Here is a 57,671-nt window from a genome sequence, read left to right on the forward strand (position 1 = left end):
CCGGTCGGCGGGTCAACGCCTCCCGCCCCGGTCGCCGCCCCCGGGGGGCGGGGGGGGGGGGGGGGGCGGCCCCCCCGGGGGGGGGGGGGGGCCCCCCCCCCCCCCCGCCCCCCCCCGCCTCTGCGCCGTCTTCCGGCCCCGCCCGTCAGCCTTCTGACGGCCCGTCGGACCGCCCGGCGGCCTCCGGAGCCATCGCCCAGCGGATCGTCCTGGTCAGACCGTGCCCCGCGAGCCGGACGCCGGTCGCCTCGGTGATCGGCAGATATGGCAGCCGCAGCGGGCTGCGGGCCCACGAAGGAAGCAGCCCCACCGCGCCCGCGGCCAAGATCGCGTACGGGCCGCGGGCGGCCCACGGCAGCGGCGGGTCGAGCAGCAGGAAACGCGCGGCGTCCCGCGCCTCGGCCGTGGACCGCAACTCCGGCCGGTACGCGGCGAGCCGGGCGGTCAGCGCCGCCTGGTCGCGCGGCGGGTCGAGGACACCGAGGGCCTCCGCGACCCGCGCGGTGTCCGCCACGTAGGCGTCGCAGCCCGCGGCGTCCAACGGCCGCGCCCCGTACCGCTGATGAGCGCGCAGGAAACTGTCCACCTCGGCGACGTGCACCCAGCCCAGCAGATGCGGATCCGACGCCCGGTACGGCTCCCCCTCCGCGGTCGTGCCGCTGACGCGCTCGTGCACCGCCCGTACCTGCTCGACGGCCTGCCGCGCGTCCTCGGCGGTGCCGAAGGTCGTGACCGCCAGAAAGGTGCTGGTGCGCTGGAGCCGGCCCCACGGATCTCCCCGGTAGCCGGAGTGCGCGGCGACCGCGGCCATCGCCAGCGGATGCAGCGACTGCAACAGCAGCGCACGCAAGCCCCCGATGAACATCGACGCGTCACCGTGCACCACACGGATCGGCCGCTCGGGACCGAACCATCGCGGCCCCCGCGCGTCCTGGATCCGCGCCCGGTTCTCCGGCCCCGAGGGCCCCGCCACCCGCGCCAGCAATTCCGCGCGCAACCGCTGCCGCACGGCTGCGACGCCGGGAATGTCCAGAATACTGACGGCCATGTCGCCACTGTACGACTCGGGCGTGAACGCGGTCGCGCGGGGAGGTGTCGGCGAGGTCCCGCCGGAGATGATGTGGGACGGAAACAGGCGGCCGGATCCCGGCGGTACCCGGGCGCGGCGGCCCACGAACGGAAGCACCTGCGCGGGAGAGGCGGAACGCGATGACGACGGCTGAGGCGGGCGCGCTCGGGGACGGGCTGCGCATCGAGCGGGCGCGAGCGCTTGACCCCGGAGCGGCGCACGCGCTGCTGGCCCCGCTGGTCCGGGGCGGCGCCCCGCTCGGCTGGCTGGAGCCGCCCGGCCCCGACGAGGTCACGGCCCTCCTCGACCGGGTCCTGACCGCGGTACGGGCCGGTGACGGGTCGCTGCGCGCCGCGTATCTCGGCGAGGACCTGGTCGGTTTCGGCTACTGGCTGCGGTACACCCGCCCCACCCACCGCCCCCACGCCGACCTGGAGCGGCTCGCCGTGGACGGCGCCGCCCACGGCCACGGCATCGGCCGCGCCCTGACCGCGGCGCTGGTCGCCGACGCCCGCCGGGCCGGGATCGAAGTGCTCACCCTCGACGCCCGTGGCGACAACGCCCGCGCCATCGGCCTCTACGAATCACTGGGCTTTCGCGAGTACGGCCGCCTGCCGGACTTCGTGGCGGTCGGGCCGCGCCGCTACGACAAGGTGTTCCACATGCTCGACCTGCGCCCCGGCCGCCACGGCGGCGGCGCGGAGGACGCCGCTCAGGGCAGCCGCAGCGTCACGTAACGGATCGTGTCGCCCGGCAGCAGATACCGCTCGACCTCGACGAAGCCCTGCGTGAGCGCGAAGCGCAGCCCGTCCTCATTGGACTCCAGCACCACCGTCTCGACGGCGCCCGGCCGCAGCTCCCGCGCGTGCGCGAGGCCGCGCGCGTACAGCTCCCGGCCGAAGCCCCGCCCCCGGTGTGCGGTGAGGACCCGCGCGATGACCGTGACCACCGGCTCGTCGTCGGTCGGCGGCCGTACCGTCGTGTTTCCGACCAGGACGTCGCCGAGGTAGGCGACCTCCAGGAGGTGGCGTCCGCTGCGCTCCCGGACGTCGTCCAGGGACAGCGGATGCGTGGGGATGACCGTGTTGTGGACGGCGCGCCAGTCCTGGACGAAGGCGTCGGGGCGCACGCGTTCGATGCGAAGTGTGCTCACCGGCACAGCGAAGCGGGCGCGCCCCGAGGCGTCAACCGTGATTCGGGGCGCGGCCCGCGGCTCATGCGGTCGACGTCCAGCGGATCTGCGTGCTGCACAGGGACACGACCAGCGCCGAGGCGGCCACGGCGCCCAGGCCCCAGACCAGACCGGTCGCGTTGGCGATGAAGCCGATCACCGGCGGCCCCGCGAGCAGCCCCGTCGTGCCCATCGTCGCGACCAGCGTCAGCGCGTCCGAACCCTGACCGGCCGCCGCCACGTACACGCACGGCGTCACGGCGGCGATGCCCAGGCCGACCGCGGCGAAGCCGATCAGCGCCGGGACCACGCCGCCGCTGAGCAGCGCGATGGCCAGGCCCGCCGCGGCCAGGGCGCTGCCCGCACGGACGATCAGGCCGTCACCCCAGCGGCTGCGCCAGCCGTCGGCGAAGAGCCGGGCGAGCACCATCATGACCGAGACGACGGCGATGCCCATGGGCGCCAGTTCGGCCGAGGCCTTGGCGACGTCCTTCATGTAGATCGCCGACCAGTCGTTCATCGCACCCTCGGTGACCGTGCCGAAGGCCATCGCGCAGCCCATCCACAGGGTCATACGGGCGGGCAGCGTCCACTTGCCGCGGCTCTTGGCACCCCGTTCCTCCGCGACCGCGACCGCGTCCTCCTTCTGCTCCTGCGCCTCTGCCGCCTCGTCCTTGGCCGCGATTTGCTCTTGCGTCAGCAGCCCGGTCCTGGCGTACGCGGTCAGCAGGAGCAACAGGACGGCGGCGGCGCCGAAGTGCACCGCCATCGTCGAGGTGACGGTGTTCATTCCGGAGGCGAGCAGGGCCGCGCCGAGCGAGCCGCCGCTGAAGGTCGCGTGCAGCTTGGCCATGGCGTTGCGCCGGTGGACGGCCTCCAGCGCCGCGCCCTGCGCGTTCATCGCCACATTCAGGCAGGCCACGAGCACCCCGTCACAGCCCATGACGAGCAGCGCGACCGGGTAGTTCGGCATGACGGACAGCGGGATGAGCAGCAGCGTCAGGCCGACGGCCGAGAGCAGCGACAGCAGCCGCGAGCCCAGCCGCCGCATCAGCATCGCCACCAGCGGGAAAGCGGCGGCGGCGCCGATGCCGGTGGCCATCAGCAGCAGCCCCACCTGCGCGGCGGTCAGGTCCAGATGCGCCTTGATCGCGGGCAGCCGCGACGCCCAGGTGGCGTACTGGAAACCCAGCGAGAAGAAGAGCGCCCCGATCGCCAACTGCCCGCGCCGGAACGGATCGTGAATGTGCAACACAGGCGTTATCCCACTTCGTTTCGCGTTGGTGCCCCGCTCAGCAGGCCGCTGGTCGGCGTCGGACTCTCGACGGTCGGCGCGGTCGGCAGCGCCATGGACATGTACACCGAACCGGCCCCGTAGCTCTCGGAGTTCACGACCTCCTTCTGGGCGGCGAAGCCGTTCGCCGCCCAGAAGGTGTGACTGCCGCCGACCGCGACGAGCGACATCTGCTCGTATCCCTGCCGGAGCGCCCGCCCGGTGAGGTGGTGCAGCAGGCGTTTGCCCAGGCCCCGGCCGCGCAGATCCTCGGCGATGACGAGGTCGTGCACATGCAGATTGCGCGAGCGGAAGACCACCTCCTCGCCGCGGGCGAGGTCGGGCGCCTGCGAGACCGGGTACGGCAGCGCCAACAGGTAACCGGCGAGCCGCTGTTCGACGTCGAGGACGAAGCATGTCGTCGGCGACGCCCACGCCTTCGACTCCAGCGCGGCCCGCCCCTCGGACAGACCGAGGGAGGTGTAGGCGGCGGCTTCGAGCGCGACGAGGTCCGCCCAGTCGCCGTCGCCGACAGGGCGGACGCGCGCGTGCTCCGTCACCGCGCGCCGGGGTGTCTCGCGGTCGCTCACCTGTCGTGCTCCTTCCGCGGGCGGCCCGGCCCGTCGCCCGCGCCGCGTACGCACACGTACGGCAGCGGGCTGAAGCCGTTGAACCCCTGGGTCATGTAACTGACGGCGTAGGCACCGCTGGACAGCACCCACACCGGGTCGCCCGACACGACCGACTCGGGTACCGGGACCAGGCTGTGCTCGCGCGAATAGGCGTCGTCGCTGTCACAGGTCGGACCGGCCACGGTGGCCTCGACGCGCGGGGTGTCGGGGTGGGTGGGGAAGACCAGCCGGTACTGCAACTCGTCCATCTCGTACAGGCCGTTGAACTTCCCGCAGCTCAAGTAGAGCCAGCGGTGGGCCGTGCCGTCCGCCGTGTGCCGGGTGGACAGCCGGGAGACGTGCGCCCGGACGGCCCCGTGGTCGGCGACCAGATGGCGGCCCGGCTCCATCACGAAGCCCAGGCCGTCGCCCGCCGCCTCCCGGCACCGCTGCATGCCCTCGCGGATGACGGCGAAGATCTTGTCGATCGGCGGGTCGAGCGGCCTGCCGCGCTTGTCGAGATAGCCGAGCGCGGGCAGGCCGCCGCCCAGATTGACGTACCGCGGCGGCATACCGCGCTCGCCGAGCACGGTCAGCGTGTCGACCAGTTGCTCCAACGCCCGCTGCCACGCCTCGGCCGTCATCTGCTGCGAACCGACGTGCACGGAGAGCCCGGCCGGCCGCAGCCCGGACTCCCGCGCCTTCTCCAGCACGGCCACGGCGTCCTCGGCCGAGCAGCCGAACTTATTGCTCAGACCCCAGAGCGCTCCGTCACCGTCGGTCGCCAGCCGGCAGAACACCCGAGAGCCGGGGGCGTGCGCCGCGACGGCGGCGACGTCCTCCAGGCTGTCGGTGGCGAAGTCCCTGACACCGAGGCGATAGGCCGCCGCGATGTCGCGGTCCGACTTGACGGTGTTGCCGTAGTGAATTCTCCCGACCGCGACGCCGGAGCGTACGGCCTGCTCGATCTCGTTGATACTCGCCGCGTCGAATCCGCTGCCTCTCGCGACAAGACAGGCGAGCACTTCGTCCACGGGACAGGATTTCATGGCGAAGCGCACCGCGATTCCCGGCAGCTCGCGCAGCAGGGAATCGTAGCGTTCCTCGATACCGCTGAGATCGAAGACGATCCGGTCCTCGGCGCTGGCCGAAAGAGCGGCGAACAGTGAGGCGTTCTCGTGCGTCATGTGCGGCGTCAGCCAGGCAGCCGCTGGAGTGTGCCGAGACCCGTTTCTCTGCTCGCCCGAATCATCGCCGACCATGTTTCCGTCAACAGGGCGTAGTCCTCGATGTCCCCGCGGGCCTCGTCCAGCAACCGCTCGCGCCGCTCCGTGAGCGAGTCCGCGAATTCGGCGTACCTGCCGCCGAGCTTGCGGTAGGACCGGTCGAGGATGTCCAGCCGCTCCACATTCTCCGCACGGTCCAACAGGGCGCTGTCCCGCAGCAATTCGGCGACCGCGGCCACCCGTATCCGGTGGTCGTCGTCCAGCAGCGCGGAACCGGCCTCGGCCATCCGGTCGTACACGGCGTTGAGATACAGCATCGACAGGAAGAATTTGGCGAAGCGCAAGTGATACGCCATGAACCCGGCGTCCGTCTTCCGCTCACCGGTGTGGTAATTGACGATGTTCCGGTTGTGCAGGACACCGGGCAGCGTCGCGTCGTGGACGAGGTGGATCAGGAAGTAGTCACTGCCGATCGTGTCCGTCGCGGGCATCAACGGGACCTGCTCGTGGACCCCGTGGAAGGCGATGTTGCACATGTCGACCCGCATCGGGTCGACCAGGGTGAGCGTCGAGTGGTCACCCGCGAAGGGCTCGTGCCCCGCGCCCTTGAAGGACTCGTCGACCAGTTCGCGCTTCTTCCGCGACGACCAGTGGACCGGCGCCCACAGCCCGACCACGTCGTAGTAGGCGTCGCGGTCGAGCCGGTGCATCTCCTCGATGTCGACGGACATCTCGCCGATGAAGGAACTGCCCACCATGGAGACGGTCTTGCCGGTGTGCGCGTCCGCCAGATCGGTCTCGGTCACCCCGGCCGCCGCGTCGCCCGCCCGCTTGCCGAGCGACAACAGCTCATGGTGGACGGGGAAGACCGGCAGACCGTCCACGGACTGGTAGCGGCTGTCGGAGTCCCTGCGGTGCACGGACTCGCAGCCCAGCGCCGCGGCGATCAGGAACGCGCGGTTGGTGCAGGCGCCGTACGAGAGCCCGGCGGGCAGCATCAGATCGAGCATCAACTCGGGCTTGTCCGGCGCGGCCCGCTCGATGACCCGCCGCAGGAAGTCGCGCTGCTCCGACTCGCCGAGGTGGTGCACGACGACGCCCGGTACGGCCGGCAGACCGCGCACGACCCGAGCGTGCTGCTCGCGGGCTCCGGCGTCGGAGGAGTCCAGGACCAGCAGACGCACCTCGACGTCGAAGTGCGTGGCGGCGTGGGCCGCCTCCTCGTGCACCGCCGATATCGTTGTCGCGCAGGGCCTGTTGGTGGGAAGCGTCAGGCAGATTCGGCGCATGTCCGCTCCCCGGTCCCCTGCTCCGCGGACGGCTGCTTCCAGGAGTCGCGGCCCAGCAGCTTGGCGCCCAGGTCGGTCAGCTCCGCGGGTCCGTACCGCAGGGACTCGTGCCGGGTGGCGTCGCCGACCAGCGTGCCGTTCCACTCCGGAGTGCTGAGCGTCCGCCAGGAGTTGACGCGCGAGTCCCGCAGCTCCTGGTGCGACTCCAGGGCGGGCATCATCGAGAGGTACTGGGCGGCGCGGACGCCGCTCTGCGAGGTGTTGGGCGCGACGCCGTGCGCGAGCAGCCCGTTCCAGATCAGCAGGTCACCGGCCTTGAGATCGGGCTGGATGACGGGGTATTCGGCGCGGTCGACGCTCGGCCGGATCGGGTCGCGGTCCTCCGGCTGGAGCGCCTTCCACTCCTCGAACCGGTGGAAGAGGTCGGGCGCGCACTGGAAGCCGCCCTGGTCGGGCTTGGTGTCGTTGAGCGCGATGATCCCCTGGACGCGCTGCGGGAGCACCTCCAGCGTGGTGTCGATGTCCCAGTGCAACGTGATGTCGAAGCCGCGCTCGGTCGGCGCGATGTGGGCGCGGTCCCGGTTCTTGATGTTGGGCGGGTTGAGGTTGAGCCGGTCCAGCGTCACCCACAGCTCTTCGCAGTCCCATACGTCGACGAAGGCGTCGTAGACGCGCTGCGACTGCCGGCTGTCCCACATGAGCTGGTGCTGGTAAGCCTCGACGAAACCGTAGATGTGCAGTTCCCTGTCGAGATCCGAGCGGAACTCCCGCTCCTCGTACCAGGTGTCCGGGCGGGCAGGATCAAGTCCCTGGAAATTCCAGGCGAATTCCAGGAGCTCGTCGGCCGCGACGGCGGGTATCGCCTGCCGCACCACGACGTATCCGTAGGTCTGCCAGAAAGTGAAGTCCTCTTCCGACAGCACACGGAGTTTCTGTGTCTTGCGGAGGTTCCGCAGCGGAGTCGGTGTGAGGTAGGTCTCGCCGTCCGAGCTGAAGTACGGGCGTTCGGAAGAGGCTCGAAAAGAATGATCAGGCGCCGACAAAGCAGTCGCTCCAGGGTTCGGTTCTCTGATGCGGATCGCCCCCGGGCTTTCCTTCGGCCGGGACGGATCGGCCGTGTGGGGACAGGCAATCGCGTCCGGTGCCGAGAGTGGTTCTGGGCGACCGCCACTACATGTGCCTACGTCAAAGCACGGCGGAACCGTGCGTTGCCGTCGGTGGGCGAGTGGGTGCGTACGGCAACGGACGTTCGCAACTTGCCCATCATTCATGGCACTACGCCGCGCTTGTCGCTCGCTGAACTCGCGTCCCACTAAAATGGATTAGACCAACCGCCCATGTCAACCGTGGAGTTGACGTGTCGCGCCGCCCGAAGGCGGCGATTCGGCCACCTCGTCGCCGTGCGCGATCCGGGCCCTACCACGGGTGACGCGGCTTCCCCGGCGGCGACGGACCAGGTCAGGCGCGGTCTCCCGGACGCCCCGGCCGATGTGGCCGGTGTGCGTGCGTCAGGCACTTGACACCCCAGATCACGCTGGGCGAGTATCCGGATGGTCTGTACCAATGTCCGCCGTGTCACAAATGCGTTGGCTCTACGTGGAAGGCCCAGTTGATGTCCTCCAGCACGCCCGACAAGGAGCTGCGACGACTCGCGCTCTCCGTTCTCCAGCCCGGCTTCGTGGGGACGGAGGCGCCGGAGTGGGTGCTGCGGGCCATCGGTGACGGCCTGGCCTCCGTCGTCCTCTTCTCGCGCAATATCGCCTCGCCCCAGCAGGTGGCCCGGCTGACCGCGCAACTGCGCGCCGAGAACCCCGCGTTGATCATCGCGATCGACGAGGAAGCCGGGGACGTCACCCGTATCGAGTCCTCGACCGGCTCCACCCGGCCCGGCAACTTCGCGCTCGGCGCCGTGGACGACCCCGACCTCACCGAGTCCGTCGCCCGCGACCTCGGCCGCCAACTGCACGCCGCCGGCGTCAGCCTCAACTACGCGCCCAGCGTGGACGTCAACTCCAACCCGGACAACCCGATCATCGGGGTGCGCTCCTTCGGCGTCGACGCCGGTCTGGTCGCCCGGCACGCGGGCGCCTGGATCCAGGGTCTCCAGTCGGCCGGAGTCGCCGCCTGCGCCAAGCACTTCCCCGGTCACGGGGATGTCGCCGTCGACTCCCACCACGGCCTGCCCAGCTACGACGCCGACCTCGCGACCATCGCCGCCCAGGCCCTGCCGCCCTTCGAGGCCGCCGTCCGGGCGGGCGTGCGCGCCGTGATGAGCGGTCACCTCCTCGTGCCCGCCTACGACCCGCACGTTCCGGCCACCCTCAGCAGCCGCATCCTCGACGGGCTGCTCCGCAAGGAACTCGGCTTCGACGGCCTGATCGTCACCGACGCCATCGAGATGGGCGCCGTCACCGACCGCTACGGCATCGACGGAGCCACCGTGAAGGCCGTCGTCGCGGGCTGCGACGCGGTCTGTGTCGGCGGCGAGAACTCCGGGGCCGACACCGTCGACCTGCTCGCCGACGCGCTCGCCGACGCCGTACGGTCGGGCGACCTCACGCAGGCGAGGCTGGAGGAGGCGTCCGAGCGGGTCCGCGCCTTCGCCGAGTGGTCGACCGGCCTGGCGCGGGCGGTTCCGGTCAATCCGGTCAGCGGCGACATCGGTTACGTCGCCGCCCGCCGCGCCATACGCCTCGGCGGCTCCGCGAGCGACGTCCTCCCGCTGACCGCGCCCCCGCACGTGGTCGAACTGGTGCCGTCCACCAACCTGGCCATCGGCAAGGAGACCCCCTGGGGCGTCGCGGCCCCGCTGCGCGAGCGGCTGCCCGGCACCACCTTCGTCCGCGTCCACCACCAGGAACTCGCCGCCGACGCCGCCCTCCTGGAGTCGTACGCGCTCGCGCCCGCCGCCGGGCGCCCGCTGGTCGTCGTCGTCAGGGACGCCTCCCGCAACAAGTGGATGGGCCGCGCGCTCGCCGAACTCGCCGGGGCACGTCCCGACGCGATCGTCGTCGAGATGGGCCTGCCGGGCGACTCCGTCCAGGGCGCCGCGCAGATCTTCACCCACGGCGCGACGGCCGCCTCCGGTGTCGCCGCGGCGGAAGTCCTGGTGGGCGCGCGGTAGTCGGGCCGGGCCCCGGCGGGGTCCGCGCCTTGGGCGGGTCCGACGACCACCGGGGGATACTTGGCCCGAGGCGGTCCGCGGCCGGAGACTCCGGGACGCGGCCACCGCGGTCCGAGGGGGAGCCATGATGCGGACGATGTTCGATCGTGACGATCTGTCGCCGCCGGACCGGCTGGCGGCCCTCAACGAGCTGTTCGTCACCAGCGAGCACCCGATGAGCCTGTCCAGCCGGGAGGCGGAGGACTTCAGGGCGTCGGCCAGGACCGTCGACCTCGCGGCGGTGAACGTGGTCGAGCTGAGGGTCTCGCCCTCGCAGGTCGTCCGCACGCCGAAGATGGTCCGCCAGGCGGATCCGGGACTCCTCTGCCTGGCCATGGCGCCCTCGGGCAAGCTCGTCATGAGCCAGCTCGGCCGCGAGGCGGTCCTGGAGGCGACGGACATCGTCCTCTACGACAGCTCGCGCCCCTTCGGACTTCAACTCGGCGCGGGCGGTGAGCCCACCACACTCGTACGCGTCCACATCCCGCGCGCACAGCTCGGACAGCCCGCCGACCGGATCGAACGCCTGCTGGCCCGGCCCCTGCCGGGACAGGCCGGATTCGCGGGCATGCTCGTGCACTTCCTCACCGGCCTGACCACGCAGGCGGCCTACCGCCCCGACGACCTCGGGCGGCTGGCCCGTATCTCCGAGGACCTGCTTACCGCCGTCGTCGCCCACCACCTCGACGCGGAAGCCGCCGTCCGTGAGGACTCACGCCGACGCACACTCCTGCTGAGCGTCGAAGCCTTCGTCCAGCAGCATCTGCACGACCCCGACCTCTCGCCGACCCACATCGCCGACGCCCTGCACGTCTCCGTCGGCTACCTCCACCGGCTCTTCACCACGCGCGAGACCACCCTCGCCGCCTGGATCCGCCGCCTCCGCCTGGAGCGCGCCCGCCGGGACCTGCGCGACCCCGCCCTCCGGGATCTCCCCATTCACCGCATAGCCGCCCGCTGGGGATTCAAGGACCACTCCACCTTCACCCGTTCCTTCCGCACCGCCTACCACCTCTCGCCCCGCGACTACCGCCACGCGACGGGGAGCAGCGAACCGTAAACGGCTGGGCTCAGCGGCACCATGTCGTGCCGCATGCCTGAGGACGCCATGCCTGAGGACGCCATGGCTGAGCGCGCCATGCCTGAGCGCGCCTCTTACGCGTCAGGACCGCCCCCGTCGCCGTCGCCGTCCCCGTCCGCCGCGGCGATCTCGCCCAGCGGCACGGGGAAGGCCAACGGGCGGGTGGCCAGGCCGCGGTGGTCGGCGGCGGTGGCGGGGCGGCCGGTGAGGGCGGCGCTGATCGCGGTGGTCGCGAAGCCGCACACGCGGCCCTGGCACATGCCCATACCGGGGCGGGCGAGCTGCTTGAGGGTGCGCGGGTCGTCCGCGCCCAGCGTGCGGTGGGCCTCGTCGAGCGCCGCGAAGGTGACCTCCTCGCAGCGACAGACGACCGTGTCGGGCGTGAGCCACGCCGTCCAGTGCGCCGGGACCGGATGGGCGGTGTGCATCGCCGCGGCGAAGCGGCGACCCCGCCGGATGCCCGACCGCAGACGGCGTACGGCGCCGCGGTCGTAGGACCGGCCCAGGTCGGCGGCCACGGCGAGCCCGCTCAACCGGCCCTCGCGCAGGGCGAGCGCGGCGCCCCCGACCCCGGTGCACTCCCCGGCGAGGTAGACGCCGGGCACGCTCGCGCGCTGCCACGCGTCCACCGCCGCGACCAGTGAGCCGTCCACGTCCACCCGCGTCCGCGCGCCCAGCGCCAGCGGCAGTTCGAGAGCGGGGGTGAAACCCCAGCCGAGCGCCACCAGATCCGCCGCGACCTCGGTGGCGCGCGCGGTGACGGGGCGGCCGTCGCGGCCCAGCGGCGCCACCCGGACCGCGCGGACGCGCGTCCCGCCGAGGATGTGGGTGACGACGGTCCTCGTCCGGTACGGGATACGGTGGCGCGCCAGCAGCGCCGCGTACCGCGCCGCCTCCACCGCCTTGGCCGGTTCCCGCGCCGCGCCGCCGGCCTCGCGCAGCCAGCCGCGCAGCGCGTTCGCCTCGCAGACCAGGGGTACGTCCGCCCCGGCCGCGGCGAGGCCCGTCGCCACCGGGAGCAGGAAGGGGCCGGTCCCGGCCACCACGGCCCGCCGCCCGGCCAGGGTGCCGTCCGCCTTGAGCAGCGCCTGCACGCCGCCCGCCGCCATGACACCGGGCAAGTCCCAGCCGGGAATGGGCAGTTGGCGGTCGTATCCGCCCGGACAGAGCACCAGGGCGCGCGCGGCCACCGTCACGGCCGGTGCGCGGGCCGTGTCGTGCGCGGGCCGGGTCCTGAGAATGAAGCCGTCGGCCCCGCGCTCGGCCCGCCAGACCTGCCGGCCGTACAGCGTCCGTACCCCGGCTCGGGACAGCCGCCCCGTCAAGTCCGCGTACGTGCCCAGGTGGTGGTGTCCCTCGTCGGCGCGCGGTCCCCCCGGTCCGTGCCGCCAGAACTGGCCGCCGGGGCGCGCCGCCGCGTCGACCAGAACGACGCTCAACCCTGCCTCGGCGGCGGTCGCCGCCGCGGCCAGCCCCGCGGGACCCGCGCCGACCACCGCGACCTCGGCCCGCGCGACCTCGGCCTCCGCCGTCGTGGCGACGCCCGTCATCGGTCAGCGCCTTCGTACGTGGCGGGCGCCGTCTCCAGCCGCATGCCGTCGGCCGCCGGCACCTGGCAGGCGCGCTGGTCGCGGTGGCCGTCCACGGTGATCAGGCAGTCGAAGCAGACACCGATCCCGCAGAACAGGCCGCGCGGTCGGTCCTCGACGCGGGTCGACCGCCAGGCGACGATGCCCGCCGCCATCAGGGCGGAGCCGACGCTTTGGCCCTCGCGGGCAGAAACGGGCCGGCCGTCGAGGAACACGGTGCAGGGCGCCGCGAGGTCGTCAGCGTGAGGGGGCACGGGGTTTCTCCTGCGGTTCCTCGGTGGGCGGGCTGGTGTCGAAGCGCTCGGGGGCGAAGGGCGCGAGGTCCAGCGGTACGGCCTGGCCGGTCAGCGCACCGACGAGCAGGCTGGCCGTGCCCGCCGACAGACCGATCCCGGCGCCCTCGTGCCCGCAGGCGTGCCACAGCCCCGGCGCCCGCGGATCGGGGCCGATCACCGGCAGGTGGTCGGGGCAGTAGGGGCGGAAGCCGACGTAGGAGCGCAGCGCCGGGACCGAGGCCAGGAACGGGAAGAGCGCGATGGCCTTGCGGGCCAGCGCCGCGGGGACGGCGGGGGACAGCCGCCGGTCGAAGCCGACGCGTTCGCGCGAGGAGCCGATCAGGACGGTGCCCGCGCGGGTGCCCTCCACCACGGGCGACGTCTGGAGTGCGGCGTCACCGCTGGCCACATCGGCGACGTACTCTGCGGCGTAGACCTTGTGCCGGATGACCAGGGGGAGCGGCCGGGTGACCAGGACGGCGCCGCGCCGGGGGAGCACCGGCACCCGTACTCCGGCCAGCGCCGCCACGTCGCCCGCCCACGGGCCCGCCGCGTTGAGCACGGCCGGGGCGTGCACCGGACCGCGGTGGGTGTCGACGCCGGTGATCCGTCCCCCGGACGTGCGGAAACCGGTCACCTCCGTGCCGGTCCTGACCCGCGCGCCCGCCTCACGGGCCAGGCGCAGCAGGTGCGCGACGACGAGCACGGGCTGCACCTGGGCGTCCTGCGGGTAGAACGCGCCGGAGACCAGCTCCCGCGACAGCAGCGGTTCGTAGCCGGGCAGTTCGTCGCCGGACACCTTGACCGCCTCGACGCCGAGGGTGCGCTGATGCCGTACGAGCGTGGCCAGCGTCCCCGAACCCTGCGCGGTGGCGGCCACGACGAGACCGCCCTTGGCCTCGTACTCCCACAGGCCGGCGTGTTCCGCGAGGTCCTCACGCCACACGCGCAGTGAGAGCAGGGCCAGATCGAGCTCGGGGCCCGGCTCCTTGTCGGAGACCAGCAGATTGCCCTCGCCCGCGCTGGAAGTGCCGCCCGCCAGCGGACCGCGGTCCAGGACCGTGACGTCGAGACCGGCGCGCGCCGCGAAGTACGCGGCGGCGGCCCCGATCACGCCCGCGCCGATGACGACGAGGTCCGCGGTGTCGGACGCCGTGGCCGGGCGCGGCGCCGTTCGCGACGCGGGCGGGTGCGGTGTGCGCATGGCGGCCTTCCCGGTCGCAGGTCAGGGGCGGGGCGTGGGGTTCACGGGCGGGTGCGGGCGTGGGGTCCACCGGCGGGTGCGGGCGTGGGGTCCACCGGCAGGGCACTACAGGAGGAATCCCGCGGGAAAGGGGTCGTCGGGGTCGAGCATGTACTGGGCGGTACCGGTGATCCATGCCCGCCCGGTGACGGTCGGTACCACCGCGGGGACGCCGCCGACCTCGGTCTCCTCCACCAGACGGCCGACGAAGCGGGTGCCGATGAACGACTCGTTCACGAAGTCGGTGTCCAGCGCGAGCTCCCCGCGGGCGTGCAACTGCGCCATCCGCGCGCTGGTCCCCGTACCGCACGGGGAGCGGTCGAACCAGCCGGGGTGGATGGCCATGGCGTGCCGGGAGTGGCGGGCGGTGGAGCCGGGCGCGGTGAGATAGACGTGGTGGCAGCCGCGGATGTCAGGGCGCTCCGGATGGACCGGTTCGTCGGCCTCGTTGATCGCCGCCATGACGGCCAGGCCCGCCTCCAGCAGCCGTCCGCCCTCCCGCCGGTCGAAGGGCAGGCCGATCCGCTCCAGGTCGACGACGGCGTAGAAGTTGCCGCCGAAGGCGAGGTCGTACCCCACCTCGCCGAGGCCGGGCACGGTGACGGTCCGGTCCAGCGCGTGCGCGTACGAGGCGACATTGCGCAGCGTCACCGACCGGGCGGCGCCGTCCTCGACCGCCACCTCCACGGTGACCAGCCCCGCCGGGGTGTCCAGCCGGATCACGGTGACCGGCTCGCGGACCTCCACCATGCCGGTCTCGACCAGCACGGTCGCCACCCCGATGGTGCCGTGGCCGCACATGGGCAGCACCCCGGACACCTCGATGAACAGCACCCCCCAGTCGGCGTCGGGCCGGGTCGGAGGCTGGAGGATCGCACCGCTCATCGCGGCGTGCCCGCGCGGCTCGTACATCAGCAGGGTGCGCAGATCGTCCTTGTTGGCCAAGAACCACGTACGCCGCTCGGCCATGGTGCCGCCCGGCAGGACGCCCACGCCGCCGGTGATCACACGGGTCGGCATGCCCTCGGTGTGGGAGTCGACGGCGTGGAAGACGCGCCGCGCCCTCATCGGCAGCCCTCCGCGACCGCGGCCTTCGTCAGCTCGGTGATCCGCGCGGCGACGTCGTCGGGCAGCGGACCGCGCGGCGGACGGCAGGGGCCGCCGTACCGTCCGGCCACATCCATGGACAGCTTGATGGCCTGGACGAATTCCGTCTTGGAGTCCCAGCGCAGCAGCGCGTGCAGCGAGCGGTAGAGGGCGATTCCGGCCGGTACGTCGGCGGGGTCGTCCGACGTGATCAGGCGGAACATCTCGACGGTGGTGGCCGGGAAGGCGTTGGTGTAGCCCGCGATCCAGCCGACCGCGCCCGCGAGCCCCAGTTCCAGCACCATGTCGTCGGCGCCGACGATCAGGTCCAGGCCCGGCGCCGACTCGGCCAGCAGATAGGCGCGGCGCGGATCGCCGCTGAACTCCTTGACCGCCACGATCAGATTCTCGGCGTGCAGTTCGGCGAGCAGGCCGGGGGTGAGGTCGACCTTGGTGTCGATGGGGTTGTTGTACGCGACCACGGGCAGCCCGACCCGCGCGGCCTCGCGGTAGTGGGCGACGACGTCGGAGCGCGAGGCCCGGTAGGAGTTGGGCGGCAGCAGCAGGACGGATGCGGCGCCGGCCTCCGCCGCCCGCTCGATCCACCCGCAGACCTCCCGTGACCCGTACGCGGCCACGCCGGGCATCACCCCGAAGCCCTCGGGGGCCGCCTCGATCGCGGTCCGCATCACGCGGGTGCGCTCGTCGATACTGAGGGTCTGGTACTCGCCGAGCGAACCGTTGGGGCACACGCCGTGGCAGCCGCCGTCGGCCAGGAACCGGACGTGCTCGCCGTACGCGTCGAGGTCGACCGAACCGTCGGGGCGGAACGGGAGCGCGGTGGCGACGTAGACCCCGTGCCAGGGCTGCGCCTGGGTGTCGGGCATGCGGTTCTCCTCACGGGAAGGGCGGACGCGCCGCCTCGGCGGTGCGAGGACGACGGGGGCCGGGCGGGCGAACGAGCGCTCGCGGGCCGCGCGTTGGGCGCCTGGACGCTGACGGGGGCGCCGCGACGGGAGCCCGGATCGGTGGTGCGCAACGGGCTACGGACCGGCCGCCGGGACCGTGGGCGCTGCGCTGTCACAGTAGCTGTGCAATGGCACTGACGCCAGACCTCGACGGATCTTCGAGTGAACAGCGCGGGGACATGCGCCTTTGCCCCTTTCGTTCCCGGCTCGCGCGTCCGTGGATATCATTGCGCCGCACAATGAAACCTCATTGACCCTCCGCCCTGTCGCCGCCGTACCCCGCCCGGCTGTCATCCTGACCCCGGACAGGCGATGCGCCGGCCGAGCGGCGGGGGCGCGGGAGAGCCGAAGGGCGGGGCACGTGAGCGGTGGGCAGAGCGCCGACGGCCGGGAGACGCAGCGGGACCGGGTGCGCGACGAACTGCGCGCCGCCGTGGTCTCCGGGGACCTGATCCCGGGCGCGGTCTACTCCGCTCCCAGCCTGGCGGCGCGCTTCGGCGTGTCCTCCACCCCGGTGCGGGAGGCCATGCTCGACCTGGTCAAGGAAGGGCTCGCGGTGGCCCAGCCCAACAAGGGCTTCCGGATCACCGAGGTCTCCGACCAGGACCTGGACCAGATCACCGCCGTCCGCCTGCTGATCGAACCGCCCGCCGTACGCGCCGTCGTCCCGCTGGTCCCCGCCGCCGACCTGCCCCTGCTGCGCACGCTCGCCGAGCACATCGTCGTCGCCGCGCGCGCCGGTGACCTGGTCGGATACGTCGAGGCCGACCGGATCTTCCACCTCACGCTGCTGGGCTACACCGGCAACCGGCACCTGGTGAACGTCGTCGCGGGTCTGCGCGCGCGGACCCGGCTGCTGGGCCTCGCGCCGCTGCTCGCCGACGGCAGCCTCGTCGAGTCGGCGATGGAGCACCACCAGCTCACGGACTTCGTGGAGTACGGCGACGCGGTGGGCGCCGAGCTGATGATGCACCGGCACATCGGGCATGTCCGGGGGCTCTGGGCGGCGCGCTGACGTCCCTTCCGTCCGCGTAACACAGGTTTTACCGGGCGGATCGGACGAAATTTTCTCCCCGCCCGGCGGCGCTCCGCGCGGGCTCGGCCCCGTGCGGCCCGGGGGAGTCAACTCGCAGGTGGCGGGCGGGCGTTGAGCGCCCGGACGACGATTTCCCGACCCGCTCGCGAGCCCGGTCGGATGGCTTGAACGGTGCCCTGTGCGTCGTCGCCGATTCAAGAACTTCGTGATCGACCGTTGACCGCACCCTTGTCGCTCACTTAGCGTCCTGCTCACCCCAGTGGAAGCCAAGTTCCAATGAATGGAAGTTCAGGTGAACGCTGTGAACCCGGACGATCCGTCGGCCCTCGACGCCCGATTGACCAATGTCAGCAAGACCTACCCCGGCGGCGAGACCGCGGTGACCAGCATGAACCTCGGTGTCAGGCGAGGCGAGTTCTTCTCGCTCCTGGGACCGTCGGGATGCGGCAAGTCCACCACGCTGCGGATACTCGCCGGTCTCGAACAGCCCACGGAAGGCACCGTCGCCATCGCGGGCAAGGACATGACCGGAGTGCCACCCAACAAGCGGCCGACCAACCTGATCTTCCAGAGACTGGCGCTCTTCCCGCACCTCACCGTGGCCGAAAACATCGCTTTCGGTCCGAAGATACGCCGCCAGTCACGGGCGGAGATCCGGTCGACCGTCACCGACATGCTGGACCTGGTCGACCTCGCGGGGTACGCCAACCGCAAGCCCGCCCAGTTGTCCGGCGGCCAGCAGCAGCGGGTGGCGATCGCCCGCGCCCTGGCCAACAAGCCCGCCGTACTGCTGCTCGACGAACCCCTGGGCGCGCTGGACCTGCGGCTGCGGGTGCAGATGCAGCGCGCCCTGAAGCAGATCCAGCAGGAGTCAGGGACCACCTTCGTCTTCGTCACCCACGACCAGACCGAGGCGTTCACCATCTCCGACCGGATCGCCCTGATGAACCAGGGCCGTGTGGAGCAGGTCGGGCGGCCCGACGAGCTCTACGACCGCCCCGCCACCGAATTCGTCGCCACGTTCCTCGGCGACACCAACATCATCCGCGGCGCCGTCGCCGACCGGGTGCTGCGCGCGGACGGCTTCACCTGCCGCACGCCGGGGCCCGGCACGGCGCTGTCGGTCCGGCCCGAGGCCATCGCCATGCGGCCCCGGCTGACCAGCGACTTCGACAACCGCTTCACCGCCCGCGTCACGGACCTGACCTTCCAGGGAGCCAGCATCCGCTTCCAGGTGGCCGTCGCCGACTCCAGGCAGGAACTGGTCGTACAACTCCCCGCCAAGGACGCACGGGGGATCGCCACGGGGGACGAGGTCGAGATCGGCTGGCCGTCCGACGCCGCCGTCATGCTCGGCGCCGACTCGTAGGACTCGTCCGCGCGACGGGCCACCGGGCCTGTCCGCGCGACAGTCCCGGCCGAGCGCGGGCCCACCACCAGAAGTGCTGTGACCACCCAGGGAGAGACCATGCACAGCAACACGGGCAGATCGAACGGGGACAAGGCGGCGGCGGCCGGAGCCGCGTCGCCCGCAGGGGAAGGCACCGGCCGTACCCCGGTGTCGCGGCGCTCGCTGCTGACCGGCGGCGGCGCGGTGGCGGCCGGACTGTTCCTGGCCGCCTGCGCCTCGAACAAGCAGCCCGGCACGTCGGCGAGTTCGGGCGCGGGCAAGGGAGCGGGCAAGAAGCTCACCATCACCATGACCCCCTTCGCGGGCGCCGATCTCGGCCTCATGCCCAGGGAGTTCGCCAAGGAGTACCAGGACAAGCACCCCAACGTGCAGATCAAGATCGACGACACGCTCAACCTCGCCAAGCAGACCGCCGCCTACCAGGCGAACCCGCACAAGCCGCTGAACAACCTGGTTTTCTCCAACGGCGGCGCGACGGCCACCGGCAAGGCCACCGGTATGTACCTCAAGCTGGACTACAGCAAGATCCCCAACACCTCGCAACTGCACGCCCAGTTCGTCGAGCGCGACCACTGCGGTGTGGTGTTCGGCGCCGACCAGATGGGGCTGGTCTACAACACCAAGACCTACCCCAAGGGCTTCGCGTCCTGGACCGACCTGTGGTCGCCCGACCAGCGCGGAAAGCTCTGTTTCTTCACCATCCCCTGGTGGGCCATCGGCATGGCCGCCAAGCTCAACGGCGGCGGCTGGGACAACATGGACCCCGGCTTCAAGCTGTGGATCGAGCACGCCAAGAACATCCGCACGATCGTGACGGCCAACCCCCAGTTCCTCAACGTGCTCTCCACCAGCGAGGCCCCGCTGACCTCGCACTACCTGGGCACCTCGACGGCCTGGCACGCCCAGGGCGCGCCGCTGGGCTTCAGCCGCCCCACCGAGGGCGCCTTCTTCGACCCGGTCGGCGTCAACATCAACTCCGGTTCCTCCGACGACCAGCTCGAGGTCTGCTACGACATCGTCAACGAGATGCTCCAGCCCAAGTGGAACCAGCGCTGGGTGGACACCTCGGTCGAGATCCCCGCCTCCAGCACCTCGAAGCTGACCCCGAAGCTCCAGGCCATCCCGGCCATCGCCGCCGGCGCCGACCAGAAGTTCGTGGACGTCGACTGGGACACCGTCGGCAAGAACATGGCCGCCTGGACCGCGCGGTGGAACGAGGAAGTCGTCTCCAAGATCTGACGGCCCCGTTCGTACGACTCAGTTCCGACGGCTCCAGTTCTTACGGCTCAGCTCTCACGGACCGGTTCCGACAGCCCGGTTCTCACGGCTCAGCCCCGACGACGTCCACCCCACGACCGGAAGGACCTGCACGATGGCGGACAACCCTCCAGGCGGCATACGAGAAGCCGCCCCGGTGAGCGGGGCGGCGACGGCCACGGCGGAGCGCCCGGCCCCGGAGAAGCCGGGACCCCGCCGAGCGCAGCCCAAAGCCTTCACCGGCAAGGGCCGCGACCGGCGCACCGCACTCCTCCTGCTCGCGCCCAGCATCGTGCTGCTGCTCGCGGTGTTCGCCTTCGCCATGGAGTCGCTCGTCGAGTACTCCCTGCAGAAGTACCAACCCGGCGGCGTCAACACCACCAACACCCTGGCCACGTGGACGAAAGTCCTCACCAGCTCCTACTACTGGTCGGTGATCTGGCAGACCGTACTCGTCGGTCTGCTGGTCACCGCGATCACCGCGGTCGTCGGCTACCTCACCGCCCTGGCACTGCACCACACCAAGCGGACCGGCTGGCGCAACGCCGGATACGCGGTGGTCTTCTCCTCGCTGGTCTTCTCCGGCATCGCCAGCGTCTACGCCTGGCAACTGCTGCTCGGCCAGGAGGGTTTCCTCAACTCCGCGCTCGGCCTGTTCGGCATCGGCCCCGTCCACCTGCTCTACGAGCGCAGCGCCGTCGTCATCGCCCTCGTGCACACCCTGCTGCCGCTGATGGTCCTGCCGATCAGCAGCACCTTCCGGCAGATCGACGGGACCCTCGCCGACGCGGCCGACGACTTCGGCGCCTCCCGCTGGCGCACCTTCCGCTCGATCACCCTGCCGCTGAGCGCGCCGGGCCTGATCGCCGGATGCCAGCTCACCTTCGCCCTGACCATCTCCAGCTTCACCGCCCCCAGCCTCCTGGGAGGCGGGCGGGTCGCGACCCTGTCCACCAGCATCTACTCCCTGGTCGGCACCACGGACTATCCGGGCGCCTCCGTCTGCGCCCTGGTGCTGCTGATCCTCGCGCTGGTCTCCACCGGAGCGTTCGTCCTCCTCCAGCGCCGGTTCGCCGAGGCCGACCAGGGCGGAGTCACCATCAGCCCCTCGCCGCCCCGTGGCATCCGCGGACTCGGCGTGTGGATGGCCGTGCTGTACGCCTTCCAGCTCGTGCCCGCCGCGATCGTCGTGATCAGCTCGCTGTCGTCGGTCTCCTACGGGGTATGGCCGCCGCCCGGCTTCTCCACCCGCTGGTACACCAACCTCTACCACCAGGACGGCGTCATGGACGCCTTCGTCGGCAGTCTGTGGATCGGGGCGCTGGTCGCGGTGCTCGCCGTCCTGCTCGGCTCCGCCGGCGCGGTCGCCCTGGTCCGCTACCGCTTCCGGGGCAGCGGGGTGGTGCAGTCGGCGCTCTTCTCACCCGTCGTGGTGCCCAAGATCGCCTTCGGCTTCGCCGTGTTCATGCTGCTCGCCCGGGCGGGTCTGCCCTCCGGGCGGTGGGCGGTGGTCCTCGCCCACACCGTGGCGACCGTGCCATTTGTGATCGTGCTGCTGTCCGCCGCCCTGACCCGGGCCGACCGCACCCTGGACTACGCGGCGATCGACCTCGGTGCCTCGCCGCTGCGCGCCTTCCTGCGCACGACGCTGCCGCAGATCGCGCCCGCCCTGCTCATCAGCGGCGTCTTCGCCTTCCTCGTCAGCTTCAACGAGATCGACCTGTCGATCTTCCTGCTCACCTCCGACCAGCAGACCCTGCCGGTGTGGATGTACGGCTACCTCAACAACTACCAGGACCCGACCCCCGCGGCCCTGTCCACGATCATGACCGCGCTGTCGGTGCTCGTCGTCGGACTCGGCGCCCTGCTCCTGCGCGTCGTCCAGCGCGGCCGACGACTGGAGCTGTGACCGACCGCCACCACCGCATCGGGCCACGCCGCACCCGCGTCCGCGTACCCGCACACCACCCGCCTTCGTACGACCAAGGAGACCCCCGATGGCTGAGCTGTTCCCACGGCTGCGCCACGTCTGCGACCTGGACGCCGCCTACCTGCGCGAATACTCAGGACTGCACGACGAGTACGACGGCACGATCGTCGACCTGTCGCCTGCCGGGGTGGCCTCGGCGCTGGCCGCGCTGGGCGGTCCCACGCTGGACGACGCGCACGACGAAGCACAGCTCGCCGCCACCGAGAACGCGATGCGGACCCGGTTCGGCCGTATCCGCCAGCACCGCTGGGACCCCTGGGTCCACATCGAGGCGCTGGACCTGTCGCCGTACGACCGGCCCTACGACGACGACGCGGTACGCGTGCGGGCCAGGCGCCGCCACCTGCGGCTCTGGCCGGACGCCGTGGACAACGCGATCGAGGCACTGGACGAACTGTCGTCCTCCGTCGCCGGGATGTTCCTGCCCGCGGCGCGCGGAATGGCCGCCGAGGTCCGCGCCGACGACGGCGAGGACGGCGTACGCGCCCTGGCCGCGCTGGAACGGCTGACCGCCCACCTCGAACGCGCGGCGCGCGAGGCCGCTCCGGCAGCGGGACTCGGCAGGGCCGACCTCACCGCGCTCCTCGGCTGCGAGGACCGCGTCCCGGTGGACCTGGACGAACTGGCCGCCATGGCCGACAGCGAGTACGCGCGGATGAGCGACATCCTGGACGACGCCGCGGCCCGGCTCGACCCCGCGGGCGCCGACGACCCGGCCGCCAGGACCCGGCGGCTCAGCGCCCGGGTACGCGCCGACCACGGCGACTTCCCGCGCATCCTCGCCGACACCCAGGCCCAGGTCGCGCTGGCCGCGCGCTTCGTGCGCGAGCGCGAACTGGTGCCCGTCGTCGACGAGGCGTGCGTCATCGAACCCAGCCCGCCCGCGCGGAGTTGGGCCGCGGGCCGGGTGAGCTGGACCGCGCCGTGGGAGACGCGCGGCCACTCGCTCTTCCACGTGACCGGACCGTCGCCGCACTGGTCGGTCGACGACCACCGTGCCTGGCTGTCCCGGTTCAACCGGCCCGCGATGGCCGTGATGGCCGTCCACGAGATCGGGCCCGGCCACTGCAGCCACGCCCTGATGATGGGCAAGGTCGACCGGCCGATTCGCAAGACGCTCTGGTCCGAGCTGTTCTTCGAGGGCTGGGCGCACTACGCCGAGGAGATGATGTGGGAGGAGGGCTACCAGGACGACAGCCCCCTCTACCAGTTCGGCATGGCGCAGGAAGCCATGATGCGGGTCGTCCGCGTCCAGGCCGCGCTCGGCATCCACACCGGCGCCCTCACCCTCGACGACGCCATCGCCCTCTTCGAACGCAAGGCGTTCCTGGCGGGACCGGCCGCGCGGGCCGAGGCGCTGCGCGGTGTGTGGGAGCCGACCTACATCCGCTACACCTGGGGCAAGGTCCTCATGCGGCGGCTGCGCGACCAGGCGAAGACCGCGTGGGGCAGCGGCTTCACGCTGCCGCGCTTCCACCGTGAGCTGATGGCCTTCGGCTCCCCGCCGGTCGGCCTGGTGGCCTCCGCGATGGGCATCGGACCGGCGCCGCTCCCGCAGCCGGGTCCGGGCGCACCGGCGGACCAGGGGAGCGGACCGGCATGACGGCGGGCCAGCGGCCGGTCGTGGACCGGGCACTCGAACAGGGGCGGAAGGACTCCGCCCACGGCGGCACCGCCATGGTCTCCGCCATGCACCCGGCCGTCGCCGACGCGATGCTCGACGTCCTGCGGCGCGGCGGCAACGCCATGGACGCGGTGCTCACGGCCGTCCCCCTGCAAGGCGTGGTCGAACCACAGATGACCACCCTGGCCGGTGGCATGTCCGTGCTCTACTACGACGCCGCCCGGCGCGCCTACGACTACATCGACGGCGAACTCGACCACACCCGCGACAGCCCGCCGGTCTCCGCCACCTGGGACCACTACGTGACGGTGGACGGCGCCCTCGGCGCCTCCTCCGGCCGCCGCGTCGCGGTCCCCGGCGCGGTCGCGGGCATGCACCTGGCCATGGAACGCCACGGCAGCGTCCCCTGGGCCGACTACTTCGCACCCGCCGTCGAGGTCGCCGCCGCCGGCTTCCCGATGTACTCCTTCCTGTACGGCGAGGCATTCGAGGCCGCCGCGGGCCGGTTGGCGGCGCACCCTTCGGGCCGCGCCGAATTCCTGCCCGACGGCCACGTACCGCCCGTCGGGGAGCGGCTGGTCCGCCCGGCGCTGGCCGAGACGATGCGGCGGATCGCCGCCGACGGCCCCGACCACGTCTACCGCGGCGCGTGGGCGTCGCGCTTCGTGGCCGCGGTCCGCGAGACCGGCGGCACCGTGACCGCCCGCGACCTCGACGACTACACCGCCCGCGCGAGCCGCCCGGTGCGGCGCGCCTACCGGGACCACGAGATCGTCGGCGCCCCGCCCCCGTCGTCCGCGGGCGTCCTCATCGGCCTCGTGCTCGGCATCCTGGAACACTTCGACCTGCCCGCCCTGGGCCACTACACCCGCGACGCCGAAGCCCTCGAAGTGCTGCGACGCGCCATGGCGTTCGCCGAATTCTTCACCGAGCGCTTCGTCAAGGACCCGCTGTCCTTCGACGTCCCGGTGGACGAACTCCTCTCGCCCGACTTCACGGCGTCGCTGGCCGCGCTGATCCGCGGCAACACCCGACGCGACCCGGCGCCCGCGAGCGGCGGTACGGTACGGCCGCCCGGCGCGCCGCACACCCACAACACCGACCACGTCGTGGCGGTGGACGGCGCGGGCAACATGGCGTCGCTCACCCACAGCGTCTACGGCACCACCTTCGGCACCGGCCTGGTCGTGGACGGCGTCCACGTCAACAGCGGGAACAGCTTCCCCGGCACCGGCGACGGCGATGGGCGGCGCGTCCTGTCGCCCTTCCCGCCCACCATGGTCGCCCGCGACGGAACCCCGCACCTGGCCCTCGGGTCACCGGGCCTGTCCGCGCGCGCCACCGCGATCGTCCTGGCCAACCACCTCGGATACGGCCTCGACCTGGCCGACTCGATCGACGCGCCGCGCTTCCAGGGCGTCCAGACCGACCAGCCGTTCACCGTCGAGGCACGGGTCGACCCGCGGGTGCTCGACGCGCTCGCCACCCGCTACGGCGCCGACGTACGACTGACCACCCCCTACTTCTGGCACTTCGGATCCGTCCACGCGGTGGAAGTCGACGCGGACGGCCACCGCCACGGATACTGCGACCCGCGGCGCCCGGGACGGGCCACGGGATGGTGACCGACCTGCCCGAACAGCCGCCCAAAGCAACCGACTTGGGACGACAGGAGACGCACGTACCCATGGCAGAGGACACCGAAGTCCCCGTACCGGCCCCCAGCGAGAACACCAAGTCACCCAGCTACATGGGGCGCATCCTCAACTTGCTGGAGCAGTCCGTGGTCGCCGAGGGCGCACCGCTGACCCTCACCGAACTGGCGGCGGCGGCCGACGCGCCGCTGTCCACCGTGTCCCGGCTGACGGCCCAGCTCGTCACCTGGGGCTTCCTCAACGAGACCACCTCGCACCGCTTCGTGCCCGGCCGACGGCTCGCCGCCATGGCCGCGGCCGTCAGCGAACACCTCTACAGCAACGACCGCCTCCAGCAGGCCACCCGGCTGCTCACCGGCGTCACCGGCGAGAGCACCACCGCCGGACGCATCGTCGGGAACAGCATGTTCATCATCGCCCGCACCGAGTCCGAGCAGCCGCTGCGCGCGGTGAACCGCATCGGCGAGTTCATACCGCCCGACAACTCCGCGCTCGGCAAGGCCATCATGTCCCGGCTGCCCCGCGCCCGGCAGCTCGCGCTGCTGCGCGGCGCCGACGTGGCGGACCCCGAGGCCACGCTGGAGAAGATGCAGCCGGAGCTGGAGGAGGCCAGGCGGCGCGGCTACGCCGTGGACGAGGAGACCTACAGCGTGGGCCTGCGCTGCCGGGCCGCCGCCGTCGTCGGCCCCGACGGCGTCGCGGTCGCCGGACTCTCCATCAGCGGACCCGCCGCCCGCTTCACCCTCGACCTCGCCGAAGGAGCCGTTCCCGCGCTGCGCCAGGAGGCGTCCGCGATCGGCGACATGCGGTGACCCCCGCCGGGGCCGGGGACACCGTCCCCGGCCCCGGCGACGACAAGAACCCGAGCACCGATCCCCGTATCAGTACCCGTATCAGCAAGGAGACACAGCGGATGAGCGACACCACAGCCACCGGTACTCCGGCCGCGCAGCCCGGCCACACCGTCGAGACCGTCCCCGTCACCCGCGTGGACAACGGGCACGACCTCGCGCTCACCGTCCACCGCCTGACCGGCGCCCGGCCGGGGCCCACCCTGGTCGCCTTCGGCGGCGTCCACGGCGACGAGGCCATGGGACCCGAGGAGATCCGCAGGTTCGTCTCGTCGGTCGACCCCGCGGAACTGGCGGGCACGATCGTCGCCGTACCGGTGGCCAACCCGTACGCGTACGCGGCGATGTCCCGCTTCACCCCGCAGGACGGCCTCAACCTCAACCGCATTTTCCCCGGCGACCGCAACGGCTCGGTCACCGAGCAACTGGCCGCCGTACTCGCCGAGATCATGCTCCAGGCCGACTACTTCGTGGACTTCCACTCCAGCGGCCTGTACTCCACGGTCGAGTACTCCTACATCATGGACGACGGCCGGGAGATGGCCACGTCCTTCGGCGCCGCGCTGCTCTACCACCACGAGCCCTACGAGGGCACCTCCAACGCCTGGGCGATCAAGAACGGCATCTCCTCGACCGTCTGCGAACTGGGCGGCGGCGGGCAGCTCACCGACGCCTTCCTCGACAAGGCCGTACGCCAGGGCCGCAACATGCTCAAGGGCATCGGCATGCTGGAAGGCGCCCCCGAGGCGATCGTCGAGCAGCAGACGGTGATGACCGAACTCGTCACGCTGCGCCCGACCAAGGGCGGCACGATGATCTCCCACTTCACCCCTGACCGGCTCGGCGAGGTCATCAAGGGCGGCACGGTGCTGGGCGAGGTCGTGGACCCGTACACCTTCGAGACGCTGGAACAGCTCGTCGCGCCGTACGACTCCAACATCCTGGTGCTCAGCCGCGAGGGCTACTCCCGCACCGCGCCGGGCGACTACGGCTTCATGGTCGGCAACGCCGGCACCACGACCACCGTCGACGAGCTGTTCGGCGCCTGAGCGCGGGGGCGCGAGCCAACGGGCGACGGGTGTAGCGGAGACGAGGAGCGGCGTACCGGCATGGACATCAGACACGTCCACGTGGTGGACCCCGAGAGCGAACAGATCCTCAGGGACCGGCGGATCACCCTGGAAGGAGACCGGATCACCGCCGTCACGGCCGACACCCCCGACCCACTCGCGCCCGGCGACGTGGACGGCACCGACCTGTACGCGGTCCCCGGCTTCATCGACTGCCACGTGCACGTCACCTCGGTGACCGCCGACGAGTGGGCCGACACCGGGATGGCGCCCAGCTACGTCACCGCCCACGCGCTACGGGAACTGCGCGCGATGCTCGAACGCGGCTTCACCACCGTCCGGGACGCGGGCGGCGCCGACGCCGGGCTGGCCGACGCCCTGGACGAGGGGCTGGCGCCAGGACCCCGGCTGTACGTGTGCGGCAAGGCGCTGTCGCAGACCGGGGGCCACGGCGACCTGCGACCCCGTGGCCGTTACCACGCCGACGACCATCCGGCCGTGCCCGGCATCGGCCGGATCGTCGACGGACCCGACGCACTGCGCACCGCCGTACGCGAAGGCGTACGGTCCGGGGCGTCGTTCGTGAAACTCATGCTCTCCGGCGGGATCTCCAGCCCCACCGACCGGATCGACACCCCGCAGTACAGCGAGGACGAGATCCGCGCGGCGGTCGACGAGGCCGCGCGTGCGGGCGTCTACTGCGCCGGGCACGCCTACACCCCGCAGGCGGTGGCCCGCGCGCTGCGCCTGGGCGTACGCACCATCGAGCACGGCAATCTGATCGGCCCGGACGAGGCCCGGCTGTTCGCCGAGCACGACGCGTACTACGTGCCGACGCTGGTGACGTACACGGTGCTGGCGCAGGAGGGTCCGCTCCACGGGCTTCCGCCCGCGAGCACCGCCAAGGTCGCGGCCGTCCGGGACAGCGGCCTCACCGCGCTGGCCCACGCCCACGCCGCCGATGCCCCGATCGCCTTCGGCACCGACCTGCTCGGCGCGATGCACGTCCACCAGTCGCGGGAGTTCGCGCTGCGGGCCAGGGTACAGCCGGGCTGGGCGGTGCTGCGCAGCGCCACCACCACCGGCGCCCGGCTGCTCGGCGCGGCCGGTGAACTCGGTGTGCTCGCGCCCGGCGCCCGCGCCGACATCGTCCTGACCCGCCACAACCCCGCTGTCCACGTCGAGCGGCTGGCGGACCCGGAGGCCGAGGTCGCCGCCGTCTTCTCACGAGGCCGCCTCGCGGTACGCCGCTAGGCGCCGCCAGGACCCCGGCGCCGCACGCGGCAGCACCATCACACGAGACAGGGAGCCGTATGCACCACCCACCGCACCTCACCAACCCGACCCGCGCGTGCGGGAGTTCGAAGGTCTTCCCGGTCGGCCTTGGCGGCATGCTGCTGTCCATCGAAGGGCGCCCGGACCGCGCCCGTGCCACGGCGACGATCCACACCGCGCTCGACGCCGGAGTGACCCTCATCGACTCCGCCTCCGCCTACCACACAGGTGCCGACGAAGTAGGCCACAACGAGACGCTGATCGCCGACGCGCTGGAGAGCTGGGACGGCGACGCCTCCGGAGTCACGGTGGTGACGAAGGCGGGCCGGGTCAGACCGGGCGACGGGCGGTGGCTCACCGACAGCAGCCCCGACCACCTCGTCCGCTCGGCCGCCGCGTCCCGCGACCGGCTCCGCCTTGACCGTATCGAGCTGTTCTTCCTGCACGCACCCGACCCGGTGGTGCCGATCGCCGACTCGCTGACGGCGCTGCTCCGGCTGGTCGCCGACGGGACCGTCACCTCGGTCGGTGTCTCCAACGTCACCGTCGCCGAACTCGACCAGGCACACGAGCTGTTGGGTGACGCCCTCGTCGCCGTGCAGAACGAGTTCTCACCCAGCGCCGTACAGCACCGCGCGGTACTGCGTCGCGCGGAGGAACTCGGTCTGGCCTTTCTGGCCTGGCGGCCGTTGGGCACCATCGGCACGAAGGACGACGAACTCACCGCCGCCTTCACCGAGATCGGCCGCGCCCACGACGCCAGCCCGCAACGCACCGCGCTGTCCTGGCTGTTGTCCACCAGCCCGGCCCTCATCCCCATACCGGGCGCCCGCCGCCCCGAGACGATCCTCGACTCCGCCCGCGCCGCCGAACTGCACCTGGGGGAGGACGAAGTGAGCCGACTGGACGCGGCGGTCGCGAGCCGCGTGCCGTCCTAGGCGAGAGGAGTTCCGAAGGTCGCGCCTCAGGAGCGGGGCCGCGCCATCCGTACGACCGCGGTCCCGCGCTGGAGATCGACGGTCGTACGGTTCGCGGGCGCGCCGTCCTCCTCGTCGTCCCGCAGCACGAGGGCCGACTGCCGCTCCTTCAACTCGTTCTGCTTGCCCGGCGAGAAGCTCGCGTGCAGCATCTCGAAGCCGGTGGACGAGATCTGCCCCTGGCGGCCAGGGCCGCGCCACGGCAGGATTCCGGCCCGCCCGGCCCGCATGAGCATCTGATCGGCGAAGGCCACCAGGGTCAGCAGGATGACCAGACCGGGCAGGGTCATGAAAACGACGAACGTCATGCCCCCAGTATCGCCGTCCGGGCGCCGGTGATCCATGGGCCGGCAGGGGCCGGTCCGGCCCGCGCGCCACCGCGTCGGCCGCGCGAGGCGCCCGGCGGGAGGCTCCCTTGACGGAGGGTGGTGAGTACATGACACTGATCGATGCTTGGAGAGCGCTCTCCAAGCGGCCTCCGGACACCTGGGAGAACGCATGAACTCACGGCTGAACGGCCTGTCCGCGTCGGTGTGGGCACGCGTGGCCGCCGCCGCGGCCCTCGTGCTGAGCATGGTGCTGGGTGGTCTCGTGACCGCGGGGACCGCTCACGCCGACGTGGCACCAGGGGTGTCGATTGACCTCGGCGGCGCGGGCGGCGGCGACTTCATCGCGGACACCGGCACCGGCGGCAGGCCCGACACCATTCCCGCGGGCGCTCCCAGCTTCCCGAACTGGGGACGGACCGTGGCCCACCCGATCCCCGCCGACATCTGGAACACCTCACGCGTCGGGGACTCCTCCTACAGCATCCCCGGTCTCACCCCGGGCGCCGACTACCAGGTCCGTCTCTACTTCATGGACTGGTACTACACCCACTCCGGTCAGCGGGAATTCGACGTCACGATCGACGGCGCCAAGGTCCTGACCGACTTCGACATCATCGGCACGGCCGTGGCGGCGGGCGCGGACGGCCAGGAAGCCTTCGGCGTCGAGAAGGACTTCCCCGTCACCGTGGACGCCTCCGGCACCCTCTCCCTCGACTTCACCCGCGGCTCCGCCAACCAGGCCCAGGTCAACGCCATCGTCGTGACGCCCGCGAGCTGACGACCCGCCTCCGGCGCGCATCGTCCACGTGATCGCGGTCGGCCGGCCGGGCGGTGCCTCGATGGCGGGTCCGGCCCGACCGCGCTGCCGTACGGGGGACCGGGACCCCGGTCCGGCTACGGGCGGCGGCGGGGCTTGCCGCGCTTCGCGCCGCCCGTACCGCCGCTCTTGCCGCCCTTGCCTCCGGCACCCCGGCCCGGCGCGGGCTTGCGGCGCGCCTGCGACACCTTGTCCGGGCGCTTGTCCTTCGCCTTGTCCTTGGCCTTCGCCCCCGGTGCGGACCGCTCCGGGAGCGGCCGGCCGCGCGTGCTGTTGACGGTGCGACCGCGCACGATGCCGATGAGGTGTTCCACCAGATCCGTGGTCTCCTCCTGCGGCCAGGACAGGGCGACGCGGGACTCGGGCGCGTCCGGGACCGGCCGGTAGGTGAGGTCCCTGCGGTGGTGCAGCCGCGCGAGCGACTGGGGGACGATCAGCAGGCCCACACCCGCCGCGACCAGTTCCACGGCGTCCGCCGTGGTGGCGGGCCGCTCCTTCGCGGGCCGCCCCGGCGGCGTCTGCCAGGTGAGGGTGTCGTCCAGGGGACGCAGCACGATGTCGTCCGCGAGATCGGCCAGCGACACCTCGTCGACCGCCGCGACCGCGTGGTCCTTGGGGACGACGACCACCGTCGTCTCCGTGTAGAGCGGGATCGCGCTGAGGTCCGCGCCGTCGACCGGCAGCCGTACGAATCCGGCGTCCGCGCCGGACCCGCCGCCGTCCCGCAGCGCGCCGAACGCCTCGGCGGCGGGCACCGGGACCAGGGTGAGCGGGACCTCCGGCAGTCGCTCGTTCCAGATCCGCACCCACTTGGTCGGCATCACGCCCGGAACGTATGCGAGCCGGAACGAAGGAGGTACTTCCGAACCTGTCACCCCAGCAGGTTATCCGCTGGTGGTCGGAGGCGGCGCACGCGCTCGTTACCCTTGACGGCATGACGTCGCAGCAGACCGCCCAGACCATGAAGCCCGCGACAGCGGCGAAGAAGCTGGGTGTGTACCTCCAGGCCACACCCGCCGAGTTCCAGGAGGGTGTCGTCTCGCGCACCGAGCTCAACGCGCTCCAGGCCGATCCCCCCGAGTGGCTGGTGGAACTGCGGCACAACGGACCGCACCCCCGCCCTGTCGTCGCGTCCAAGCTCGGCGTGTCCATCGCGGGTCTCGCGCGCGGCGGCGTGACCGAGGCGCTCACCACCGAGGAGATCGAGGCGCTGAAGCAGGACCAGCCGCAGTGGCTGGTCGAGGAGCGTGCCGTGCAGGCGGAGGTCCGCAAGGAAGCGGTGCGGATCAAGGAGAAGAACGCGGAGCGCGCCGCCCGTACCCGCTGACCTTTGTCCCGCTGACCCGTACCCGCTGACCTTTGTCCCCCGACCTTTGTCCGCTGACTCCGGCGCGGATTCGTTGACCACATATTGACCAGTGGTAAGAACGGGGTCCATCATCGGTGCGTCGCCGAACACCTCGGCGTCCGGACGCCGAGACACCGGCACCCGCCCCGCGCGGACAGGACTGGTGGGCCCATGGTCAGCAGCGAGAGCCGCTGGGAGAAGCGGCAGCGGATCCGTACGCACCTCCTCGACCTCGTCGAGGAGACCGCGACCGGACGACCGCTGCCCGGTGAGCGCCAGCTCTGCGAGACCCTGGAGGTCTCCCGCCCGACGCTGCGCTCGGTGATGGACGACCTGGTGCGCGACGGACTGCTGATCCGGGCCCACGGGCGCGGCGTCTTCGTCGCCGAGGACAAGGTCGCCCAGCGCCTGGGGCCGGCCGCGGGGCCGGGACCGAGCATGGGCGTCGGCGGTGTGGACGGCGCGTGGACCAGCCGCACCGTGGAGTTCACCGCCATGGCCGCCGGACCCAGGATCGGCCGCCGCCTCGGCACCGCCCCGGCCGACCGGATCCTGCGGATCGCCCGGCTGCGGCTGGTCGACGGCGACCCGATGTGCGTCGAGACGCTGCACGTACCGCTGGCGCTGGTCCCCGGCCTCACCGCCCACGACCTGGAGACCGACTCCTTCTACCGCCTGCTCGGCAGCCGGTACGGCATCCTGCTCACCCGCGCCTCACAGCTCATCGAACCGACCGTGGTGGACGAGGCCGAGGCCGAACTGCTCGGCGTGCCCGTCCACACCCCGGCCCTGCTCTTCGAACGCGCCGCCAGGGACGCGGACGGGCGCGTCGTGGAGTTCACCCGCTCCGTCTACCGGGGCGACCGGTACCGCATCCTCACCGAACTGTCGCTCGCCCCCGAGCCCGACAGCGGACGCGTCCTGGGCGGCTCCTGGTCGGCGGCCTCGCGCGTACCGGGCGCCGACACCCTGGTCCTCGACCCCTACTGGAACGACAACGGGTAGCCCCCGCGCCCACCTACGACTCCTCCGTCACCCCCCACCCCGCGCCGCCGCCCCCGGCCGACGCGGCGCACCCCCACGCCCCGAAGGGACGGATCATGCTTCGTCGCAGGCTCATCCTCGCCACGGCCGCCGCCTGTTCGGCCGCCCTCGCCGGTGCCATGGCCGCGGGCGCCATGACGACCGACAGCGGTACGTCCGGACCCGGTACGTCGGCCGCCGCGTCGAGCGGCGCCGCCCACCGGCCGCCCGCCGCCCGTACCGCCGCCTCCGCCGTACAGCTACAGACCTGGCTCTACCCCGGCTCCGCAGGCGACTCCACCTGCACCGCGCCGAGCGAATACGCCGACAACCGGGTCAAGAACGGCGCGCTCAAACCCGAGTACTGGAGCGTCACCGGCAAGGGCAAGGTCAGCCTGGAGACCACGGCCGCCGGGCTCTGCAACACCTACAGCGCCTCCAACGTCGCCGACCTCAAGGCGCACTCCGCCTACCAGTACCCGACCGTCTCCGGCATGACCACCGCCGACGTCCACGCCCTGGTCAGCAGCAGTGCCAACCGGAGCGACGCCGTCTCGCAGCTCACCTCCTTCGTGGTCACCAACCAACTCACCGGCGTGGACGTCGACATGGAGGACTACTGGTCCTGGAGCGCCGCCGACTTCACCAACTACAAGACCTTCCTCGGCCAGCTCGCGACCTCCCTGCACGCGCAGGGCAAGAAACTCGTGGTCGACGCGCCCGCGATGACCGAGGACGCCGCCTTCTACGACTACGCCGCCGTCAGCGCCAAGGGCGTCGACGAACTGGACATCATGGCGTACGACGAGGAGTTCGACACCGCGCCCGGCAGCCGCTGCCTGCCGATCACCCCGCTCGCCTGGCTCAAGCAGGTCACGCGGTACGCGCAGAGCAAGATCCCGGACCCGTCGCGGCTGGTCATCGCCCTGCCCTCGTACGGCATCAGCGCGCCCGACCCGTGCGACCTGGACGCGGTCACCGGCAACATCCAGTTCAGCGACATGAAGCACAGCCCCGGCTTCTCCACCGACCCGAGCACGATCGCCGCCCGTCGCGACGCCTCTTCCGGAGAGATCCGCTGGGTCTCCGGAGGAAAGCTCTACGACTACGTGGACAGCACCGCGCTCAACTCCAAGCTGGCGGTGCTGACCTCACTGGGCGTCACCAAAGTCTCCGTCTGGTCCCTCGGCGGCGGGAACCCCTGGTTCACCGGGTGACTCTCCGTCAGTGCGGGTGAAGCGCGCGACCCGCGGGACCGGCCCGAGTCCGGTTCCGCGTACGCCGCCTGACGCGCCCTCATGAGGCACTCGCGCCGAGCTTCACCACGACGGCCCGTTTCCCTCCGCGGTCGGTCGGTGTCAGGCTGTGGCCATGAAGGGGCACATTCCGCAGGAGACAACGAGTTTCGTCGGCCGTACGGCGGAACTCGCGCGGCTGGACATGGCGTTGGCACACCGCCGGCTGATCACCCTCACCGGGCCCGGCGGAGTCGGCAAGACACGGCTCGCGCTGCGGGCGGCGGCGCGCGCGTCGGTCGGCCGCGTCGCCGTGGAAGTCGCCGCGGAACAGGAGCCGGGCGCGGACCGGCGAATCGGTTCTGCGGAAGACACCGACTCCTCCCGCTTCCCCGACGGCACCTGGTGGGCCGACCTCGCCACCCTCGACAGCCCGCACCTGCTGCTCGCCACCGTCAGCGACGCCGTCGACCTCGCCGACCACTCACCGCGGATGCCCGTCGAGGCACTGTGCGAATGGCTCGCCGACAAGCGCCTGTTACTCGTGCTCGACTCCTGCGAGCACCTGATCGAGGCGTGCGCCCACCTCGTCGGAGAACTGCTGACGGCCGCGCCCGGCCTGACCGTACTGGCCACCAGCCGCCGCCCGTTGGCCTCCGCCGTGGAAGAACTGATCGACGTCGCACCGCTGTCGGCCGAAGGACAGGACGCGCTCGCCCTCTTCAACCAGCGCGTCACCGGCCGCCTCGGCCACACCCCGCTCGCGGAACCCGGCGCGGCGGAGGCCGCCGCGACCATCTGCCGCCGCCTCGAAGGGATACCGCTGGCCATCGAACTGGCCGCGGCCCAGGTCGGCCCCGCCACCGTCGCCGACGTCGCCGACCGCCTCGGCTCACGCTTCGACGTCCTGTCCCGCACCGGCTTCGTCTGGCCCCGGCGCCACCAGACACTGCGCACCGCGATCGGCTGGAGCCACGAGCTGTGCACCCCGCAGGAACGGCTGCTCTGGGCCCGGCTCAGCGTCTTTCGCGGCGCCTTCGACCTGGCCGCCGCGGAAGCGGTCGCCACCGGCGGCCCGCTGCGCGCCGCTGACGTCGCGCCGACCCTGGAACGGCTGGTCACCCAGTCGGTGATCATCAGGGCGGCCCCCGCCGACGACGCGTCGAGCGGCGCAGGACACCGCGAGCGCTACCGCATGCTCGACACGATCCGCGAGTACGGCGCTGAGTGGCTGCGCGAGCTGGGCGAGTCCGCCGCGACCGCCCGCCGTCACGCCGACTACTTCACCGGCCTCGCCCGCTGGGCGGACGGGAGCTGGTCGAGCCCCGACCAGCTCCTCGGCTACCGGGTGATCGAGGACACCCACCCCGACCTGCGCTCCGCCCTCGACCACTGGCTCGTCCACGACCCGGCGCAGGCCGCCGAACTGGCCGGGCTGCTGGTCTACTTCTGGACCTGCTGCGGCCACCTCAAGGAAGCCCGCTCCTATCTGGAGCGCGCCCTGGAACTGCACACCGCGCAGGACAGGGCCCACGCCCGCGCGCTCACCGGCCTCGGAGCCACCGTCACCCTCCAAGGGGACTACGCCCTGGCCACCGAGATCAGCGCCGAGGTGGAGGCCGCGGCCGAAGCGGGCGGCGACCAGGAGGAGCGGATCGCCGCCGCCTGCCTCACCGGCCTGCTGGGCCTGCTCATGGGCCAGCCGCGCAAGGCACTGGACGCGGTACGCGCGGCGCTCGGCGGCGCGCCCGGCTTCGCCTTCGACTCCCCGGACCGGCTGCGCTGCAACCTCGTCGAAGTGCTCTCCCTCACCGCCCTCGGGGACTTCGCCGAAGGCCGCGAGCGGGCCCTCGAACTGCGCGAGCACTGCGTACGCACCGGCGAGGTCTGGACCCGCTCCTACCTGGACTACCAGCTCTCCGTCGTCGCCCTCTTCTCCGGCGCCCCCACCGAGGCCATCGGCTACGCCCGCACCATGCTGGAGAGCAAACGCCTCATCGGGGACGCCTTCGGCATCGCGCTCGGCCTCGATCTGCTCGCCGCGGCCCTGGCCGCCGAGGGCCGGGCCGAGCAGGCCGCGTCGGTCTACGGCACCGGCGGCGCCTATTGGCGCAGCGTCGGCCACCCGCAGCGCGGCGCGCCGGAACTCCAACTGGTGCGCGAGCGCTGCGAGGAGACGGCCCGCGCGGCGCTCGGCGACCAGGCGTACGCCGCCGCGTACGCCCAAGGGTCCACCGCCCACGGCCCGACCGCCCTGGCCGCCGCCCTCCAGCCGGACAACCACACCGCGTGAGCGGCCCGTTCACCCCTGCCGGAGACCCGCGAGGGAACGGGGCGGCCGGTCGGACATCCGTCGGCCGGGGCCGGGGGGAGGTCGGCCCCGGCCGACGGGAACGTGCCGCGCTGTGGGGTTCGCGGCACCGGGCGGGAAGGAAGTAGGAGGCGGCGACGGTCAGTTGGAGAAGTCCTGCGTCATCCAGACCGTGCCGGAACCGTCGCGGTAGACGTCGATGCCGATGTGCGTGTAGCCGCTGCTGAGGATGTTGCGGCGGTGGCCGTCGTCAGGGGCCTTCTCGTCCAGCATCATCTGCGTCAGACCGACCGCGCTCGCGGCGATCGCGGAGGCGGAGGAGCCCACACCGCCGCCCTCGCCGATGTTCTCGCCCGCCGACGTCCAGTGCACCCCGGCGGCCGTCTCGCGGTCCCCGAAGGCCGGTTCGCCCGGGCACTGGTGGGACAGGCCGCAGCCGGACGCCATCACCTGATTGTGCGCGGCGGCGCTCTTGTTGAGCCCTTCGAGCAGCGTGTACGGGGCGAGGCCCTCCGCGGCGCGATTGCGGTTGATCAGGTCGAGCACCTGCCGCACGGCGTCCCCGGCGCTCGGCGGGTTCGTCGTGGCGGGCGGTGCGGGAGTCGTCGCCGAGGGGCTGGGCGCCGCCGTCGTGGGCGCGGTGGTCACCGGGGTGCCGGTCGGCGTGGCCGTCGGCTTGGGGCTCGGCCGTCCGGGGCGCGGGCGGTGCGTGGTGGAGATGGTCGCGGCGGGGGCGGTGGGCCGGAAACCGGCCGGCTTGCCGCCGGGCCTGTGCCCGGCCGACGCGCTCGTGTCGCCGGCGCCGGAGCCGCTGTGCCCGGCGGTGGGCGACCCCTGATGCGGTGCCCCGAGGCAGGCGAAGGCGGTGCCACCACCGAGTACGGCCAGGGCCGCGGCTCCGGTCACCGCCATGCGTATCCGCGGCTTGCGCCTCGCCCTGTGCTGGCCATGGGCGGAGTTACGGGAGTGGGCACGGCGGGACGAACTCATCGCTGGCACCTCGTGGTGGGGGAGACGTGTCGTGAGGGGGACCCGCTCACAGGAACGGTCCGGCGGGCACGACCCTAGGCCGCCGGAGCCGTCCGATCCGCCACCCGAGCCCAACTTCATGTTCCCCTAAGGAAAGCCGCAGATTCCGCTGAGCCCCGCCCCCGCCCGGGCGTCCGCAGGACCGCGGACACCGCTGAGCCCCGCCCCCGGCCGGGCGGGCGAAGAACCGCGGACAACACTGAGCCCCGCCCCCGGCCGGGCGTCCGCAGGACCGCGGACACCGCGCCTCACCAGGACACCTCGCTGGTGACCTCCTTCGCCTGCGGACGCAGCGTCGCCGTCAGCTCCGAGCGGTGGCGCGCCCCGGTGAAGGTGATGGTGAGGGTGTCCGGCGCGCTCTGCCGGGTGCTCGTGGTGAAGCCGATCGCGGGCACCGCCGAGACCAGGCACACCGCGTCCGCGCCGAACCGTATCGACGCCTGACCGCCCGTCGACTCGAAACTGTGCGTCCCGGCACCTCCTTCGCAGTCCGGCGGCCGGGCGGCGGTCGACGGCGGCGCGGCCGGCGCGGAGGACGGGCTGGTCGCGGTCGCCGTCGGGCGACGGGTCGAGGGGGACGGCGACACCGTGGGCTTGCGGGTCCGCGTCGGCGACTGCCGGGGCGTGGCCGTCGGCGAGCCGATCACCACGGAACTGGGCGAGTTGGTGGCGATCCCGGCCGCCACATCCCGCGCGGACGGCGGCAGCGGCGCCGTCGAACCCACCACGAAGCGCACGGTCAACGACACCGCCGTGACGGTGAGGACCGTGCACGACAGCCAGATCAGGAAATGGCGCAAGGACCGGGGCACCGGGCCATCATGGCCGATCCGTTACGGTGTGCCGCATGGCGAGCGTCCTTGTCGTAGAAGACGATCCCGGCATACGTGCCGAACTGATCGGGATACTCACCCGCGACGGGCACGAAGTCCGCAGCGCCGCCGACGGATTCAGCGGATTGCGCGAGGCGACCAGAACGCCGTTGGACGCGGTGATCCTCGACCTCGGGCTGCCCGACCTCGACGGCGGCGACGCGCTGCGCATGATCCGCGGCATCTCCCGCGTACCGGTCCTGATCGTCACCGCCAGGGACGACGAGGCCGAGATCATCCGGCTCCTCAACGCGGGCGCCGACGACTACCTGGTCAAACCCTTCTCCGGCGGACAGCTCACCGCCCGCCTCGGCGCCGTCCTGCGCCGCTCCGCGGGCCCCGACGGCAGGACCGGCGCCCCCAATCTGCGCGAGCCCGTCACCCTCGGACCGCTGCGCATCGACCCCGGACCCCGCACCGTCCACCTGCACGGACACGAAGTCCCGCTGACCCGCCGCGAGTTCGACCTTCTGTCCTTCCTCGCCGCCAACGCCGACACCGTCGTGTCCAAACGGCACATCCTCACCGAGGTCTGGCGCGACCCCTACGTCGAGGACCAGACCATCGACGTCCACCTGTCCTCCCTGCGCCGCAAACTCGGCGAGAGCGCGGCGGCGCCGAGCCTGCTGCGTACGGTGCGCGGCGTCGGCATCAAACTGGTGACCCCCCGGTGAGAGGGACCCTGGCCAGGGTCGCCCTGGCCGTCACCTCGATGGTGGCCCTGTCCTTCCTCATCCCGCTGGGCCTGCTGGTCCGCTCGGAGGCCCGCAACCAGGCGATCACCGCCGCCGAGCAGCGCGCCGCCGCCCTGGCGCCGGTCCTCACGCTCACCGACGACCCGGCCGCCGTACGGCAGGCCGTCTCGGGCCTCGACCCGTCGGGAAACCTGGCGGTCCACCAGCCCGACGGCCGCTCCATCGGCGCGGGCCACGCACCCCACTCCCTGCTGGTGCGCGCACAGCACGACGGCGAGTCACTGGCGCAGGACCTGCCGGGCGGCGGCTGGGTCTACCTCCAGCCGGTCGTGCTGCCGCAGGGCCGGGTCGCCGTCGTCGAGGAATTCGTCCCCGAAGCCGAGCTGAACCGCGGGGTGAACGCGTCGCTGACCGTGATGGCGCTGCTCGCCGTCGGCCTGGTCGTCGGCTCCGTCCTGGTCGCCGACCGCCTCGCCTCCCGCGTCGTACGGTCCTCCCGCAACCTCTCCTGCGCCGCCAACGCGCTCGGCCGCGGCGACCTGGAGTCCCGCGTCGACCCCATGGGGCCGCCGGAACTGCGCGAGGCCGGGCAGGCGTTCAACGCCATGGCCGCACGCATGCTGGAACTCCTCGCCGTCGAGCGGGAATTGGTCGCCGACCTGTCCCACCGCCTCAGGACACCCCTGACCGCCCTCCAGTTGGCCACCGAACGCATGGGTACGGGACCGGACGCCGCCCCCGTGGCCGCCGCGGTCGCCCAGCTCGAAACACAACTGCACGCCGTCATCACCGCGGCCCGCACACCGCTGGCCGTCGGACACATGGGCGCGCCCCAACTCGACCGGCCCGAACAGGTGTTGTGCGCCGCCACGGTGATCGTCCGCCGCCGCGCCGGATTCTGGACGACGCTCGCGGAACAGCAGGGCCGCCCCTGCCTGGTGGAAGTGACCGGCGAGGACGCCCTGATCGACCTGCCGGAGGACGACCTCGCCGCCGTCATCGACGCGCTCGTCGGCAACGTCTTCCGGCACACCGCGCCCGGCACCGCCTTCGCGCTGCGCCTGGTGCGCGCCGCCCAGTCCGTCACCCTCACCGTCGAGGACGCGGGCCCCGGCATCCCGGACCCCGACGACGCCCTCGTCCGCGGCGCCAGCACCGCGTCCACCGGCCTCGGCCTCGACATCGCCCGCCGCGCCGCAGCCGCGACCCGCGGCGCGCTGGACATCGACCGCGGCCCGATGGGCGGCACCCGCGTCGCCGTCCGCTTCGGCCTCGCCTCACCGCCGCCCAAGCGCGGACCGCTGCACCGCAGGCGGGCCCGCCTGCGCAAGTCGCCGGTCTGACGCGGCGGCCACGAAGAAGTCCTGCCCCGCGGCCGAGGGCGTGGGCCGCGGTGGCCGATTCAGCGCTCGGGAGCCGGTACCGCTCGCGCGGTGAGCCGGGTCCAGCCGGCGGGCGGCGCCAGAAGCGTACGCACATGCGGCCTGCGCGTGCGCAGCCGCACCTCGCCCCGGTAGCCGCTCAGGATGAGGTGGCTGAGGTGTTCGAGCGCCCTGACGGCGAAGCCGCTCGCCGGACACATGCCCTCGCCTTTGCCGAACGGCAGGTAGGACCGCCGCTGTTCGTCGGTCGGCCGCTGCCAGCGCGAGGGGCGGAAGTCCAGCGGCGCCTCCCAGACGGCCGCCGACCGGTGGATCGCGTGCGTACCGATCAGGACGTGCTCGCCCTCGCGGACCTCGGCCCCGGCGATCTCGTGGTCGGCGGCGGCCACTCTCATCAGCCGCCAGGCGGTCGGATACAGGCGCAGCGCTTCCCTGACCAGGTGGTGGACCTGCTCCCGCCGCACCGTCGGGGTGTTGTAGCCGTGCCGGACCCCGAGCAGCACCACCCATTCGAGCGTCACGCCGGTGAAGCCGACCGTGGACAGCACGAGGCGTTGCAGCACCTGCGCGCGATCGGCCGTCGACAGCTCGCCGGGCAGCCCCAGCACGAGGTCGACCAGATCCCGCGCCCCGTCCTCCTGAGCGGACAGCCGCCCGAGCTGTTCGGCGAGCCCGGCCCGGACGGCGGGCACCGTACGGTGCGAGCGTCTCAGCACATGGCCGACGACGTCGTCGGCGACCACACTCGACGTCACATACGTGTCGACGAGCGCGTTGATCGCGGTGTGGCTCCGGTCCGCGATGACGGGGGCGAAGTACCGCCGGACCACCTCGACGCCCCAGCGCTGGTGCCGCAGACGGCCGCGACCGTCACACACCTCGCCGAGAGCCGCGCCGAGGTCGAAGGACGACGCGGGATCGTGCCGGGCCAGGACCCTGAGCAGTTCACGCGAGGCTTCGCCCCTGACCGCCGGGGGCAGGGACTCCGGCCCGAGGCGGAAGAATCCGGACTGGGACAGATAGTCGCCCGCCTGCTCGACCAGCACGTCACGGGCCGCGTCGGCGTCGGCCACGAACAGGGTGCCGAAGCGCAGCCGGAACGGCCCGTCACGGCCCGCCGCCTGCTCCTCCCACCGCCGCAGGTCCGGCCACAGACTCTTCCTGTCGAGGAACACGGGTCGCCCGCCTTGTCGGATACGGGACGGAACGCGCGCCGCGTACGGCCGCCCGTCCCGTCCCCGCGCGGAGAAGACGTCAGGCGTTGTGCCCGTACCTGTCGCCGTACTGGTTGCGCCGCGCACGCGCCTCACCGCTGAGCGCGCGAAGGCTCCTGACGATCCATGACATCGTGGCCGTCCTCCTTGTCGGTCCGAGTGGTGCCCGGTCCTGCTGCGGGCGTCAGTCCTGCTGCCCGTAGCCGACGAAGTACCCGTGCCACCGTGCGCGCATCTCGCCGCTGAGCGCCCGAAGGCCGCTGGTCACCCATGACATGGCGTACTCCTTGTCGGTCGGTGCTCCCGGAAGGTGACGGTACTCCCACGAGCGAACCGGGCGAACCGCCGAAACCGGCCAAAGACGGCGCGAGGCGCGCCCGGTGGACCGGGCACGCCCCACGCCGTCGGACCAGGGGTCAGCCGAAGATCCACTTCTGGTTGGCGGCCCCGCCGCACGTCCAGGTCTGCAACCGCGTCCCGTCCGCCGACGCATTGTCCTTCGCGTCAAGGCACTTGTCCGCGCCCGTGTTCGTCAGGTCGTGGGCGTCGGTGTACTTCCACTGCTGCGCCTGGGTGCCGTTGCACGTGTAGAGCTGCACGACCGCGCCGTCCGCCGTCGAACCGCCGTCCACGTCGAGGCACTTGCCCAGCGCCCGTACCGTCCCGTCGGCGCCGAGCGTCCACTGCTGGGCCACATTGCCGGTGCAGTCGTGGAGCTGGACCGGCGTACGGTCGGCCGACGAGCCGCCCGCCACGTCCACGCACATGCCGCCGATGCCCTTGATCGAGCCGACCCGGTCGGAGCCGCCAGACCCGCCGGACCCGCCGGTGCCGCCGCCCGCCGTCGTGCCGGAGCCGCTGGCCCACTGCGACGCCCGTACGTAGTCGACCGTCATCGTCTGCGGGAAGGACGTCGAACCGTCGGGCGAGCCCGGCCAGTCACCGCCGACCGCCAGGTTGAGGATCAGGAAGAACGGGTGGTCGAACACCCACGTGTTGCCGCCCGCGTCCGACGGCGTACGCGTCTGGTAGACCGTGCCGTCCACCGTCCAGGTGATCGCGCTCGGGCTCCAGTCCACACCGAAGGTGTGGAAGTCGTCCGCGAAGGCCGCGCCGCCGGGCAGTGTGTACGGGGACCCGATACCGGCCGCGCCCGAGTAGCCGGGGCCGTGGATCGTGCCGTGGACGGTGCCGGGCTCCCGTCCGATGTTCTCCATGATGTCCAGCTCACCGCTGTTGGGCCAGCCGACGCTGCCGATGTCGCTGCCCAGCATCCAGAACGCCGGCCAGATGCCCTGGCCGCGCGGGATCTTGATGCGGGCCTCGAAGTGACCGTACGCCTGAGTGAAGGTCGAGGCCGTGTTCAGCCGCGCCGAGGTGTACTTACAGGGTCCGTACCAACAGGACAGTCCGGTGTCGGAGTTGGGCCGTGCGGTGATCACCAGGTGCCCGTCGCCGTCGAGAGCGGCGTTGGAGGTGCTGTCGGTGTAGTACTGCAACTCGTTGTTGCCGTTGCCCGAACCACCCTTCTCATGCGTCCACTTGGCGGGGTCGGGCGCGCTGCCCGCGGGGCCGTCGAACTCGTCGGACCAGGTCTGCCGGCCCTCGGCGGCGTCCGCCCTCGACGTGCCGGGACCGGTCGCCGCCACCAGGACGGCGGCCACCAGAGCGGCGGCGACCAGGACGACCAGTCCGCCGAGCGACCATCTGCGTGCGCGGTGTGCAGCCATGGGTTACGTACCTTGTCTGTGGGGGGAGATCAGGGTTCGCGTCGGCGGCGGCCGGGCGTACGGCGTCGGGGGAGGCGGGGGCCGTGGCCGGGGGAGCGCTCTCACGGGAGCGACGACCGCCGCCGACGGCCCCGATGCTACGCACGGTCACCCTGCCCGCCAACCCGCCCGGACAGCCGCCCGCACGCCCGTGACGTGCCCGAACTGCGAGGACGCCGATCGGCCCGAGGCGCTGATAAGCCGCTCTTAACCGGCCCTTAAGACACGGCGTTCGTGATCGTCCGTCACCGGCCGGACCTCCCGCGCCGCCGGACCGGCACCGACCCTCGGCGTGCCCAGGAGGACTCGGCTAGGGTACGGACGAGTCCGGGCCCCGAGACGTTTCGGGCAGACCGGCCGCGGGCCGAGCGTGGGGGAGACAAGGTGGGCGCAGCCGTTCCGAGCGGCACGGATGAGCCGAACGAGCCGTCCGCCGCTGAGTCCGAGGTGACCTCGGTCGTCGTGCACGCCTCCGGAGCGGTCGTCACCCGCCGCGCGCGCGTCACGGTGCCGACCGGAACCGCCGAGACCACCGTCCGCGTCGAGGGCCTGCCGCCCACGCTCTACGAACAGTCGCTGCGCGGCCGGGTGGTGAACGGCCCGCACGGGCTGCGCGTGACCGACGTACGGCTGGACGTGGGCGCCACCGTGCACCGGGGCGAGCAACTGCCCTCGCTGCGGCTGGACCTGGAGGACGCCGAGGACCAGCAGTCCCGGCTCCAGGACCGCAAGTACCGGCTGGAGAGCGAGATCGAGGAGGTGGCGGCGCTGCGCGCCGAGCCGCCGCAGCCGCGCAGGGGCGACCCGCCCCGCTGGGCGCCCGTCGAGTCCTTCCTCGCCCTGGCCGGATTCGTCGACACCCGACTCGGCTTCCTGCACGAGCGGTTGCGGGCCACCGAGGACCAACTGGCGCGCGCCGACCACGACGTGGACGTCCTGCGGGCGCGACTGCACCAGTCGTCCACCGCCCTGAGCGCCGAGCGCACCGACCCGGCCGTCGGCGCGGTCGTGACACTGGCCTCCGAGGTGACCGACGCGGCCGACGTACCGGACGCGTCGGCCGACGCAGCGGACGCGCCCGAAACCCGCGAGGACACCTCCCCGACCGGCGAGGCCGGGACACCCGCCGACGCCCCGGCCGAGATCGACGTGGAGGTCGAGGTCGAGTACCACGTCCCCGGCGCCACCTGGGTCCCCGCCTACCAACTCCGCCTGGAGGGCACCAGTGGCGCGGGCACGCTCGTCCTGCGCGCCTGCGTCGCCCAGCGCACCGGCGAGGACTGGTCGGGCGTACGTCTCGCGCTGTCCACCGCGGACCTGCTGCGCCGCTCCGACCTGCCCGAACTGCGGTCGCTGCGGATCGGCCGCACCCAGCAGGAACCGCAGACCCCCGGATGGCGCGAACCGCCGCCAGGGCTCGCCGAGTTGTTCTCCGGCTACGACGGCGCCGCCGCGGCCCACCCCGCCGCGTCGCGCGGTCCGGCCCGGCCGTCGGGCCCGGGCGCCCCCAGGTCCATGAACGCGTGGCTCGGCGGCGTCGAGGACGACCTGGAAGAGGCCGACTTCTCGCCGGACCTGGCGGCGGGCGGCGCGTACGGACCCGCGGAGCCCGGCGGCGCGGCCGAGGCCGTCGGCTACGGCGGTTCGTTCGGCGGGCCGGTGCCCGCACCGGGAGCGGCGCCGCCCCCGGCTCCGCTCGCCGCCGCGGCGCCCATGTCCCAGGCGCACGCCGAGCCCGCGACGGACCGCGCACGCGGCAGGTCGGCGCCCGTCGCCCGCAGCGCCCGGCGCAAAGTCGCGCCGCCCGTATTGCCGCCGTCCACCGCGCCGTCCGTGGACATGCTCGATTACGGCCGCCTGACCGTCGCGGGTCCCGACGCTGGCGCCGAGCGCGGCACGCTGCGACCGGAAGCCGCCCCGATCGCCACCGTGGTCACCGAGTACCGGCGCAGGGCCGAGACCGTCGGCCGCCTCCCGCGGCCCGCGCACGCGGTCGACGTACGGACCTCGGCCGGCTCCTTCGACTACCGCTTCGACACCGCCGCGCCCGCGGACGTGGTGTCCGACGGCGCGTGGCACATCGTGCCGGTCAGCGAGGTGCCGGTCGTGACGGAGTCGCTGCACGTGTGCGTCCCCGCGGTGGACACGGCCGTCTTCGGCACCGTCCTGGTCACCAACACCTCCCCGCACGCGCTGCTCGCCGGTCCGGCCGACGTCATGGTGGACGGCGACTTCGTCCTCACCGCGGCCCTGCCGACCCTCGCCTCCGGACAGCGGCAGGCGGTCGGCGTCGGCGTGGCCGAGAGCGTCCAGGTGGCCCGCCGCACCCACATGCGCGAGTCCACCGCGGGACTGCGCGGCGGCACGACCGTCCTCGACCACACCGTGGAGATCGAGGTCGCCAACCGCCTGCCGTACCCCGTCGTCGTTGAGGTCCGCGAGCGCGTACCGGTGTCGACCGACAAGGACGTCCGTATCGAGGAGCACCGGGCGCGACCGGCCTGGACGGAACCCGAGGAACCGCTCACGGGCCAGGGCGGCTCGTACGTCCGCGGAGCGCGCGTGTGGCGCGTGGAGTTGGCACCCGGCCGGACCACGACGCTCACCGGAGGGTTCGAGGTCCGCCTCCCCGCGGGCAAGTCGGTCGTCGGCGGAAACCGGAGGAAGTGAACCGTGACCACCCCGGAGACCCTGACCGACGGGACCGGCGCGCCCGGCGCCGATGACACGCCCGCCGAGCCGGACGCGCTCTTCCTCCCGGTCACCACCGTGACCTGCCTGGAGGACCGCGCCCAGGTCGAACGCACCGGCACCGCGCGGCTCACCGCGGGCGTCCAGCGCCTGCGGATCGGCCCGGTCACCCCGCTGACCGTCGACCGGTCCCTGCGCGCCGAGATCTCCGCGCACACCGAGGGGGACGACGACACGGACCTCGGCGCGGACGGTCCGCGCGTGTTCGACGCCCGCGTCATCCGCACCTACACCCCCGCGCCTCCCGGCGGGCCGGGCCCCGACGCGTCCGAGCTGCGCCGCGAAGTCGACTCCCTGGAACGGGAGATGCGCGAGGTCGGACAGCTGCGGCAGCGCCTGGACAGCGCGCTGGCCGTGGTCCACCAGGCCAAGGCCGATCTGCACCGCGACATCGTGCAGGGCGCGGGAGCGGGCGCCGCCGACCCCGAGCGCTGGGCCGACCGCCTGGAGCGCGTGGACGAGGACGCCGAGACCAGGATCGGCGAACTCCACCGGCTGCGCCGCCGCGAGCACGACCTGAACGAGGAACTGCGTACGGCGCGTACGGCGTTGGCGGCCACCGAGACCGAACCCCCGGTGCTCACTGCCTTCGTGGAACTCGTCGTGGAGGCGCCCGAGGCCGGTTCCGCGCGGATCCGCGTCGTGAGCCTCGTCCCGTGCGCGCTGTGGCGCCCCGCCTACCGCGCGACGCTCGCCGCCGACCGCGACAGCGTCACCCTGGAGACCGACGCCTTCGTGTGGCAGGACACCGGCGAGGACTGGAACGGCGTACGGCTGTCCCTGTCCACCGCGCGCCCGACGCTCGCCGCGGCCCCGCCGGAGCTGACCGAGGACGTCCTGACCCTCAGGGAACGCACCGTCGAGGAGCGCCGGACCGTCGAGGTGGACCTGCGCGAGGAGGACGTCACGACCGTGGGCGGCGACTCGGCCGCCGACACCGCGGACGGCGCGGGACCGCTGCCCGGCCTGCACGACGGCGGCGCGGTCCGCGTCCTGCACGCGCCCCGCCCCGTCACCGTCCCCTCCGACCGGCGCCCGCACCGCGTCCACCTGTCGGCCTTCACCGCCGCCTGCCGCACCGAGGACACCTGCGCCCCCGAACTGTCGCCCCTGGTCGTGACCACCGCGCGGTTCCCCAACGCCGCCGGCCACGTCCTGCTGGCCGGCCCCGTCGACCTGGTGCGCGACAGCGGCTACACCGGCCGGGCCACGATGCCCTTCGTCGGTACGGGCGAGGACGTACGCCTGTCCTTCGGCAGCCAGGACACCTTCCGGGTCGTCCGCCACACCGAGGAGCAGCGCGACACCACCGGTCTCGCCGGGATCAACCAGCGCACCGTGATCACCCGTCAGGTGCGGCTCTTCGTCTCCCGCCTGGACCAGCCGAGCGCCGAGCACCCCGGCGACACCGGCCGGCCGGGCGCCGACCTCACCCGCGAGGTCGTGATCCGCGAACGCGTCCCCGTCTCCGAGGTCTCGGCCGTCGAGGTCCGCACCCTGCCCGACCGCTGCCGCCCGGCGCCCGACGAGACCGACGACGACGGCATCGTCCGCTACGTCCAGCGCCTGGCTCCCGGCGAGCGCCGCGAGATCACCCTCGTCTACGAGGTCAGCGCGTCGAGCGCGGTGACCGGTCTGTGACGCGGCCCTGACGCCCTTACGCAGGACCGCCGTTCAGCCCGCTGCCGCCCGGTAGGGGCGGAAGAATTCGCGCAACTCCCGCGCGTACAGCTCGGGTTCCTCGAACGCCGCGAAGTGGCCGCCGCGCGCGGGCTCGGTGACGCGTACGGCGTTGGCCGTACGCTCGAGCCAGGCCCGCGGCGGGCGGGCGATGTCGCCGGGGAAGAGCGAGAAGCCGGAGGGCACTTCGACGCGGCGGGTGAGCTGGGCCGACGGGATCGCGGAATTCGCGTGGTACATCCGCATCGACGAGGCGATCGTCCCGGTGAGCCAGTAGATGGTCACGTTGGTGAGGATCTCGTCCTTGGTGAAGCTCCGCTCGATGTCGCCGCCGCAGTCGCTCCACGCCCGCAGTTTCTCCACGATCCACGCGGCCAGCCCCGCGGGCGAGTCCTGGAGCCCGACGGCCGCGGTCTGCGGCTTCGTACGGTGCATGGCGGCGTATCCGCCCTCGGCCGCGCCCCAGGCGGCGGTCTGCTGGAACCAGGCGCTCTCCTCGGGTGTGAGCTCCGCCGGATCGCCCGCGAAGACGGGCAGGCCGCCGTCGGTGCGGTGGACGGCCACCACCCGGTCGGGGTGGTCGAGCCCGAGGTAGCGGCTCACATGGCTGCCGATGTCCCCGCCTGCCGCGCCGAATCGCGCGTAGCCGAGGACGTCCATCAGCTCCGCCCACAGGCCGCTGACGGCGACGGAGTCGAGCGGCCGTCCCGCGGCGGGGCGGTCGGAGTACCCGTAGCCCGGCATGTCGGGCACGACCACGTCGAAGGCGTCGGCCGGGTCGGCGCCGTGCGCGGCCGGATCGGTGAGGAGCGGGACGACCTTCGCGTACCGCCAGAAGGAGTCCGGCCAGCCGTGGCTGAGGACCAGCGGCAGGACGGGCCCCGTGGGCGCGACGGCGCGGGCGTGGACGAAGTGGATGCCGAGCCCGCTGATCGGGGCCCGGAACCGGGGGAGCCGGGCCAGCGCCGCCTCCTGCGCCCGCCAGTCGAAGCCGTCCGCCCAGTAGGCGACCAGTTCGCGGAGGTAGTCCAGGTCGGTTCCGAGCGACCATCCCGCGTCCTCGGGCGCGTCCGGCCAGCGCGTCGCGCGCAGCCGGGTCCGCAGGTCGTCGAGCGCGGCGGCGTCGGCCCGCGGGGCGAAGGGTTCGGGGCGGGACGGGGCATCGGGCATGGGACGCATGCTAACGCCGCGTACCCCGGCGGCCCCGGAACGGGGAGCGTGGCGAATCCGGACGTCGGCCACTGGTAGCCGACCGTTCAACAGGTCGTCTCCCGCAGGGGTCTGGCCTCCGCCCATGCGTCACGGAAAGATAACAGGTATGGACCGAACGGCCTCGATGTTCCGGGGCGTTCGGTCCCACTGGTGCCCTCCCGCACCGCGCGTCTCCGCCACCTCCGCCATGTCGAACGGAGCAACAGATGTCCGACCACGGGATCTCCCGCCGCAGCGTCCTCGCGGCCACCGCCGCCGTCGGCGCGACCGTCGCCGTCAGCGGCGTCACCGCCGCGACCCCGGCCGCCGCCGCGGCCCCCACGCTGCCGAACGGCACCAGCAAGGACAAGGTCCTCGTCGTGGGCATGGACGGCCTGCGCCACGACAGGATCGACGCGGCCACCGCCCCTCACCTCAAGTCCCTGATGGCGAACGGCACCTACGGCACCAGCCTGCTCTACGCGAACCCGATGGCGGCCACCGTCTCCGGCGCCGGCTGGTCGACCATCGCCACCGGCGTGTGGCCCGACAAGCACGGCGTGAAGGACAACACCTTCGCGGGCAAGAACTACGGCGCCTACCCGGGCTTCATCAAGCGCATCGCGTCCGTGAAACCGGCCCTGTCCACCTACGTGGCCGTCGACTGGAAGCCGCTCGACGCGCAGGGCACCTTCACCGACGGCGCGGACGGCAAGGTCGTCTACGACGGCGACACAGCCGACTACACCGTCACCGACGCCCAGATCGTCGCCGACTCCGAATCCGTCCTGCGCGATCAGAACCCGGATGTCGCCTTCGTCTACTTCGGCAACACCGACGAGGTCGGACACGCCTCGGGCGCCGCCAGCCAGGCGTACCTCAAGGCCATCGCCACCCAGGACGGCTACCTCGGCCGCCTGCTCGCCGCGGTCAAGGCCCGTCCCACCTACGCGAGCGAGCGCTGGACGGTCATCGTCGCCACCGACCACGGCCACCTGGACGCGGGCGGCCACGGCGGCTCCACCATCGAGGAGCGGCGTACCTTCGTGCTGGCCCAGGGGCCCGGCATCGCGGCGGGCCTGCGGCCCATCGACACCCGCCTGGTCGACGTGGCCGCCACGGTCTTCAAGCAGCTCGGCATCGTCCCCGCCGCCTCCTGGGGCCTGGACGGCAAGCCCATTCAGGAGCGCTCGACCGATCCCTTCGACGCGCTGACGCTCTCACCGCGCACCGACGAGACCGGCATCCCCGCCGGGGTCCTGGGCTACACGCACACCACGCCCAGCGGCTGGTCGATCATCAACTCCGCGATGGGCACCGGCGGTGTCACCGAGTGGCGCGGCTGGTCCTTCGCCACCGACGAGTTCTGGTCCCGCGCCCAGGCCGACCAGTCGCGTGAACTCAACGTCCGCTCGCGCGGGGTCTTCGCGGTCGCCGACTCCGACGAGTGGGCCGACAAGTCCTTCTCCGGCACGTTCGACTCGACGCTCGTCACCCCCGCCCACGCGGTCACCGCGGGCTCCAAGGTGACCCTCGACTACGTCACGCACTACCTCCAGGAAGGCAGCCAGAAGGCCGAGATCCTCGCCTCCTGGAACGGCGGCACCCCGACGGTCGTCAAGACCTACACCGCCGACACGGTCGCCAAGGTGGAGTCCCTCACCCTGACCGCGCCCGTGGGCGCCTCCAGCGTCAGCTTCCGCTTCCACTACACCGGTTCCAACAACTGGTACTGGGTGATCGACGCGGTCAAGATCACCGCCTAGCCGCCCGATGTCCGGGCAGGGGGCGCCGCCACCGGCATCCGCGGCCCCCTGCCCGCCCGACCCGGCACCCGAAAGTGCGGGAGAAGACGCAGGTCAGCCCTGGCCGAAAGCCGGATGCGAGGCGATCGGCCGACTGGCAGACTCCGCATATGCCCCATGCAGACGTCGCGCCCGGAGTGTCCCTCGCCTACGAGACCTTCGGCGACCCCGCCGATCCCGCCGTCCTGCTCGTGATGGGCTTCGGCGCCCAGATGATCTCCTGGCACGAGGACTTCTGCCGCGCGCTCGCGGACCGTGGCCGCCACGTCATCCGGTACGACAACCGCGACTGCGGGCTGTCCACCTCCTTCGACGCCCACCCCGTCGACATGGGCCGGTTCATCGCCGCGGTCAGCTCGGGGGACATCGCCTCCGCCCTGGCCATGGTCCCCTACACGCTCCAAGACATGGCCGACGACGGCCTCGGCCTGCTCACCGCGCTCGGCATCGACCGGGCCCATGTCCTCGGCTCCTCGATGGGCGGCATGATCGCCCAGACGATGGCCATCCACCGGCCGTCGCGGGTGTTGACCCTGACCTCGATGATGTCCTCGACCGGCGAGTCCGAATACGGCCGGCCGACCCCCGAGGCGCAGGCGGTGCTCTTCGCCCCGAAACCGGCCGACCGCGAAGGCTATGTCGCCGCGGCGGAAAGGGAGTTGGTGTGGGCCTCCCGGCGCTACGGCGACGCCGACGCCCTGCGCGACCTGGCCGCCCGCAGCTATGACCGCGCCTATCACCCCTCCGGCGTCGGTCGGCAGCTCGGCGCGATGATCCTCGGCGGCTCACGCGCGGACGCACTCCGGAAGCTCAAGGTGCCGACCCTCGTCATCCACGGCTTGGACGACACCCTGATCGGCCCCAGCGGCGGGGAGCGCACCGCGGAGTTGGTGCCAGGGGCCGAACTCGTCCTGATCCCCGATATGGGCCACGACCGCCCCCGTGAGCTGTGGCCCGAGATCATCGGCCTCGTGGCGGAGCACACCGCCTGAGCGATGACCGCGCCGCGGTCGCGCAGCGTCCGTCAGGTCGCGGAGCCCCGGCGGACCGGCCTCGCCCGCGTACGGCCCGGCGGCCGTACGGACACCGCTCCAGGACGCCCTCGTCGACGAGGCGGTTCAGCGGCTCGGCAGGCGCCTCGCGCGGGATGCCGAGGGCGCGCGGACCTGGCAGGGTTCTCAGTGTGCACGCGTGTCGGTCCACGGATACGTCCCCGGACGCGGCCCTGGGCGGCCGTCCGCGTACACCACCAGAGCCGCCGACCCGTTCACCGGCGCACCCGCACCAGCCATCAGGAGCTGACCACGATGCTCGACCCCGACGTCCGCCGCGTCCTCGACGGCACCTCACTCGCCCACATCGCGACCGTCCTGCCCGACGGCGCCCCGCACACCGTCCCCGTCTGGATCGGCACCCACGGCGACCGCGTCACGATCTTCACCGGCCCGCGGTCCCGCAAAGCCCGCAATCTGCGCCGCGACCCGCGCGTGGCGCTCTCCCTCACCCCGGCCGACAACCCCTTCCAGCCGGTCGTCATCCGCGGCAAGGTCGTCGAATGGCTGGAGGGCGACGCCGTCTGGGAGATCATCGACCGGATGGCGACGAAGTACACCGGCGGCCCCTACTCGCGCGACAACGAGCTCGTCGTCGCGCTCATCGAGCCCGAGCACCAGAGCGTGGGCATGGGCTGAGGATTCCGCAGGGCCGCGCGCCGCCGTCCGGACGCGTCAACGTCCCACGGCGTAGCCCTGCATGCCGCGCGGATTCGCGGCGGCCGACAGCACGCCCGTCTCCGGATCGCGCGCGACGGCGGAGATCCGCCCCTCCGACCAGGCGCCGCCGACGCTCACCGCGTGCCCCCGGCGGCGCAGTTCGGCCACGACATCGGGACCCGTCCGCTCCTCGACGGTGAGGCTGCCCGGCACCATGGCCCGCGGGTAGAAGGAGCCGGTGAAGCTGTCGGTGTGCCAGTTCGGCGCGTCGACGGCGCCTTGCAGGTCGTAGCCGCCGCGCACCCGGTCGCGGAGCGCCACGGCGAGGAAGAAGTGCACCTGCCACTGGTCCTGCTGGTCGCCGCCGGGGGTGCCGAAGGCGAGGACGGGCACCCCGTCGCGCAGCGCCAGCGACGGACTGAGCGTCGTGCGCGGCCTGCGGCCGGGGGACAGGGAGTTGGGCAGACCCTCCTCGACCCAGGTCATCTGGAGCCGCGTGCCGAGCGGGAAGCCCAGCTCCGGTATCACCGGATTCGACTGGAGCCACCCCCCGCTGGGCGTCGCCGAGATCATGTTGCCCCAGCGGTCCACGACATCGATATGACAGGTGTCGCCGCGCGTGCCGCCGTCGACCGCGACCGTCGGCTCGCCCGCCCCGGCCCCGGTCGGCGCCACCCGCGCACCCGCGCCCTGCCCCGCGGCGGTCGCGTACGCGCTCAGCTTCGGCGTCCGACCCTCGGGGCCGCCGGGCCGCAGTTCGTACGAGGCCCGCTCACCGATGAGTTGGCGGCGGCCGGTGTTGTACGCGGTGGACAGCAGCGCGTCGAGCGGGACGTCCGACGCGTCGCCGTACCACGCCTCGCGGTCGGCCATGGCGAGCTTCGTGCCCTCGACCAGCCGGTGGACATACGCGGCGGACCCGTACGCGGGCAGGTCGGCGGCGCGCGACGGCAGCAGGGCGAGCTGCTGGAGGAAGGCCGGGCCCTGACTCCACGGACCCGCCTTGCAGACCGTCCAGCCATCCCACTCATACGTGGCGGGCTCCTCGTACGACGCGGACCAGCCCGCCAGATCGGCGGCCGTGAGCGTCCCGGTGTGCCGCTCGCCGCTGGTGTCCATGGTCGGACGGGCGGCCTGGGCGACGATCGCCTCGGCGACGAAGCCCTCCCGCCAGATCCGGCGCGCGGCCTCGATCTGCGCGACCCGGTCCCCGCCGCCGTCCGCTTCCGCCTCGGCGATCAGCCGCCGCCAGGTCGCGGCGAGCGCCGGATTGCGCCACAGCTCGCCGGGACGCGGCGCCTCGCCGCCCGGCAGATACAGCTCCGCGGACGTCGTCCACTCCGTCTCGAACAGCTCACGCACCGTCTCGACGGTCGCCGTGACGCGCTCGACCGGCGGATGACCGTCCGCCGCGTATCCGATCGCGTAACGCAGCACCTCGGCGAGGGACGCGGTGCCGTAGTCGCGCAGCAACGTCATCCAGGCGTCGAACGCGCCGGGCACGGCGGCGGCCAACGGCCCGGTACCGGGCACCAGGTCCAGGCCGAGCGAGCGGTAGTGGGCGACGGTCGCGCCCGCGGGCGCCACCCCCTGCCCGCACAGCACCCGTACCTCCCCCTCGGCGGGCCCGACGATGATCGGCACCTCGCCGCCGGGACCGTTGAGGTGCGGCTCCACGACGTGCAGCACGAAAGCACCGGCCACGGCGGCGTCGTACGCGTTGCCGCCGCCCTCCAGTACGGCCATCGCGCTCTGGGAGGCGAGCCAGTGGGTGGAGGCCACCATGCCGAAGGTGCCTTGGAGGGTCGGCCTGGTCGTGAACATGCGCTGCGCCTCTCTCGGGTCGGGCAACTCCCGTCAGAGCGCGTCCCGTTGCCCGCGTCGAGGGCCGTCCGCCGCCATGACCTGGCACATCACGGTGCCGCGTCCTTGCACGCAGGCTAGCGACCGGGAAGCGGCGGGTCCGCGGCGGTCCACCATCCGGGCCCGCGCGGGCCCTTGACGGTGCGTCAGGCGACCGGTCGTCAGCGCCGCACGGCGCCTATGGTCAGCGGATGGATGCCCGTACCGGCGCAGTGCTCGGTCTTGTCGGCGAGGAACAGCGCCGCCTTCTGGTTCGGCGGATAGATCCGCAGCCCCTCGACCTTCGTCAGCTTGCACTGGTCGGCGCTGTAGCCGCCCTGACCGTTGCTGTCGTGCAGCTCCGCGTACGCGGTCGCCTTCGGCGCCAGCGAGACGGTGCCGTGCGAACCGCCGTCACGGTCGGCCGCGGGACCGGCCTGCGCCCCGGCCGTCTTGACGTACGAGACGCCCGGATAGCCCGTCAGCGTGCACGCCGTGCTGCCGGTGTTGGTGAAGACGACCTTCGCGTGGTACTGCCCGGCGCCGACCTCGGCGTCCTTCAGCGCCACGCTGAGGTGGTCGCTGACGCACGCGCTCGGCCCCGCCGCCTCGGCCGACGCGCCGCCGGAGCCGTCCGCCGACGACGTGGGCGTACCGCCCGGCGCGCTCTGCGTACCGTCGCCCGTCGTGGACGGCGCACCGGCGGACGGGGAGTCGGACGGCGCCGCGCTGACCGAGACGGACGAGCCCGCCGGAGCGGCGGACCCGCCGTCGTCCGAACAAGCCGTCAAGGTCAGGGCCGCCGTGGCCAGAGCCGCGGCGGGCACCATCACGCGTACGGACAGGCTGCGCATCGTGGGACCTCCGTGCGTCCTGGGGCCGGAAGACCGACCCCGTCGTACTCATTCACCGTGTGATGCCACGCCTGCCCCTGTCCTCCCTGGCTACACAGGCGCCCCAGGTCCGGGGGCACCTCGGGGCATCCGCCCCGACGGCGGCGGGGGCTACGCGTTCGGCGCCGGGGCCGCGTCCCGATCCTGCGCGTTCCCGGCCTGTTCGCGCATCGCCCACGGGGACCCATACGCGACGAGCAGGTCGAGGAAGGGCCGCGCGTCGAACGCCTCGGGGCCGAGGACACCGCTGCCGCTCCAGGTGCCGTCGGCGAGGAGTTCGAGGGCGATCACCGGATTGATCGCCGTCTGCCAGACGACGGCCTGGGAACCGTACTCCCGCATCGACCACTGGTTGTCGACCACGTGGTAGAGGTAGACCTCGCGCGGGCGGCCGTCCTTGGTGCCCTTCACCCAGGTGCCCGCGCAGGTCTTGCCGTGCATCCGGTCGCCGAGCGCGGCCGGGTCCGGCAGCACGGCGGCGACGACGTCCCTGGGGGAGACCCGGGCCGGACCCCGGTCGGTGGCGACGGTGACCGGGTCCGTACGGTCCAGGCCCAGGTCGTGGAGGGTCTGGAGCTTGTCGATGAAGTCCTGGCCGAGACCGTATTTGAACGTCACCCGGCGGGCGTCGACCCAGCGCGGGATCAGCAGCACCTCCTCGTGCTCGACGTTCACGCACTCCACCGGGCCGATGCCCTCGGGGAAATCGAAGATCTCGGGCTGGCTGAACGGCGCCGTGGTGTACCAGCCGCGGTCCTTCTCCCACACCACCGGCGGGTTCAGACACTCCTCGATGGTGGTCCAGATACTGAACGACGGCGCGAAGTCGTAGCCGTCCACCGTGAGATTCGCGCCGTCGCGCACCCCGATCTCGTCGATGCCGTCGAAGAGGTGGTCGGCGGCGTAGCGGGCGAAGACATCGGACATGCCCGGCTCCACGCCCATGCCGACCAGAGCCAGCAGCCCGTCCTCCTCCCACGCCTTCGCCTGCGCGAACTGGTCGTCGCCGAGCTTCGTGCCGCACTCCTCGTGGGGCCGCCGCGCGTGCGGCACCGACAGCGACATCGCCATGTCCATATACGTCGCCCCGGCCCGGTGCGCGGCCTGGAACAACGGCATGACGAAACGCGGGTCGGTCGCGTTGAGCAGCACGTCGCACCGCCGCTCCCGCAGCAGATCCTCCACGGAGAGCTGGTCGGAGGCGTCGATCCTGGCCGTGCTGAACCGGTCCGCCGCCTCGCCCAGTGCCGTGACGGCCGCCTCGGCCCGGCCCGGGTCGTAGTCGGCGACGACCATGTGCTCGAAGAAACCGCGTCGGGCGGCGATCCGGGTGATGGCGCTTCCGACGCCTCCGGCTCCGATGAGCAGTACACGCATGGCGGGGTTCCTTCCGCTGGTCGAGTGGGTGAGCGGGTGAGCGGTGCGGCCGGGGCCCCCGCACGGGGGGTGCTCGCGCCGTGGAGTGATGGAACCGCCGGCGGCGCCGTAAGGTCAATGCCGTTGGCGTAAGCTCCCGGCCGTGGCCAAGAAGGTGGTGGACGGAGCCGCGCGGCAACGACGTCGGCCGACGCGGCAGGGCGAGGTGCTCAGCCACGAACTGATCGTGGAGACCGCCCTGCGCATGCTGGCGGAACACGGCGCGCAGGGGCTGACCGCGCGGCGGCTCGGCCTGGCACTCGGCGCCGACCCCAGCTCCCTCTACCGCTACTTCCGCGGCATGGACGCCCTCGTCCTGGCCATCGCCGACGAACTGATGGGCCGGGCCCTGGCGGGCTGGACGCCGACCGGCCAGTGGCGGCGCGATCTGCGCGACCTGGGCCTGCGGATCCACCGCGCGTATCTCGCCCACCCGCAGGCGGCGGTGCTGACCGCCAGCCGGGTCAGCGGGGGGAAGCGCGAACTGGCCGCGGACGAGGCCATCCTGGGCATCCTGCACCGCGCCGGCTTCACCGGCCCCGGCCTCGTACGCGTCTACCACGTCTTCATCGACGGCTGCCTGGCCTTCGCCGCCCTGGACGCGGCCTCGCTGGCGCTGCCCGCCGCCGCCCGCGCGGCCGACGAGGAGATCTGGCAGGACACGTACGCGGCCCTGTCGCCCCGCACCCACCCGCACATCGCCGCGACCGCGCCCCTGCTCGCCGCCCGGATGACCCGCAGCGCCTATCCCGACGCCCTGGACATGCTCATCGCGCAGGCCGCCCGCGAACTGCCCCCGGCCACGCGCTGACCGACCCGGCGTCCTTCCCCGGATCCGGTCCCTTACCCCTGTATCGAAAGAACGCGGTAGACCGGTCCGAGCCGGGCAAGCGACCTGAGGAAGCAAACCGCCGGACAATCTGGTTCAGGAGCGTCACATGTACATAGGTATCGGAACCATCGTTCTCATCGTCGTCGTCGTACTCGTCGTCATGATGCTGCGGCGCGGCTGACCTCAGGTCGCACGCGCCGCGGGATCTCCTCCAGAGGTGATTCACGTGAGCGATCCGTCCGATGGCGGGGCACCGGCGGCAACGCCGGTGGCCCACGCCGTGACTGTTTCCCGGCCCATGAGCGCGGCGGAAGCACGCGTCGCCGCCTCGGAGT

Annotated in this window: 49 protein-coding genes (1 of these 49 running past the window's edge); 27 read left to right on the forward strand and 22 right to left on the reverse strand. The window is 72.6% G+C overall.

What is annotated here, in order from left to right:
• Positions 1-145: 145 nt before the first annotated feature.
• Positions 146-1,048 (reverse strand): oxygenase MpaB family protein, encoded by a 903-nt coding sequence (locus ABZX65_RS32645; protein WP_355348367.1) that lies wholly within the window; start codon positions 1,046-1,048, stop codon positions 146-148.
• A gap of 161 nt (positions 1,049-1,209) precedes the next feature.
• On the opposite strand from ABZX65_RS32645, the gene ABZX65_RS32650 reads away from it, so the two are divergent.
• A complete protein-coding gene (locus ABZX65_RS32650) occupies positions 1,210-1,806 on the forward strand; it encodes an N-acetyltransferase (RefSeq protein WP_355348370.1) in 597 nt (198 codons plus the stop codon).
• On the opposite strand, the gene ABZX65_RS32655 is transcribed toward ABZX65_RS32650, so the two are convergent.
• The 6 genes from ABZX65_RS32655 to ABZX65_RS32680 all read right to left on the reverse strand — a co-directional run bounded on the left by ABZX65_RS32655 (position 1,782) and on the right by ABZX65_RS32680 (position 7,682).
• On the reverse strand, positions 1,782-2,222 hold the full coding sequence (locus tag ABZX65_RS32655; protein WP_355348373.1) for a GNAT family N-acetyltransferase: 441 nt from the start codon (positions 2,220-2,222) through the stop codon (positions 1,782-1,784). The two genes, ABZX65_RS32650 and ABZX65_RS32655, sit on opposite strands and share 25 nt — an antisense overlap.
• A 61-nt stretch (positions 2,223-2,283) precedes the next feature.
• Positions 2,284-3,495, reverse strand: a complete 1,212-nt coding sequence (locus ABZX65_RS32660) for an MFS transporter (protein WP_355348376.1) — start codon at positions 3,493-3,495, stop codon at positions 2,284-2,286.
• A gap of 5 nt (positions 3,496-3,500) precedes the next feature.
• On the reverse strand, positions 3,501-4,103 hold the full coding sequence (locus ABZX65_RS32665; protein WP_355348379.1) for a GNAT family N-acetyltransferase: 603 nt from the start codon (positions 4,101-4,103) through the stop codon (positions 3,501-3,503).
• A complete protein-coding gene (locus ABZX65_RS32670) occupies positions 4,100-5,311 on the reverse strand; it encodes a type III PLP-dependent enzyme (RefSeq protein WP_355348382.1) in 1,212 nt (403 codons plus the stop codon). Before ABZX65_RS32670 ends, ABZX65_RS32665 begins: the two co-directional genes overlap by 4 nt.
• A gap of 8 nt (positions 5,312-5,319) precedes the next feature.
• Positions 5,320-6,639: a DUF6271 family protein gene (locus ABZX65_RS32675; RefSeq protein WP_355348385.1), complete on the reverse strand. Its 1,320-nt coding sequence runs from the start codon at positions 6,637-6,639 to the stop codon at positions 5,320-5,322.
• A complete protein-coding gene (locus ABZX65_RS32680; protein WP_355348388.1) occupies positions 6,621-7,682 on the reverse strand; it encodes a phytanoyl-CoA dioxygenase family protein in 1,062 nt (353 codons plus the stop codon). Before ABZX65_RS32680 ends, ABZX65_RS32675 begins: the two co-directional genes overlap by 19 nt.
• A 569-nt stretch (positions 7,683-8,251) precedes the next feature.
• Here ABZX65_RS32680 and ABZX65_RS32685 point away from each other — a divergent pair.
• Entirely contained in the window at positions 8,252-9,763 is a 1,512-nt protein-coding gene (locus ABZX65_RS32685; protein WP_355348391.1) for a glycoside hydrolase family 3 protein, read from the forward strand.
• Positions 9,764-9,899: 136 nt separating this feature from the next.
• Positions 9,900-10,862, forward strand: coding sequence for a helix-turn-helix domain-containing protein (locus ABZX65_RS32690; RefSeq protein ID WP_355348394.1), 963 nt, complete (start codon positions 9,900-9,902; stop codon positions 10,860-10,862).
• Between the two features lie 95 nt (positions 10,863-10,957).
• Here ABZX65_RS32690 and ABZX65_RS32695 read toward each other — a convergent pair whose 3' ends face one another.
• The 5 genes from ABZX65_RS32695 to ABZX65_RS32715 all read right to left on the reverse strand — a co-directional run bounded on the left by ABZX65_RS32695 (position 10,958) and on the right by ABZX65_RS32715 (position 15,963).
• The gene (locus ABZX65_RS32695; protein ID WP_355348397.1) at positions 10,958-12,433 is read right to left on the reverse strand and encodes an FAD-dependent oxidoreductase; all 1,476 of its coding nucleotides are present in this window, start codon (positions 12,431-12,433) and stop codon (positions 10,958-10,960) included.
• Positions 12,430-12,726 carry a (2Fe-2S)-binding protein gene (locus ABZX65_RS32700; RefSeq protein WP_355348400.1) on the reverse strand — a complete coding sequence of 99 codons (297 nt, stop codon included), beginning with the start codon at positions 12,724-12,726 and terminating at the stop codon, positions 12,430-12,432. The genes ABZX65_RS32695 and ABZX65_RS32700 overlap by 4 nt, the downstream gene beginning before the upstream one ends.
• Entirely contained in the window at positions 12,710-13,951 is a 1,242-nt protein-coding gene (locus ABZX65_RS32705; RefSeq protein ID WP_355348403.1) for an FAD-dependent oxidoreductase, read from the reverse strand. Before ABZX65_RS32705 ends, ABZX65_RS32700 begins: the two co-directional genes overlap by 17 nt.
• A gap of 105 nt (positions 13,952-14,056) precedes the next feature.
• Positions 14,057-15,058, reverse strand: a complete 1,002-nt coding sequence (locus ABZX65_RS32710; protein ID WP_355348406.1) for a proline racemase family protein — start codon at positions 15,056-15,058, stop codon at positions 14,057-14,059.
• Positions 15,055-15,963, reverse strand: a complete 909-nt coding sequence (locus tag ABZX65_RS32715; RefSeq protein ID WP_355348409.1) for a dihydrodipicolinate synthase family protein — start codon at positions 15,961-15,963, stop codon at positions 15,055-15,057. The genes ABZX65_RS32710 and ABZX65_RS32715 overlap by 4 nt, the downstream gene beginning before the upstream one ends.
• Positions 15,964-16,405: 442 nt before the next feature.
• Between ABZX65_RS32715 and ABZX65_RS32720 the strand changes: the two genes are divergently transcribed.
• The 10 genes from ABZX65_RS32720 (at position 16,406) to ABZX65_RS32765 (ending at position 29,151) form a co-directional block, all read left to right on the forward strand.
• A complete protein-coding gene (locus ABZX65_RS32720; protein ID WP_355348412.1) occupies positions 16,406-17,059 on the forward strand; it encodes a GntR family transcriptional regulator in 654 nt (217 codons plus the stop codon).
• 313 nt (positions 17,060-17,372) lie between these two features.
• Positions 17,373-18,449 (forward strand): ABC transporter ATP-binding protein, encoded by a 1,077-nt coding sequence (locus tag ABZX65_RS32725; protein WP_355348415.1) that lies wholly within the window; start codon positions 17,373-17,375, stop codon positions 18,447-18,449.
• Between the two features lie 99 nt (positions 18,450-18,548).
• Positions 18,549-19,730, forward strand: a complete 1,182-nt coding sequence (locus ABZX65_RS32730) for a substrate-binding domain-containing protein (protein WP_355348418.1) — start codon at positions 18,549-18,551, stop codon at positions 19,728-19,730.
• A 133-nt stretch (positions 19,731-19,863) separates the two neighbouring features.
• Positions 19,864-21,657 carry an iron ABC transporter permease gene (locus tag ABZX65_RS32735; RefSeq protein WP_355348421.1) on the forward strand — a complete coding sequence of 598 codons (1,794 nt, stop codon included), beginning with the start codon at positions 19,864-19,866 and terminating at the stop codon, positions 21,655-21,657.
• Between the two features lie 88 nt (positions 21,658-21,745).
• Complete coding sequence (locus ABZX65_RS32740; RefSeq protein WP_355348424.1) at positions 21,746-23,341, forward strand: DUF885 family protein; 1,596 nt, start codon at positions 21,746-21,748, stop codon at positions 23,339-23,341.
• Entirely contained in the window at positions 23,338-24,987 is a 1,650-nt protein-coding gene (locus ABZX65_RS32745) for a gamma-glutamyltransferase (RefSeq protein WP_355348427.1), read from the forward strand. The genes ABZX65_RS32740 and ABZX65_RS32745 overlap by 4 nt, the downstream gene beginning before the upstream one ends.
• Before the next feature lie 62 nt (positions 24,988-25,049).
• Positions 25,050-25,829, forward strand: coding sequence for an IclR family transcriptional regulator (locus ABZX65_RS32750; protein ID WP_355348430.1), 780 nt, complete (start codon positions 25,050-25,052; stop codon positions 25,827-25,829).
• 101 nt (positions 25,830-25,930) lie between these two features.
• On the forward strand, positions 25,931-26,917 hold the full coding sequence (locus ABZX65_RS32755; RefSeq protein ID WP_355348433.1) for a M14 family metallopeptidase: 987 nt from the start codon (positions 25,931-25,933) through the stop codon (positions 26,915-26,917).
• Between the two features lie 60 nt (positions 26,918-26,977).
• Positions 26,978-28,192, forward strand: a complete 1,215-nt coding sequence (locus tag ABZX65_RS32760) for an amidohydrolase family protein (RefSeq protein WP_355348436.1) — start codon at positions 26,978-26,980, stop codon at positions 28,190-28,192.
• A 59-nt stretch (positions 28,193-28,251) separates the two neighbouring features.
• Positions 28,252-29,151: an aldo/keto reductase gene (locus ABZX65_RS32765; RefSeq protein WP_355348439.1), complete on the forward strand. Its 900-nt coding sequence runs from the start codon at positions 28,252-28,254 to the stop codon at positions 29,149-29,151.
• Between the two features lie 26 nt (positions 29,152-29,177).
• Here ABZX65_RS32765 and ABZX65_RS32770 read toward each other — a convergent pair whose 3' ends face one another.
• Positions 29,178-29,498 carry a DUF6191 domain-containing protein gene (locus ABZX65_RS32770; protein WP_355348442.1) on the reverse strand — a complete coding sequence of 107 codons (321 nt, stop codon included), beginning with the start codon at positions 29,496-29,498 and terminating at the stop codon, positions 29,178-29,180.
• Between the two features lie 190 nt (positions 29,499-29,688).
• Here ABZX65_RS32770 and ABZX65_RS32775 point away from each other — a divergent pair, with 190 nt between their 5' ends.
• On the forward strand, positions 29,689-30,297 hold the full coding sequence (locus tag ABZX65_RS32775) for a malectin domain-containing carbohydrate-binding protein (RefSeq protein ID WP_355348445.1): 609 nt from the start codon (positions 29,689-29,691) through the stop codon (positions 30,295-30,297).
• Between the two features lie 116 nt (positions 30,298-30,413).
• Here ABZX65_RS32775 and ABZX65_RS32780 read toward each other — a convergent pair whose 3' ends face one another.
• Positions 30,414-31,211 (reverse strand): LysR substrate-binding domain-containing protein, encoded by a 798-nt coding sequence (locus ABZX65_RS32780; protein ID WP_355348448.1) that lies wholly within the window; start codon positions 31,209-31,211, stop codon positions 30,414-30,416.
• 59 nt (positions 31,212-31,270) lie between these two features.
• On the opposite strand from ABZX65_RS32780, the gene ABZX65_RS32785 reads away from it, so the two are divergent.
• From ABZX65_RS32785 to ABZX65_RS32800, 4 genes are all read left to right on the forward strand, one after another.
• The gene (locus tag ABZX65_RS32785; protein WP_355348451.1) at positions 31,271-31,663 is read left to right on the forward strand and encodes a DUF5997 family protein; all 393 of its coding nucleotides are present in this window, start codon (positions 31,271-31,273) and stop codon (positions 31,661-31,663) included.
• Positions 31,664-31,855: 192 nt separating this feature from the next.
• Complete coding sequence (locus ABZX65_RS32790; protein ID WP_355348454.1) at positions 31,856-32,689, forward strand: GntR family transcriptional regulator; 834 nt, start codon at positions 31,856-31,858, stop codon at positions 32,687-32,689.
• Positions 32,690-32,784: 95 nt separating this feature from the next.
• A complete protein-coding gene (locus ABZX65_RS32795; protein WP_355348457.1) occupies positions 32,785-33,924 on the forward strand; it encodes a glycosyl hydrolase family 18 protein in 1,140 nt (379 codons plus the stop codon).
• A gap of 154 nt (positions 33,925-34,078) precedes the next feature.
• Entirely contained in the window at positions 34,079-36,235 is a 2,157-nt protein-coding gene (locus ABZX65_RS32800) for a regulator (protein ID WP_355348460.1), read from the forward strand.
• A gap of 159 nt (positions 36,236-36,394) precedes the next feature.
• Here the strand turns inward: ABZX65_RS32800 and ABZX65_RS32805 are convergent, their stop codons facing one another.
• Both ABZX65_RS32805 and ABZX65_RS32810 read right to left on the reverse strand, forming a co-directional pair.
• Positions 36,395-37,165, reverse strand: coding sequence for a CAP domain-containing protein (locus ABZX65_RS32805; RefSeq protein ID WP_355348463.1), 771 nt, complete (start codon positions 37,163-37,165; stop codon positions 36,395-36,397).
• Between the two features lie 365 nt (positions 37,166-37,530).
• On the reverse strand, positions 37,531-38,094 hold the full coding sequence (locus tag ABZX65_RS32810) for a hypothetical protein (RefSeq protein ID WP_355348466.1): 564 nt from the start codon (positions 38,092-38,094) through the stop codon (positions 37,531-37,533).
• A gap of 35 nt (positions 38,095-38,129) precedes the next feature.
• Between ABZX65_RS32810 and ABZX65_RS32815 the strand changes: the two genes are divergently transcribed.
• Both ABZX65_RS32815 and ABZX65_RS32820 read left to right on the forward strand, forming a co-directional pair.
• Complete coding sequence (locus ABZX65_RS32815) at positions 38,130-38,828, forward strand: response regulator transcription factor (protein ID WP_355348469.1); 699 nt, start codon at positions 38,130-38,132, stop codon at positions 38,826-38,828.
• Positions 38,825-40,192, forward strand: a complete 1,368-nt coding sequence (locus tag ABZX65_RS32820) for a HAMP domain-containing sensor histidine kinase (RefSeq protein WP_355348472.1) — start codon at positions 38,825-38,827, stop codon at positions 40,190-40,192. Before ABZX65_RS32815 ends, ABZX65_RS32820 begins: the two co-directional genes overlap by 4 nt.
• A 59-nt stretch (positions 40,193-40,251) precedes the next feature.
• On the opposite strand, the gene ABZX65_RS32825 is transcribed toward ABZX65_RS32820, so the two are convergent.
• Together ABZX65_RS32825 and ABZX65_RS32830 are read right to left on the reverse strand one after the other, a co-directional pair.
• Positions 40,252-41,406: a cytochrome P450 gene (locus tag ABZX65_RS32825; RefSeq protein ID WP_355348475.1), complete on the reverse strand. Its 1,155-nt coding sequence runs from the start codon at positions 41,404-41,406 to the stop codon at positions 40,252-40,254.
• 455 nt (positions 41,407-41,861) lie between these two features.
• Positions 41,862-43,175, reverse strand: a complete 1,314-nt coding sequence (locus ABZX65_RS32830; protein ID WP_355348478.1) for a family 16 glycosylhydrolase — start codon at positions 43,173-43,175, stop codon at positions 41,862-41,864.
• 423 nt (positions 43,176-43,598) lie between these two features.
• On the opposite strand from ABZX65_RS32830, the gene ABZX65_RS32835 reads away from it, so the two are divergent.
• Together ABZX65_RS32835 and ABZX65_RS32840 are read left to right on the forward strand one after the other, a co-directional pair.
• Positions 43,599-45,884, forward strand: coding sequence for a DUF4139 domain-containing protein (locus ABZX65_RS32835; RefSeq protein WP_355348481.1), 2,286 nt, complete (start codon positions 43,599-43,601; stop codon positions 45,882-45,884).
• A 3-nt stretch (positions 45,885-45,887) separates the two neighbouring features.
• Positions 45,888-47,606 carry a mucoidy inhibitor MuiA family protein gene (locus tag ABZX65_RS32840; protein ID WP_355348484.1) on the forward strand — a complete coding sequence of 573 codons (1,719 nt, stop codon included), beginning with the start codon at positions 45,888-45,890 and terminating at the stop codon, positions 47,604-47,606.
• A 33-nt stretch (positions 47,607-47,639) separates the two neighbouring features.
• On the opposite strand, the gene ABZX65_RS32845 is transcribed toward ABZX65_RS32840, so the two are convergent.
• The gene (locus ABZX65_RS32845) at positions 47,640-48,815 is read right to left on the reverse strand and encodes an epoxide hydrolase (RefSeq protein ID WP_355348487.1); all 1,176 of its coding nucleotides are present in this window, start codon (positions 48,813-48,815) and stop codon (positions 47,640-47,642) included.
• A 248-nt stretch (positions 48,816-49,063) separates the two neighbouring features.
• On the opposite strand from ABZX65_RS32845, the gene ABZX65_RS32850 reads away from it, so the two are divergent.
• From ABZX65_RS32850 to ABZX65_RS32860, 3 genes are all read left to right on the forward strand, one after another.
• Entirely contained in the window at positions 49,064-50,602 is a 1,539-nt protein-coding gene (locus ABZX65_RS32850) for an alkaline phosphatase family protein (RefSeq protein WP_355348490.1), read from the forward strand.
• 149 nt (positions 50,603-50,751) lie between these two features.
• Positions 50,752-51,633: an alpha/beta hydrolase gene (locus tag ABZX65_RS32855; RefSeq protein WP_355348492.1), complete on the forward strand. Its 882-nt coding sequence runs from the start codon at positions 50,752-50,754 to the stop codon at positions 51,631-51,633.
• Between the two features lie 315 nt (positions 51,634-51,948).
• Positions 51,949-52,332, forward strand: coding sequence for a PPOX class F420-dependent oxidoreductase (locus ABZX65_RS32860; RefSeq protein WP_355348495.1), 384 nt, complete (start codon positions 51,949-51,951; stop codon positions 52,330-52,332).
• Positions 52,333-52,368: 36 nt separating this feature from the next.
• Here the strand turns inward: ABZX65_RS32860 and ABZX65_RS32865 are convergent, their stop codons facing one another.
• The 3 genes from ABZX65_RS32865 to ABZX65_RS32875 form a co-directional block, all read right to left on the reverse strand.
• Positions 52,369-54,177: a gamma-glutamyltransferase gene (locus tag ABZX65_RS32865; protein WP_355348498.1), complete on the reverse strand. Its 1,809-nt coding sequence runs from the start codon at positions 54,175-54,177 to the stop codon at positions 52,369-52,371.
• 200 nt (positions 54,178-54,377) lie between these two features.
• Positions 54,378-55,049: a DUF4232 domain-containing protein gene (locus ABZX65_RS32870; RefSeq protein WP_355348501.1), complete on the reverse strand. Its 672-nt coding sequence runs from the start codon at positions 55,047-55,049 to the stop codon at positions 54,378-54,380.
• A 150-nt stretch (positions 55,050-55,199) separates the two neighbouring features.
• Positions 55,200-56,465: a saccharopine dehydrogenase C-terminal domain-containing protein gene (locus tag ABZX65_RS32875; protein WP_355348504.1), complete on the reverse strand. Its 1,266-nt coding sequence runs from the start codon at positions 56,463-56,465 to the stop codon at positions 55,200-55,202.
• 142 nt (positions 56,466-56,607) lie between these two features.
• On the opposite strand from ABZX65_RS32875, the gene ABZX65_RS32880 reads away from it, so the two are divergent.
• Positions 56,608-57,315: a helix-turn-helix domain-containing protein gene (locus tag ABZX65_RS32880; RefSeq protein ID WP_355348507.1), complete on the forward strand. Its 708-nt coding sequence runs from the start codon at positions 56,608-56,610 to the stop codon at positions 57,313-57,315.
• 319 nt (positions 57,316-57,634) lie between these two features.
• Positions 57,635-57,671, forward strand: partial view of an ATP-binding protein gene (locus ABZX65_RS32885; protein ID WP_355348510.1) — the beginning only. Its footprint extends 311 nt past the window's final position; the window shows 37 of its 348 coding nt (coding positions 1-37); the start codon lies at positions 57,635-57,637; its stop codon lies off the right edge, out of view.

The organism is Streptomyces sp. NPDC003300 (assembly GCF_040610915.1).
Classification (GTDB): domain Bacteria; phylum Actinomycetota; class Actinomycetes; order Streptomycetales; family Streptomycetaceae; genus Actinacidiphila.

Bases quoted from the DNA above. Each gene is read 5' to 3' on its own strand.
- ABZX65_RS32705 (WP_355348403.1), bottom strand. From the start codon at position 13,951: ATGCGCACACCGCACCCGCCCGCGTCGCGAACGGCGCCGCGCCCGGCC.
- ABZX65_RS32760 (WP_355348436.1), top strand. From the start codon at position 26,978: ATGGACATCAGACACGTCCACGTGGTGGACCCCGAGAGCGAACAGATC.
- ABZX65_RS32775 (WP_355348445.1), top strand. From the start codon at position 29,689: ATGAACTCACGGCTGAACGGCCTGTCCGCGTCGGTGTGGGCACGCGTG.
- ABZX65_RS32755 (WP_355348433.1), top strand. From the start codon at position 25,931: ATGAGCGACACCACAGCCACCGGTACTCCGGCCGCGCAGCCCGGCCAC.
- ABZX65_RS32765 (WP_355348439.1), top strand. From the start codon at position 28,252: ATGCACCACCCACCGCACCTCACCAACCCGACCCGCGCGTGCGGGAGT.
- ABZX65_RS32790 (WP_355348454.1), top strand. From the start codon at position 31,856: ATGGTCAGCAGCGAGAGCCGCTGGGAGAAGCGGCAGCGGATCCGTACG.
- ABZX65_RS32795 (WP_355348457.1), top strand. From the start codon at position 32,785: ATGCTTCGTCGCAGGCTCATCCTCGCCACGGCCGCCGCCTGTTCGGCC.
- ABZX65_RS32690 (WP_355348394.1), top strand. From the start codon at position 9,900: ATGTTCGATCGTGACGATCTGTCGCCGCCGGACCGGCTGGCGGCCCTC.
- ABZX65_RS32830 (WP_355348478.1), bottom strand. From the start codon at position 43,175: ATGGCTGCACACCGCGCACGCAGATGGTCGCTCGGCGGACTGGTCGTC.
- ABZX65_RS32650 (WP_355348370.1), top strand. From the start codon at position 1,210: ATGACGACGGCTGAGGCGGGCGCGCTCGGGGACGGGCTGCGCATCGAG.
- ABZX65_RS32745 (WP_355348427.1), top strand. From the start codon at position 23,338: ATGACGGCGGGCCAGCGGCCGGTCGTGGACCGGGCACTCGAACAGGGG.
- ABZX65_RS32870 (WP_355348501.1), bottom strand. From the start codon at position 55,049: ATGCGCAGCCTGTCCGTACGCGTGATGGTGCCCGCCGCGGCTCTGGCC.
- ABZX65_RS32735 (WP_355348421.1), top strand. From the start codon at position 19,864: ATGGCGGACAACCCTCCAGGCGGCATACGAGAAGCCGCCCCGGTGAGC.
- ABZX65_RS32800 (WP_355348460.1), top strand. From the start codon at position 34,079: ATGAAGGGGCACATTCCGCAGGAGACAACGAGTTTCGTCGGCCGTACG.
- ABZX65_RS32645 (WP_355348367.1), bottom strand. From the start codon at position 1,048: ATGGCCGTCAGTATTCTGGACATTCCCGGCGTCGCAGCCGTGCGGCAG.
- ABZX65_RS32845 (WP_355348487.1), bottom strand. From the start codon at position 48,815: ATGCCCGATGCCCCGTCCCGCCCCGAACCCTTCGCCCCGCGGGCCGAC.
- ABZX65_RS32710 (WP_355348406.1), bottom strand. From the start codon at position 15,058: ATGAGGGCGCGGCGCGTCTTCCACGCCGTCGACTCCCACACCGAGGGC.
- ABZX65_RS32875 (WP_355348504.1), bottom strand. From the start codon at position 56,465: ATGCGTGTACTGCTCATCGGAGCCGGAGGCGTCGGAAGCGCCATCACC.
- ABZX65_RS32850 (WP_355348490.1), top strand. From the start codon at position 49,064: ATGTCCGACCACGGGATCTCCCGCCGCAGCGTCCTCGCGGCCACCGCC.
- ABZX65_RS32695 (WP_355348397.1), bottom strand. From the start codon at position 12,433: ATGACGGGCGTCGCCACGACGGCGGAGGCCGAGGTCGCGCGGGCCGAG.
- ABZX65_RS32730 (WP_355348418.1), top strand. From the start codon at position 18,549: ATGCACAGCAACACGGGCAGATCGAACGGGGACAAGGCGGCGGCGGCC.
- ABZX65_RS32805 (WP_355348463.1), bottom strand. From the start codon at position 37,165: ATGGCGGTGACCGGAGCCGCGGCCCTGGCCGTACTCGGTGGTGGCACC.
- ABZX65_RS32815 (WP_355348469.1), top strand. From the start codon at position 38,130: ATGGCGAGCGTCCTTGTCGTAGAAGACGATCCCGGCATACGTGCCGAA.
- ABZX65_RS32685 (WP_355348391.1), top strand. From the start codon at position 8,252: ATGTCCTCCAGCACGCCCGACAAGGAGCTGCGACGACTCGCGCTCTCC.
- ABZX65_RS32860 (WP_355348495.1), top strand. From the start codon at position 51,949: ATGCTCGACCCCGACGTCCGCCGCGTCCTCGACGGCACCTCACTCGCC.
- ABZX65_RS32740 (WP_355348424.1), top strand. From the start codon at position 21,746: ATGGCTGAGCTGTTCCCACGGCTGCGCCACGTCTGCGACCTGGACGCC.
- ABZX65_RS32675 (WP_355348385.1), bottom strand. From the start codon at position 6,639: ATGCGCCGAATCTGCCTGACGCTTCCCACCAACAGGCCCTGCGCGACA.
- ABZX65_RS32785 (WP_355348451.1), top strand. From the start codon at position 31,271: ATGACGTCGCAGCAGACCGCCCAGACCATGAAGCCCGCGACAGCGGCG.
- ABZX65_RS32855 (WP_355348492.1), top strand. From the start codon at position 50,752: ATGCCCCATGCAGACGTCGCGCCCGGAGTGTCCCTCGCCTACGAGACC.
- ABZX65_RS32865 (WP_355348498.1), bottom strand. From the start codon at position 54,177: ATGTTCACGACCAGGCCGACCCTCCAAGGCACCTTCGGCATGGTGGCC.
- ABZX65_RS32715 (WP_355348409.1), bottom strand. From the start codon at position 15,963: ATGCCCGACACCCAGGCGCAGCCCTGGCACGGGGTCTACGTCGCCACC.
- ABZX65_RS32670 (WP_355348382.1), bottom strand. From the start codon at position 5,311: ATGACGCACGAGAACGCCTCACTGTTCGCCGCTCTTTCGGCCAGCGCC.
- ABZX65_RS32770 (WP_355348442.1), bottom strand. From the start codon at position 29,498: ATGACGTTCGTCGTTTTCATGACCCTGCCCGGTCTGGTCATCCTGCTG.
- ABZX65_RS32750 (WP_355348430.1), top strand. From the start codon at position 25,050: ATGGCAGAGGACACCGAAGTCCCCGTACCGGCCCCCAGCGAGAACACC.